The organism is Legionella fallonii LLAP-10, from assembly GCF_000953135.1.
Taxonomy (GTDB): domain Bacteria; phylum Pseudomonadota; class Gammaproteobacteria; order Legionellales; family Legionellaceae; genus Legionella; species Legionella fallonii.
Genome location: NZ_LN614827.1, coordinates 3458529 through 3516199, shown reverse-complemented (window position 1 = coordinate 3516199; position 57671 = coordinate 3458529). Strand labels below are relative to the sequence as shown.

Here is a 57671-nt window from a genome sequence, read left to right as displayed (position 1 = left end):
TACCCCTTTGGCGAGCATTAATAATTGTTCCAAAATCTTCCTCATGCTCTTTAAGGTGTTGCAATGCACTTATTTTAATTTTATTTTTTTTATTTTCAATCGCATTATTTCTTTGAGCTGGTGGTGCATAAGGGGAATCTTGGCATGTCACAGTATGTTGTTCAATATAGTCAGCTGTAGGTTTTGTATTGTACCGCAGATATTTTTTTTCTTTAGAAAGAGAAGCGAACATTGTTAATGATTGAATATTTTTAATTAAGGAGCCAAATTCTTTAGGCCAATTGCGAATAGGGATATATTGAATATGTTCCACAGCATTTAAAACTGCGGTTTTAGTTAGATTACCTAAAATATTGGTATCTCGATCAATTATTGTTTCAATAAAATGTTTATAACTGGTGAATTGACCAATAGCACCCATTTGAACACAATCAGGCAGTATGTCATGAAGATTAGAAATTTTTGCTAAATTAAAGGCATCATTTAAGGAAAAATAGGCACAACTATACTTATCCATTTGAGTGTTTGAGCCACTGTACTTTAGAGAAGCATTGGGACAATGTGTATAAATGCTGGTAACAGTATCAATGACGGCTGGCAAAGAGTTAGCTGCATCTAATAAGAAAAAACTCAATTGCCCATTTTTAATTTCTATGTCCATTGTGGACCAGTGCTTTTTACAGCGATAAACTACCTGAATGCGCTCATGAATGACTTTATCTTTATTTTTATTTAAAAGTAATAATAAATCAGTTAATTCATCATGCGCGGGATTCTCTCGATCAATTATCAAACAATTAAATGACCGTCCTTTTAATTGTGCTTGTTGTTTTAATTGATCAACAGCAATTGCCATTGCTTCTGGAGATAAATTTTGTTGATCTGGTGAAAATTCATTGTGTAATTCGCTGAAAGAATAGGGCATAAAATACTCATGAAGATTAAATTTTGGAATATATTACCAGAAGAAACTTAAGTAACTATTATGTGTTTTTAAGAATGATTAGCATAACCAGTCTGCCAACCAGACTATTTTTGAGCCGTCCTTTGGATTGGCTGACCAAGCTCGTCCCAAATAACTTCGTTTTTAGCCTAGGAAAATTTTTGCGGCAGAACCTGGCACTCTTATCCAACACTTCCGTTAGCTTAGAGAGTTGTAAACAGACCCTTGATAATTTATAAAAAGCATAAACTTAATAAATAGGCTAAATTAAAAGATAGAGAGGGATTTGGGATTGCTCCAATGGATATCAACGAAATAATAAAAATAATCGGTCTGATTATAGCGATATCTGTCATTATTTTTTTCTACGATCAGTTGCTTAAAAAATTTATCTCCAATATTGCGACGAAAAAATTGTGGTTCGCGAGCGGGGTTTTTGCCCTTTTTAGTTTAATACTGCTTTTTGCTCCTTTTACCTTTGTTGCTTCAGAAAGTGAATTAAATGTATCTACTGTAAAAATTATAGTGCAGTGTTTTTGGTGGCTGTCTCTTAATTTATTAACGAATCAATTGTTGGAGTATTTGTTATGGAATAAATTTTTCCTCAATAAAGGAATAGTTATTAGTAAAATTCTGAGGGATCTTGTTTCTGCTGCTTTGCTTATTGTTGTTGTTGCTGCAATTATGCATTTTGTATTTCTAAAATCTGTTTTTGGTATATTCACTGCTTCTGGGGTGATGGCCATCATTTTAGGATACTCTGCCCAAGCTACGCTGAGTGATATTTTTGCAGGTCTTGGTCTTAATACGTCAAAACAGTTTAACAAGGGCGATTGGATAAAATTCAATGATGGTAATTTACAACGTCCACCGGGCATGGTTGTGGATATTAATTGGCGCTTTGTTAATCTTTTTACTTTAGATAATAACCATCTCTCAATACCAAACTCAGTGATTTCAAAATTACAGATCACCAACCTGTCTCAGCCAGAGCCAATGCATGGGGTACTCCTTACTATTCCAGTTCAAGATCAAGTATCACCAGAGCTATTTAAAAAAATACTGCTTTCCGCCGCTTATCAATCGCCAAAGGTAGAGCGTATCCCTCCCCCTATTGCTACATTGTCAGAGGTGAGAAGTTCAGAATATATCTACCAATTAACTTATTTTACTAAACAAATGCATGAAGCCTTGGTTAATGATGAGATATTATCAATAGTTTGGTATCAATGCCGCCGAAAAGGAGTCAAAATTGTATCGGAAGAAGGGATACAATTACTTGAACCACCCTCACAAGAGTTACTGGAAGATTTTTTATTGCAAACAGATCTGTTTCATTCATTGGGTAAGGATGAGGCGGCATTATTGGCAGCAAATGCTCTAGTTCATTATTACGGTCCTCCTGAGATGATCCTGGAGTATGGACAGGAAAATTCCTCTTTATTTATTATTTATAGTGGCAAAATAGACGTTTATATTTCTAAAGACATACTAGAAGAACATTGGGTAGCCACTTTGGGGGCAGGGGATTATTTTGGAGAGATGTCATTACTAACAGGAGATAGATGCAGTGCTTCTATGACTGTTAGAACTGAAGCTACAATCATTGAAATAACTCATAATAATATGAAGCATTTATTTAAACAGAAGCCAGAACTAATGGAAAAAATGAGCGAAGTGGTCGTTATCAGAAAACATCTTAATGAAGATATTAGTGCTTCTAAAGCTCCAAAGAAACAAGTAGTACATCAGACTCTGATCGATCGCATGGTGGAGAAAGTACGTCATTTTTTTAAGCATAAATAATTAGATCTCTTTCGAAAACCTCAGGGTACCCTACGATGACTTGCTTCCCTATTGACAAGGATGGTTCCTATCCAGAATAATCGCTGCTTAAAATTATGAAAAATAGTACATTTAATTTAAATTTGGCTTGTGCGGTGGCTTTACGATTGAATTACAACAAGGAGTTCTTGCGTTGCAAAATAGTTGTATTAGGAATGGTGTTTGTTTGTTCCTGTTTTTTTCAATGACTCAATCAGCCATTGCCTCTAATTCTAAAGATGAATTATCTCAAGCCGAGCGAATCCGTAGGTTAGAGCAGCGTATTGCCGTATTAGAAAAGAAAGAGCAAAAAGCTGAAAAAAATAAACCTCAAGATCCTGTTTTAGCCCTTCCTCAGATTAATGCGCGCGATAAATATGATACCGCTCCTATATATAATCAGGATTTGGCGATGATGAAAATGCGTCAAAAATATGATAGTCAGTTGAGGCAAAAAGGGATTCAACCTTTACCCTACCCGCATATTGAATTAGGTGGTTCAATTATTGGTTTGGCAACCGTTAAGCAACCTCCTGATGTGCCACCTAGAGATGGTAGAACACAAAGTGATATTAATTTATCTGGCGCCAATTTAAATGTGACCTCAGAAATTATGCCGGTTTTATTAGGCGCAATGAGGATTAGTTATAATCCTAATAGTGCTGAGAAGTTTGATGAAACCACTATTACAACACGAGTAGCCAATTCCACGATCTTTTTGAATACGGCTTTTCTTACTTTGGGCGATTTAAATCGCTTTCCTTTATATCTTTCTGGCGGACAAATGTTTCTTCCTTTCGGTGAATACAATTCATCGCTGCTCTTTGCGCCGTTATCCGCACGATTAGGTCGGTTTAGACAACGTCCTATCCTTCTTGGTTTTCAACAACCAGGAACTCAAAATGGTTTTAATGCGTCTATTTTTGCTTTTGAGGGAGATGCATTTACTAATCAAAAGAATGGGGTGATCAATAATGGTGGTGCCAATATTGGATATGTGCTGGAAAATCCCCATTTTAAATTGAGCACCGGTGCGAGTTACATCTTCAACATTGCTGATTCTGGCGGGATGCAAAATACAGGGGCATCTACCATTGTTTCTGATGCGGGTGAGTACGTGGATAATGATTATCTGGATTTTGAAGGCGGACAAGATAGCGACATACCATTAATTGCGTTTCGTGGTTTTGGGGCTAGAGAGTTATTAGTTCATCGAGTTCCAGCTTATGACGCTCGGGCAAAAATCAGTCTGGATGATTTACACCTAACATTTTACGGGGAATTTGTACAAACAACTTGCCCGTTTGCTATAGAAAATCTATCGTTCAATGATGAGGGAGCCCAACCTTCTGCCTGGAATGCGGAAGGGAGTATCAATTTCATGATATTTGACAAAAAAAGCTCTATTACAGTAGGTTACGGGCAGTCTGAACAATCATTGGCTTTGAATCTTCCCCAATCAACGATAGGAGTATCGTTTAACATCAAACCACAAAAATTTGTTTCTCTAACGCTTGGCTATCAATATGATACCGCCTATCCTGTAGGAGATACTGCTACGGGACAATTATTACCGGTATCCTCGGCACGATTTCTAGGTACCACAACAAAAACGACAACGCTGCAAGTGAATGCTCGTTTTTGATCAGTAATTTATCGTATGTGTTCAAAGAGGACTGTTCGAATAAACATTAGTATGGGTATCTGGACTCTTAATAGCGTCAACTTAATGAATTAATTTTGTGTCGCATCATTGAGCCTGGTTGCTTGCAACCGGGGGAGTGATTCAATGTCTGCTCCCGATCGCAAGAAATTGAGCCACTGGTTCTTAAGTTGGAGCAAAATCTTAAAGCGAGGATTGTTTCTTCTATAAAATTTGTTGAGATTCATTTGACGATAAACATTATTTTAGTGACAATCGGAGATTAGCTATTAGAATGTTACCATAGTTAGGATCTATGAAAAATGAGATAGAGCTCTTTTCATAGATTCTGATAGTATTTCACGAAGGATTGTGGTTAATGCATGCCTTATTAAAAATAAATGCCGCGATTATTGTTGCTTGTAGCCTTTTTTTAAGCGCTTGCAAAGTAGGCCCCAATTTTCGTTCCCCTCCGCCTCCACCGGTTCAGGCTTATACAGAAACGCCTCTTCCTAAAAAGACGGCACGTAGTCAAAGTGCTGGCGGTAATGCGCAAACTTTTGTTGCTACTGAAGATATACCGATGCTGTGGTGGGAGCTTTTCCATTCTGAATCTATTAACCAGCTTGTCAGAGCAGGAATAGCCCATAATCCAAGCTTGGCATCAGCAATTGCTGCCATAAAACAAGCACAGGAAAATGTTAATGTCCAAATTGGTAACTCTCTCTTCCCTGCTATTAAAACAGTAGATGCCGCCGAACGATTAAGGTATTCGACCCTTGCAATTGGAGGGGTAAGTGGTGAAAGCGGGGCATTAACCTTTAATCTTTATAACCCAACATTTACGGTATCTTATACTTTAGATACCTTCGGTGGTGCTAGACGACAAATTGAAGCGTTAAAAGCCCAAGTAGATTATCAACAATTTCAATTACTTGCCGCTTATTTGACTTTGACTTCAAATATTGTCAATACAGCAGTCAGTATTGGCTCTTATCAAGAACAAATTACAGCAACCTTAGAGTTAATTAGAATAGAAGAAGGTGTGCTTAAGATTTTGAAAAAGCAATATAGGTTGGGGGGAATTTCTCAGGCCGATGTATTAACGCAACAAACTACTCTTGAGCAGACCAAAGCCACTTTACCACCGCTACAAAAAAACTTGTCTGTGGCCAAACATTCCATGACCGCACTGATAGGGACATTCCCCGATCGTCCTTTACCTACAATCAAACTCAATAGCTTAAGGTTACCTCCAGAGATACCCCTAAGCTTACCGTCCAATTTAGTGCGGCAACGACCTGATATTCGTGCCGCAGAAGCAACGCTTCATTATGCTTGTGCTGAGATCGGTGTTGCTACAGCGAACTTATTGCCGCAAATCGGTATGACGGGCAGTTATGGTTGGCTTAATATCGTACTAGCCAATTTGTTCACACCATCCAATGTGGTGTGGAATATCACAGGACAACTGACACAACCGATATTCCAGGGCGGAGCCTTATGGGCTGCTCGACGGGCACAAATCGCAGCCTATGAACAATCTTTAGCTCAATATAGACAAACAATATTACAAGCATTTCAAAATGTAGCAGATTCTTTACGTGCCATTGAAACAGATGCACGCACGTTACAAGCGGAAGTACTGGCCGAAAAAGCGGCACGTGACGCCCTTAAATTGACTTGGTCACAATACCGGCTAGGTGGAACTAATTATATTAACTTGTTAAACGCGCAACGCCAATTTCAACAAACCCGTATCAATCGTATTCAGGCACAGGCTGCACGGTATACTGATACAGTAGCTTTATTCCAGTCACTAGGTGGTGGATGGTGGCAAAAACCATGGTGTGGTAATGAATGTCCGAAATAATAGACCGCTTACATCATTGCAATAATCAGGAAAATGGTATTTATAGGTGGGGTCTAATAGAGGCGTTGTTTTTTTTGTTTCAGTGGAACATCAAAGCAATTCAGTGAAGATAGTAGAAATGTAATGATGTCCTAGGGTAACAGACAATTATTTTGTCATTGAATAGAGAGAATTTTTTTGAAAAAGCCGATGATAATCATGTTAGTTGGGGTAGGTATCCTATTCGGCCTGATTTTTGGTTGGAAGGGGATTAAAGCAATAATGATAAAAAGATATTTATCATCAATGCAGCGACCAGCCGTAACCGTATCGACTATGAAAGTGGAGTATTCATCGTGGCAGTCTAGATTAAAATCTGTAGCCAGTTTACGAGCACTTTTAGGCGTGAACGTGACTACAGAACTTGCTGGTATGGTAACAACCATTTATTACACCCCTGGACAAAAAGTAAATAAGGGCGATTTGCTCGTGCAATTAAACGCTGGGACAGAAATAGGACAATTGCGTTCTTTACAGGCTCAAGTTGAACTGGCAAAAATTACTTTCCGACGTGACCAGGCGCAATTTAATGTGCATGCAGTGAGTAAACAAACAGTGGATACTGATGAATGGAACCTTAAAAACTTACAAGCACAGGTAGCACAACAAGCGGCAACTGTTGATAAAAAAACCATACGAGCTCCTTTTTCTGGATATCTAGGAATCAATAATGCGAATCCTGGGCAATATCTCAACCCAGGGGATACTATTACTGTCTTGCAATCTTTGGATCCTATTTATGCTGATTTTTATCTACCCCAACAAGCTTTAGCTCAATTAAAACTTGGTCAGGTAGTCAATATAGAGACAGATACATTTCCTGGAAAGATTTTTAAAGGAAAGATTACAACCATTCAACCTATAGTGGATACAGCTACTCGTAACGTACAAGTAGAAGCTACCTTAGATAATCCCAAATTAAAATTGAAACCAGGCATGTTTGCCCAAGCTGAGGTGGATGTAGGGGATGCGAAAGAATATCTTACTGTTCCACAATCAGCGATTAGTTTTAATCCTTATGGCGATATCGTTTTTGTGGTTAAGGATAGTGGTACAAAGGATGCTAAAAAACAACCAGTGTTAGTAGTGAAAGAAGTTTTTGTCACTGTGGGTGATTCTCGTGGTGATCAAGTAGAGATTTTGAAAGGGTTGCAAGCAGGAGACATCATTGTTACCAGTGGCCAGCTTAAGCTCAAAAATGGCAGCTCTATTGTGATTAATAATACAATTCAGCCAAGTAATGATGCCGCGCCTAAAGTACAAGAAAAATAACTCACGTTAATAGGATTTGAACCATGGCGTTAACTGATATTTTTATCAAGCGACCAGTGCTGGCAACGGTAATCAGTCTGTTTTTACTAGCAATGGGCTTGCGTTCTATTGGTTCATTACCAGTGATGCAATATCCATTTACAGAAAATGCGATCGTAACGGTGACTACCACGTACACTGGAGCTGATCCTGACGTGGTTGCTGGTTTTATTACTACACCTATAGAAAACTCAATTGCCCAGGCGAATGGTATTGATTACATGACTTCCTCCAGCACGCAGGGTACCAGTACGATTACGGTTAATTTATTACTTAATTATGATCCGTTGAAAGCATTATCCGATATCACTACCAAAGTTAACGCTGTTCTTAACCAACTACCTAAAAACTCACAACAACCAGTAATTACCGTTTCAGTTGGGCAGACCATTGATTCAATGTACATCGGCTTTTATAGCGATGAGTTACCTATTAATAAAATTACAGATTATTTAATTCGGGTGGTGCAACCTAAACTGCAGGCGGTGAATGGGGTGCAAAACGCACAAATCTTAGGTAATCAAACCTTTGCTCTTCGTGCTTGGTTGGACCCTGTGAAATTAGCTGGCTATGGAGTTTCTCCTGCTGAGGTGGGACTAGCTCTAGCCAATAATGATTTTATTTCCGCAGTGGGGCGTACTGATGGGCAAATGTTTATCCAAAACTTTACTTCCAGTACTGATCTTAGAAATGTGGACGAGTTTAAACAAATGGTGCTCAAAGCACAAAATGGTGCCATTATCCGTTTGGGAGATGTCGCTAAAGTCGATTTGGGAGCGCAGAATTATAATTCTGCGGTAAGCTTTGATGGAAAAAAAGCAGTTTACATTGGGATAATAGTTGCTCCGTCAGCCAATCTATTAACGGTAATTAATGACATTAAAAAACTATTTCCTATCATTCAAGCCGAATTGCCTCAGGGGTTGAATGGTAAAATAGTTTATGATGCCAGTCTGTTTGTTAATTCATCCATTCATGAAGTAATCAATTCTTTAATGGAGGCTTTTTTAATTGTAACGGTAGTTATTTTTGTCTTTTTAGGTTCTATTCGCTCCGTGATTATCCCCTTGGTTGCTATCCCCTTATCTATTATTGGTACCTTCTGGGTGATGCTCATCTTAGGTTATTCCATTAACTTATTAACTTTATTAGCCTTGGTATTAGCTATTGGCTTGGTTGTTGATGATGCGATTATCGTTGTTGAAAACGTACAAAGGCATATTGAAGAAGGACAAACAAAATTCAGGGCCGCCTTAGAGGGAGCCAAAGAATTATCTGGACCAATTATCGCTATTACTGTCGTTCTAATTGCAGTTTATATTCCCATAGGTTTTATGGGCGGATTGACGGGAGCGTTATTTACTGAGTTTGCTTTTACTTTGGCAGGGGCTGTTACTGTGTCTGCAGTGATTGCATTAACCCTTTCGCCAATGATGTGTTCCAAGTTATTAAAAGACGGTATAGAAAGTAAGAAAAATAGTTTTATGGAGTATGTTGATGATAAATTTACAAAAGTGGAAGAATTCTATAAAAATACTCTGGCTAAAACCTTAGATTATTTGCCCGTCGTTGCAGTATTTGCAGCCATTATTTTGCTCAGTAATTATTTTTTATTTGTGACTTCAGACTCAGAACTTGCTCCCCAGGAAGATCAAGGGGTCGTTATTGCGCAAGTAACAGCGCCAGCAAACTCTTCGTTACAACAAACTCAATTGTATTCTGATCAAGTGCGAAAAATTTTCAGTAAATATCCCGAAACGGATCACATTTTCCAAGTAGACGGTAATCCTAGTCTTAATCAATCTATTGTCGGTATGGTACTTAAGCCATGGGAGGATCGAAAGAGAAACGCGGATGAGTTACAAGAGGTAGCACAAAAAGAATTGAATAAAATTGCTGGAGCGAAAATCGCTGCGTTTCAATTACCTTCTTTGCCAGGAGGTGGTAGTGGTCTTCCTATTCAATTTGTGATTACTACAACCGAAAGCTTCGAGAATTTGAATTCAGTATTACAAACGTTCTTAACTAAAGCCAGGCAGGCAGGTATTTATGCTTATATTGATCCGGATCTAAAGATAGATAAGCTGCAAACAAAGGTGATGTTAGATAGGAATAAAATTTCACAGTTTGGTTTAACCATGCAAGAGGTTGGTGATACTTTAGGTGCTGCCTTAAGTGAGGGCTATATTAATTACTTTAATTATGATGGGCGTTCATATCAGGTGATTCCTCAAGTGATGCGTGAGCATCGGCTCAATACCGATCAATTATTAGATTATTACATCAAGAATTCCTCGGGCAATGTTCTTCCTCTTTCTACGGTTGCTACATTGCAAAGACAAACTGTGCCAGAGTCGCTTAATCACTTTCAGCAGCTGAACTCAGCAACCGTTTCCGCTGTGGCTTTTCCTGGAGTCTCTACAGAACAAGCTTTGTCTACTTTTGCGAGTATTGCCAAGGAAGTATTACCTCAAGGATATTACATTGATTACGCGTCTCAATCACGCCAATTTATTCATGAAGGCTCCAATTTGATTATTACGTTTTTCTTTGCACTAATTATTATCTTTTTAGCCTTATCCGCTTTGTTTGAAAGTTTCCGCGATCCATTAATCGTGTTGATTAGTGTGCCTATGTCTATTTGTGGGGCTATGATCTTTGTGAGTCTTGGTATTGGGGACGCAACATTGAATATTTATAGTGAAGTAGGATTGGTTACTTTAATTGGCTTGATCAGTAAACACGGTATTTTGATTGTTCAATTTGCTAATGAATTACAGATTGATGGTAAAAAGAAATTAGAAGCCATTAAAATGGCTGCAAGCATTCGGTTCCGTCCTATTTTAATGACTACTTTTGCAATGGTTCTAGGGGTTGTGCCTTTAATTATTGCCACAGGAGCCGGGGCGCAAAGTCGCTTTAATATAGGTCTTGTTATCGCTTCAGGGATTTCAATAGGTACCTTATTTACCTTATTCGTTGTTCCGGCAATCTATATGCTTCTTGCTGCAGAACATAAAGGAACAGAGCATGAAGAAGCATAAATTTGAGACGAACTAAAATGGCTGTTGCTGATAAAGCTTATGCTTAAACATCGAAATTGAATTAATGAAATTCAATTTGGCTTTCATCCCTAAGTCATATGACTTCCCTCCCTAAGTCATGTGACTCTTATCTCTATTTCATATGACTTGTTTGCGGGATCCAGAAATCCAATAAAGGCTTTAGATTGTGCGAAAAAACATGTCATAATAGGTGAATTTTTTTTGACCTTGATATATTAAATTTTTATTAGGAAATGCAATGGATTTAAAATCTTTTGATTATGCACGTTATTTTCTCCATCCCGATAAAATGGTCAACACTATTTATGCCCTATGTCTTTTTACTTTAGGGTATTTCATTGCGAAACGATTGAGTTTATTTGCTGAACGAGCTACGTCTAAACGATTTTCACGGCATCAGACCATGCTAATTAGGCGCTCTGTATTTTATTCAATTTTTGTTATATTTGCCGTGACTAGCTTACAGCATGTAGGTTTCCAACTGAGTGTTTTATTAGGTGCTGCAGGGGTTTTTACTGTTGCTATTAGTTTTGCTTCGCAAACCGCTGCTTCCAATTTAATTAGTGGTATTTTTTTGTTGTTTGAACATCCTTTTAAAGTTGGAGATACGGTTGAAGTCAAGGGGATTAGCGGAGTTGTTGATTCTATAGACTTATTGTCCACCAAATTAAAAACTTCTGATAATAAATTGGTACGTATCCCTAATGAAGCAATGATTAAATCAGAAATTACCAATTTAAGTTATTTTTCAACCCGTCGTCTAGATATTATTGTTGCCGTGGCCTATGATTGTAATATTACTCAAGTCAAGACCATGTTGATGGATATTGCAGATCAATGTGAACACGTTTTAAAAGATCCTGCGCCCAATGTGACTATTAATAATTTTGCTAATTCTGCAGTAGAGCTTAAGTTTATGGTATGGGTTTATACTTCAGAGGTATCTGCAACTCGCAATGAATTACAAGAAACAATTAAACAGCAATTTGATAGCGCTGGTATTGAAACGCCTGTATCTCAATACATGGTACAAAGAGTCTAGATAATCATTATAAGGAAGTTCATTATGACACAGCCATTTGCGGGACAATTTTGTTGGAATGAGTTAGCTACTCCGAATATTCAAGAAGCTAAAGATTTTTATAGTAAAGTATTTGGGTGGCAGTTTACAGACATTAAGTCACCAGAAATGACTTATACCCTTATCAAGTTAAATGATAAGGATATAGGTGGTATTTGGCAAATACCTACAGAGCAACAAGCCCAGATACCTCCGCATTGGATGGCTTATATTCTTGTTGATGATGTTACAAAGTCTTTAGAAAAGGCAAAGCACAATGGAGCTAACGAGGTGAAAGGAGTAACCCCTGCTGGCGATATGGGGCTTTTTGCTATCATTACTGATCCTTCAGGTGCTCATGTTGCATTATGGCAGCCTTTAAATAAGTAATATTTTGTACCTGTAGGTTGGAGCATGGCTCAACCTACAATTATTCTTTAATCCTCTGCAATTAGGGTGATGTTGCCTTTTGCGTTGGCGTTACATCTTGTTCCTTGTTCTGTTCTATTGGGGTTCTTAATGGCTTTTTGAACACAGGATGTCCATAGTTAACAGCAGGGAGGGGGACATGCACTGTTTTGTCCTGCGTTGGTGATGTGGTCTGGGATGGTTCTTTGGTTATTAGCTCTTGCATGTGTTGAGAGTGGCTAGACGTTAGAGACGGCTTCATTTGGGATTGCAGTTGATATTCATATTCAAATAAAGCTTCTTCCAAAATAGTTTCTTTTTGCATCGTTTCTTTTTCTTCTTTTTCCTCTGCCTCTTGATGTTCAATAATTTTTTCAGTTATAAATTTTCCTAAACTTACAGCAGCTAGTCCTATACCTACACCAACTAGTGCTCCCAGAATAACTGGCGGCATGACTACAGAACTTACTGCTATTATTAGACCAATAACAGACAACAAAACCCCCGCTGTAGCCACCCCAAAATTACTTATAGATAATAATGATTTTTCTGTAGCTATCATGTTTTCGGCATTCAGTTGTTCTGCAGTAACGGTGATTTTGTTTATTTGCTCATCAGTTTGTAAAATTTCACTTTGTAATGTTTGAATATCATCGGATAAAGCGTTTATTGAGCTCGATGTTGATTTAAGTGCAGATATTTTGTTAATTAACTTTTCTAATTGTCTTTCACGCTCTCTATAGAGAGATTGCAGCTTAAATGCCGTATTTTTTTCATCCTGTCCTAGTGATATGTTTTTTTTCTGTAGTACCTCCTCAATAAAATGGAGTTCCTCATGTAGCCCCTCTTTTTCTTCTTTGCTTAAATGTTTTTTCTTGATTGCTTCTTTTAGTTCAACGGCTCTTGCTTCAAATAATTCATTGAATTGAGTATTCTCAGGGCTTTTTCTCAAGTCTATAAGATCATTAAAAGCAACTTTTTTCGTGTAGGCGGCTGAGGCTTGATATTTTTCAACTATTTTCCCGATAAGGCCAAGCCCTTCCATAAGCGCCACTACAGAGGCGAGTACTGTGCCTACTATTGCGGCAAATAAAGAACCCACAACAAAGGCAGCTACCGACAACGAAACTATAGTTACCAGAAATATTGTAGATAAAACTTTCTCAGCGATGGATTTCTTTGGATCCGTGATGATTTCTATGGATTTTGGGAGCATCGCGAACATTTGCACGAAAAAACTAATCACCGGAATGTCTTTACTTGCTGAGAATATATTAGCTAATAGGTGTACATAATTGGCAATACCTGAGGCTATAGAAGATAAGACCGCACTACCTTGGTGTATCTGTTTTATCACTGGGGTATCTTTTAAGATAACTGCATGGATCTCTTTTTTAATTTTAGTCATGTCCCTTGATAGTTTAGGGCGCTTTTTATGATTTAAAGGCATATTATTGTTCACTAATTCATCATATTTTTAATTTTAGTACAATATTGAGGGACATAGGGCAATATTGGCAATTTGTTGCCTGACCTATATTAGTTGCCATTAAATTAACGTCAGTTTCTGATAAGCGTTGTAGCCTGGGGAGCTGCGTCAGCGTAACCCAGGATCAGGATTGACTGTATTGTACCTTATTAAATATATAAAGAATTTCTAATGCTGCGTTGAGCCTGATTTTGGGTGCCACACATTTCCTAGGGTATCCAGACTACACTTACTCTCGGTTGAAAATTATCCACCCGGACCCTTGATTTTCAATGTAAAAAGACTATAACTTAATAAGTCATAATTATTAAGGATATTAAAATGGACTTAAGCAAAAGAATTGAACCAAATACTTGGGCTTTCTTAGAAAAAGTAAAAAAAGCCGGAGGGAAACCATTATACGATCTACCTGTTTCAGAAGGGCGATCAATTTTTAATAATTTACAGGCGTTATCTACTGAAAAACCAGATGTTGATGTAGAAGAACATCAACTGCCAGTTGGTCCTGCAGGACATGTTAATATCCGCATTGTTCGCCCAAAAGGTGCAAAAGAGAGCTTGCCGATAGTGATGTATTATCACGGGGCTGGTTGGGTCTTTGGTGGTATTGAGACTCATGGTCGTTTGATTAGGGAAATTGCCGTAGGCAGCCACGCTGCTCTCGTGTTTATTGATTATAGTTTAGCTCCAGAAGCTCAATATCCGACGCAAATAGAAGAGGCCTATGCTGCAACAAAATATATTGCAGAACATGGTAAAGAGTTTAACTTAGATACTACTCGCTTAGCGGTCGCTGGTGATAGCGTGGGTGGTAATATGACTATAGTTATGACTCTGCTTGCCAAAGAGCGCGGCGGTCCTAAAATTGATTATCAAGTACTTATTTATCCAGTAACTGACGACAATTTTGCTAATGGTTCTTATACTGAATTTGCAGAAGGTCCTTGGTTAACCAAGATAGCCATGGAATGGTTCTGGAATAACTATTTGCCTAATAAAGAAAAAAGAAAAGAAATCACAGCATGTCCATTAAAGGCAAGTATTGATCAATTAAAAGGTTTGCCTCCAGCATTGGTTATTAATGGCGAATGTGATGTGTTGCGCGATGAAGGTGAAGCTTATGCTCATAATCTGAATGCTGCTGGGGTACACGTCACCGCCGTTCGTTTTCATAGCACGATACATGATTTTCTAATGTTAAATGACATTGCTGAGACTCCCGCATGCCGTGGTGCAGTGGATATGGTCAATCAACATTTAAAAGCGGCGTTTGCTAAGAAAAAATAAACAACCAACAATAATAGGCCTCTTGCAAAATCTACCGATATACAAGAGGTCTAACCTATTTTTATTCCATTGCTTTTGACGTTATCGTTGTTTTATGTGGTGTTACACTATGGTTTTTATCCGCAGCAGATTCTGGTAACAGTAAGAAGATCACGGCTATTAAAACTAAAATCGCAATGATGATAATTAACTTTGGATTTGTGCTCATATCCTGTTCCTTGTCATTATCTAAAAATGATTACATATCTTCATAATAGAACAATTTTATAGAGAGATATTCTAATTGCTCACTTTATTGTTGTTTTTGATCATAGTACTCGCGTGCTTTTTTTATTGTTTCCCAGTTTAGTCGAATCCATTGCATCAGCTCTCCTATAGGACACATCAGATTTTTACCAAGAGGAGAGAGCTCATATTCAACTCGAGGTGGAATTTCAGGGAAATAGTGACGCACTACTAATCCATCACGTTCCAGGTTTCTTAGGGTTGTCGTAAGCATGCGTTGAGATATGCCCGGAACTGCATTTTTGAGGTTAGAAAATCGACTGCGTTGATTGGGAGTTCTTTCTAACGTTGCAATTAATAGCAGAGACCATTTATCTGCAACCCTATCGAGGAAACTGCGAAACTCACAATTACACTCCTCATGAGGAATGGCTACTTTTGTTTCTTTCATTAGTATTCTCCAGGTAACTAGGTGAGTTATATGTAATGTCTATTTTTTATATCTAATTACGTTATATACTTAAGTATACAAAAGTAACTATTATAATAGACCTCTTGCATAACTGCATCTTTTGCCCGATTGTTATGCAAGAGGTTTAATGAACACTAGTAGGAGTATTTTTTATGAGTAAAGTTTCTAACGATGTACTAAATAAACTTTTTTTTGAAGCAAGAACCGTTAATGATTGGCTTCCTAAGGAAGTGAGCGATCATGATTTAGAGGACATTTATAATTTAATGAAATGGGGACCTACGAGTGCTAACTTGAGTCCAGCAAGGATAGTTTTTGTGAAAAAAGGTTTGCATAGAGAAAAACTGATTGATTGTCTTTCACCAGGTAATATAGAAAAGGTTAAAGCAGCGCCTGTAACAGTGATTATTGCTCAGGACATGATGTTTTATGAAAAGATAGATAAGTTATTTCCGCATGCGCTTGGATTTAGAGATATGTTTGCATCAAACAAAGAGTTTGCGGATCTCACTGCATTAAGAAATAGTTCATTACAAGGTGCTTATTTTATTTTAGCAGCGCGTACTTTAGGATTTGATTGTGGTCCAATGTCTGGTTTTAATAATCAAAAATTAGATGAACAGTTTTTTTCTGGGACTACCTGGAAATCAAATTTTATTTGTAATCTAGGGTATGGAAACAAAGAAAATCTGCATCCGCGTTTACCTAGACTTAGCTTTGAGGAGGCTTGTAAGATTGTTTAAGCTTTATCTTATGACTCATCATTTAATGATAAGCCCGTCGTTCTAAGGATAAAAATGAAAAAAGCGAGATTCTTTTTAATAGTGGTCGGTCTTTTGACTTATACCTATTATAAAGTGAACCAAACCGTCCCAGCACATGAATGGTTGATGCTTCTGTGTACGGTTTTGTTGTTTCTGGTGATGGTAGGATGGGTATTTCTTTATCATTCTAATCCTAATTGGGTTGAACTTGCGTGGTTTCGGTCATTCGTTTGGTTAGGATCTTTTATCATGGGGCTTTGGACTACATTTATTTTATTATCCATTCCCGTGGATGTTGTTTTTCTTGTGGATTATATAGTGCAGATGATTTTCAAACTTTCTGCCTATCATGCTGAAACCTTTGGACTCATCCATCAGAAAATCAATTATTTTCTTTTGGCTTTATCTATTTGTTTGGTGGGGGCTGGTCTTGTAAGAGCACTTGGCAAGCCAGGTGTGAAAAAAATTGCTATTCCTTTAGATAATTTACCTCAAGGATTAAATGAGGTAAGCATTATTCAAATTAGTGATTTACATGTTGGCCCAACTATTCGACACTGCTATGTAGATCATGTAGTGCAGTTAGCTAATGCGGAAAATCCTGATTTTATTGTGGTTACTGGTGATCTTGCAGACGCGACTGCTGAGTCAATTGAGAAGCATCTAGAACCTTTGTCGCGACTTAAAGCACGCCATGGAGTGTATTATGTTACTGGAAATCACGAATATTATTGGGGTATAGAGGGATGGATAAAGAAAGTGAAGCAATTGGGGTTTCAGCCATTAATTAATGAGAATCAAGTAATTGCTGTAAATGGTGTTAACGTTCTAATTGCTGGTGTTACAGATCACATTGGGGGTCATTTTCATCCCAGCCATCAACCTGATCTAAAGAAAGCAATGCAGTCTGATGAAATAGCACAATTCAAAATATTACTTGCACATAGGCCTGATGTTTGTTTTGAGGCAGAACAGCTAGGAGTCAATCTTCAACTTTCTGGGCATACTCATGCAGGGCAGTTTTTCCCTTTTAATGTGTTGCTTCCTCTGGCCTATAAATATTATCGCCGATTCAATCAACATGGGAATTTGAGACTTTATGTCAATCCAGGAACAGGATATTGGGGACCAGCTAATCGGTTTGGAGTGCCAGCTGAGATTACCTTGTTGACTCTTAAAGGGGAATAAGGCCTATTTAAATTTCTACTATCTTGGTTAAACTGACTTAATTTGTTGCGCTTTCATCCTTGTATACTATCTGGCTGTGCAAGTCCCATATCGGGCAATTTGTCGCCCGACCTTGTATCTTAAAATCCTGATGGGTTGGATAAAAGAAACAATAGTACTCTCCCATTAATTCGGATAGGTCGGGCTCTTCGCCCAACAGATATCTCGACTTTATTGCCTAATAAGGCGAATATTTTTATCGCCAATAGAACAGGGCTCAGTGGAACGGAACGGATTAATATCCAGACCGCCGCGGCGAGTATAACGACCGTACACGGTGAGCGATTCAGGTTGGCATAGGGTCATAATATCGGTAAAAATACGTTCGATGCATTGTTCATGAAATTCATTATGATTGCGGAAGGATACAAGATATTTTAATAAACCTTCATGGTTGAGCTTTTTACCCTTATAAGCAATTTGCACAGAACCCCAATCAGGTTGATTGGTCACCAAGCAGTTCGATTTGAGCAAATCCGAATATAAAACTTCCTCTACCTGTTCATTGGACGTAGTGAGGAAACTGCTATCTACCATATAACTAGAGCATTCAATATCCAGCGTATCGAGACAGGTGCCAGAAAAAGAGGAATGTAGCGTTTGATTTTTTAGATCAGTTAATGGGGTAATGGACACAGTTGCTTCCGCATCTATGCAGCGACTTAAATCTTGTCTTACAGTCTGTTCAACAGCTTGCACATCGCTAAAGACATGGTTGTTAAAAGAGTTAAAATAAAGTTTTAACGATTTGGACTCAATAATGAAAGGAGAATGGCAATCATAGGAAATCACAGCAATAGCGACCATAGGCTTGCCTTTAGGGTTGAGCCACGATACTTCATAATGATTCCAGCAATCAAAACCATGGAATGATAAAGTTATTGGATCTAGATTAATTTCCTTTCGTTTGGGGGCTCTAGGTATGGCATAAAGTCGCTCAGGATTATAGGTTGCATCGTATTCAGATTTCTGTCCAAGCTCTGATTGATTTGCCATATTTTGATAATTGTTTTTTAATTCCTTACTCATGGTTGAAGACTCCAAAATATGAATGATTTGAGTAGTGCTATACCAATTTACAGGGTGTCCCGCATTAATTTGTGCCGCAATGTAATTTAACAAAGCCGAAGCTTCATTAATTTTTTGTGCTTGTTCAGCCAGTACAGTAGCTTGTAAGGCCAATGATTTTTTCAGATTAAAACCAGGGTGCTGAATAATATTTCGAATAGCAGCAAGAGAACAACCGAGATATTTTAAAGTGGTTATTTGTTGTAAACGTAATAAATCATCCTCTGAATACAGCCTATAATCTGCTTCACTGCGTCGTGATGGTTTCAGTAAGTCAATATCATCATAGTACTGTAAGGTACGAATACTCAGTGATGTCAGTTTACTGATTTCTTTAATCTTATATTCTTTCATTAGGCACCTTTGCTATGCAAGGTGAGTGTATTCTATCACGTAACGTGAGAGTCAAGAAAAAATTTACTGATTTAATTCAATTATCAGATTAATTTTATGTTTGATCCTAATGGATGGCGTGGAGCAATGAATACCTTGATTACGCTTGCTCTGCATCAAGGCCACGTTGGCATGTGATGAATAAGCTCTGATTAATCCTTCGTTAGCCTTAGGATGACGGCTTTATGATTCTATTTTTTTGAACACAACCGTATATTCTTTGTGCCAATGATGAGCATTACCTTCGGAGGTAATAGTAAACGATTTAACTTGCTTACTCGTTAAGAGATGCTGATTGCCGTAGAGCAATGCAAACTCCTGAGTGTTTTCTATGAGTGGTGAAATTAAAAACGCTGCTTTTGCTATGTTGGCAACCAGTCGGTATTGTTTTTTAGCGCCGCTTTTCAGTTCAACAGAGATAAGCAATAAATTAGGCTTAAAAAAAGTTAGGGCTAAAAGTCCATAGAGAGTGGGTTTGATATTGATTGCAAGCAGTAGTGGTTGATTTGTATCGGGTACCTTGAGTGTTTCCCCTAAAAAATGGCGCTCTTTGCTCACTAATGCTATAGCCGGTGAGTACGGTAAGGCATTGTTCTTAGTGAGGAATAAAAAATTATTTCTAAGTTCAGTAGGTTGATAGTTTGTTAACAATACGGGCCAACTCGTGCCATCCTCCAATGAGGGGAGTCTCCCATCTATAGCTTCTATAGCAAAAATTATATTGTCGGGTCTGTGTTCATCCAATAAATGCTCTTTATTTTTCTTAGCCAGCCATGGAGTAAAGACAGAGTAGCTTTGAAATACAGGACGAGGAGCCCAGGGAATTTCTGCGGCTATTAAATAGGCTTGATTGTAGGAGTAGATATCTGTTTTACCCTGCAATTGGGGAAACGCGATGCGTTCTTTCATGAAGTTCATACTCAGAGCAAAATTTTGACTGAGCCAGTCTTTATTAGTGATTCTATTTTGCAAACCATGCCATGCTGAGGAATAGGTAGATAGGATGTTTTTAGCTATTGATATTTGAGTATAGTGGGCTGTAATGTAGTTAGAGGTATAGAGGCAGAATAAAATAACAGGAATAATGATTTTGGAGGTAAAGAGATAAGGTAGCAGCAGGGCGGCAATCAAAACCGAGGTACTGGCAATAAATGCATGACCGTAATGGCGAGTGAACCCTGCTTTAAAAGAAAGAAATAGAAAAACAAAAAACAAACAGAATAAGAACACGCGGGAAATCGTGGGAAGCTGCTTTTGCCACACAATAGATAAAAGTATTAATAAGGAGGCGAATAAATAAATAATAACTTCATGACTGTTACCCGAAAAAGCCATTGCTTCGCTAAAGCTAGAGGCTAGATGAATACTGGTTATTAAATAAGAAGGTAAATAGATAATGGATTGCCCTGCACTAATCCAAAATAACATCATTGAAATTGTTGGGGATATGAAGCAAATAAATGCTAGAGTCATTTGTCTATGCCAGATAAAAAATAGAATGCAAAGCAAGACAATGGTAAGACAAATAATGAGTAAAGAGCCCTTGATGAGAGGCAATAGGCCAAAAGGAACCAACAGGAATGCTATGAACAGTTTAGAACGATGTCTAATAAATCTGAGATGCTGGGAATAGGGGATGGCCTCTTTATCGTTAATGCACTTATAACAAATTAAACCAGCCAATAAGGGATAGAGAAAAAATAAAGAGTCACGAGCATAAATCATGACCAACAGACTTACCCCTAGAAATACGGTCCAACGCCATTTTATACCGTGCATTAAAAAAATGAGACTCATCCAAAAAGCACAGGCTAAATAGAGACTACCTCCTATCATCATAGAGTCTGTTGCAGGATGATAGGCTTTGGTATAGAGGGACGAATAAGGTCCCAGGGTAAAAATGATCTCATTGCCAAAAGAAAGTTTCATGGCTACAGCTTGGTTCAGTGCAAGAGCCCAAGACGAATCAAGCCCGGCGGCTGGCATCTTGGGGGAGAATGGGACTAGGACGCTGATGAGAATGAGGAGTAACGCCATTTGTAAAAATAAGCTGATGCTTCGCTGTGCGGCGGGTAATTGACTTACAGTTTTTAATGAGGTTTCATGCATGAGTTGTAATTGGTTCAGAGGCTAGGGGTAATGTTGCAAAATTCTGAACTATTCATTTGTATTTGACAATAAAAAGTATTTTGACTAATCTTGAATTGTGCAATGCAGCATAAGGAGCTTGAAATGAATCAGCAATATTTTTCTCAGAAAATGTTCAATACGCTGGAAAAACCAATACAGGAATTAATGGAGTTGCATATGAAAACATTTCAAAATTTTTCATATATCACCCCAGTAGAATTATTTAATGTTCTAAAACCAGAAGAAATTTTGGAAAGAAATATAGAAATTATGGTTAAAAATGGACATAAAACTTTGGATTATATGCATAATTTATTTTCCTTTATGGAAAAAAATTGGCTTAATATGTCCGATAAAATGATGGCTAACGCGCAACAAGCGGTAAAAGAGACGTCATTAGTAACACAAAAAAATATGAAGAAGGCTACCAGCACAGCTCAGCGTACTGTTAAAAAAGTAACATCTGCTATGAAAGATGCTACGCAAAAAACTGCAAAAAAAACTGAAGCAGTTGCTCGCAAAAGCAAACAAGAAGCTACTAAAATAATGAAGCAAGCGACCAAAACAGCAGCTAAAGCGACCAAAACAGTTGCTAAAGCGACCAAAGCAGCTTCTTCTGTAGCTAAGAGTGTTGCAAAACCAAGTACTACCAAAAGTAAAGTAAGTGCCAGTAAAGTGGCTGCAAGTGGTAGTCCTACAAAACGTGATGTCAAAAATGCGCCTTCTTCCATGATGGAAAAACCAAACACTATGAATAAAGTAGAAGCCAAAATTCATGATACAAGACAAGTCAATCCTCTTTCAGTACCTACTGTAACGAAAGATTTGGATCCTAATAAAAAAGATAGGCCTTTAATGTAATCTGATTTTTATTAATGGCAACAGTCAACGTAAGTCGGGCTATTTATAGCCCGACAAAACCATTTCGCTAAAACTCCTATCTGAAAAATCATTAGTATGGATTTAATCATGACGTATTTTTCCTAAGAGTATTTCTCTATGGATGCTCTTTAATAGACCTCTTCACAAACTAGCTGAGGGGGACGAAACAATTTGCCTAATCAATAGGGCGACATGCCTACAGCGAGTTTGAAAACAAATCTATTGCGTTTTAAATGGTTTGCAGTAAAAGTCTTTTATTCAACTATACTTAATTTACATTAGCTCAAATGTGGTATTTTTAAATTCAAGAGGGATTAATGACGAATAAGAACACCACCCCAATAACCATCTCTAAAAATTTACTAAGGTTATTTGTCTTGGGTTATACTCCTATCGCCAAAAGAGCTATAGAAAATCTGAATACAGTTTGCAATAGGTCAGAAATTAGCGCCAATTATGCATTTGAGGTGATTAATTTATATGATTACCCTGAGTATGCAGAGCAAGAAAAAATTATAGCTACTCCTCTGCTGATTATTAAAAATAAACCCTCACCAATGCGTCTTATTGGCGATCTCTCGAATAAAGATAAGGTGCTTGAGGCTCTAATCATAGGGATGTTGAATTATGATTAGAGTTTGTCCAGAGGGAAATTGGCAACAGCTTGTGTCTGCTTTAGCTGATGGGGTAATTATTAGTCATCATGATGGCACTATTCTTTATGTCAATCAGCATGCAGCTGAACTATTTGGTCGAAGTGCATCCTCTTTTATTGGCGAAAATTTTTTATATCCTTTAGCGGCCAATGAAACACAAGAAATTGATATTATCAAACCTAATGGTCAAGTGTTGACAGCCGAGATGAACGTTAAATTAGGGGCGTGGCGAGAGCAACAAGCCTGGATTATTTCCTTACGCGATATTACTGATAAAAAACGTAAAATGGAGCAATTGGAAATTGGTTCAAAGGTTTTTAATCATGCCCATGACGGAATTATGGTGACCGATGCTCATTTTAATTTGGTTGATATGAATCAGGCTTTTATAGACATGACGGGGTACAGTAAAAAAGAGCTGCTAGGAAGAAACACCAAAATATTCAGGTCCGATTTATATGAAGTAGAATTTTATAAAACCATGCGCTCTGATGTTAAAAAAGAAGGATATTGGACAGGAGAAATATGGGGAAAACATAAAAATGGTTCGACCTTTCCTGTTTATTTAACGATGTCTGCAGTCAAGAATCGCGATAACGAAGTTATTAATTATATTGGCATCTGTCATGACTTGATCTTGTTGAAAAAACAACAGGCTATAATCACGCGCATGAAATACTATGATCCATTAACCGACATCCCGAACCAATATTTTTTATCAGAACATCTTGGTTCACTAATGAGTGAAAACAGCCCCCTCGGGGCAAGCTTAATCATTGTTTATCTTGCGTTAGATGGATTGAACTCAGAGAAAAATAACAAATTACTGGATGAACAAAAAAAAGACAATGTTGTCATTGGAATCGCTCACCGTCTTGCCTCTGTTTTGCCAAAAGATATTCTTTTAGCACGGGTTAGCTATAGTGATTTTATCGCGGTGTTCAAAAATGTAGTCAATGTAGAAGACATTACTCCTGCAATTCAATCCGTAATAGAAGAATGCGGCAAACCCTACGAAATATCAAAAAATAAAATCACTCTTAAGATTAATATAGGCCTTACCTCCTACCCTCAAGAGCATATTATTTATCCAGAAGAGTTGATTAGGCAATCGCATTTTGCCGCGTATGAAGCTAAGTTTTCGGGAGAGAATCAGTATAAATTCTATGATAAGTCCTTGGAACTGCAAAAGATCCAAAATAATCAACAAATACGTGATCTCCGCATCGCCATGACCCAACATCAGTTAGAGGTTTTTTATCAACCCAAAGTGGATATGCAAACAGGAAAAATCCTTGGGGCTGAAGCCCTGGTTCGTTTGAGGCATCCAGAAAAAGGGACTTTAGGTCCGGATAGTTTTCTACCAGAGGTCTTTAAGCATCCTATCTATGCTGAACTTGGAGAATGGGTAATACATCAAGTATTAGCCGACTTAGAAAAAAAACTTATAGCACAGGATATCTATCCTATTAGCATTAATATTTCTCCTTATCATCTAACCCAAGAGAGTTTTCTAAACGACTTGAAAGAGATATTGGCCGAGCATCCTAAGGTAAAAAGTGAGTTCATCGAATTGGAAATTTTAGAAACGGAAGTGTTATCTAATTTGTCACAAGTAAAAAAATTAATTAATGAATGTAAGAAAATTGGCGTTTTATTCGCTTTGGATGATTTTGGTACGGGCTATTCTTCTTTGACTTATCTTAGAGAGTTATCGGCGAACAAGGTAAAGTTAGATCAAAGCTTTGTGCGCGATATAATCAATAAATCGGAAAATATTGTCATTCTTAAAGCCTGTATTGATATGTGTAAGCTTTTGAAGCGTGAGGTTATTGCTGAAGGAGTAGAAACAATAGCAATAGGTAAATTGCTGCTTTATCTGGGATGTACGAATGCTCAAGGTTATGCGATAAGCGAAGCGATGCCTGTTGATGAGCTCTGTGAGTGGTCTAAAAATTGGCATTCTTTTCCTGAATGGAATATGGAGGTCGCGAGTAAAAAAGAAGGGGCTTTACTCCTTAATGCTATCATTGCGCACTGCGCGAGGATTGATGTGATAAAAAATTATTTAACTTTAAATCACAATGCCTCTGTAATGGATATATTAAAAGTTTGCCCCGTGGAATTATGGATTAACAGACAAAGACATCTAAAACCAGAGCAAGATGCAAAATTAAAGCGATTACAAGAATTGCATACAGAAATTTATGTTGAAACAGTCGATGTTTTCACTCTTCATGAGCAAGGAAAGAATAGTGAGGCGGTTAAGCGTCTAGAGCTATTAGAATCTCGGAACATTAGTTTATTAAATCAACTGCTTGCTCTAAATCTTTAAAATGTCTTTTTGCGGCGATAACCTCATTAGTTGTAATAGTTCACGACTCCCATGCTATTGTTTCTCTCGCTTCTCCAATTTACACTATGTTTTTTGTCACAGCTTACTTTAATGCACATTATGTCCCCCATTAGTTTGTTAAAAAAGTGGATAGAAGAGGAAAAAAAATTGGGTGTCCCTAATCCTCAGCAGGCCGTACTATCTACAGCAACACTGACGGCAGTTCCGCATAGCCGTATAGTTGCTATTCGTGAGATTAATGAAGACAGTCTTATTTTTTTTACTCAGAAAGGAACGCGCAAAGTACAGGAGCTTCTTAGTAATCCTGTGGCTTCTTTTACTTTCTGGTTTGAGATGTCATCACGAGAGATAATTTTTGAAGGTGTTGTTAACCCCCTATTTCCTGAGGAGAACAAAACATATTGGGACAGTTATCCTCGCGAAGCACAAATTCGCTTTTATAGTTATGCAGAAACTTCATCTAATCCTATTGCCAGTAAAGAGATTTTAGAACGTAAAAAATGCAGCGTTGAACTTGAATACCAAAACAGCCCATTGCCTGTGAGTGAGTTTTATTGTGGTTTTAGATTCAAACCTCATCGAATAGTATTCTACTCTTATCGTACTGATGAATTATCGGATGTCGTCGAGTATGTCCAGCAAGGACTGGGTTGGGGGAGTCAAATTTTATCACCATAAAGTAGATTTTATTAGAAGGGAAGCAAATGTCGATAGCCCCTCATGAGTTTTGAAAGAAGTCTAATGACTCCATAAGGGTGAAGAATGAATGTCTGTAGTATAATACGGAGAACGAAGTGATGAAAAAAAATTGGTTCATTGCACTAGGAATGGTGTTGGGAGCTTCTGCTGGGATTGTTCATGCAAAAAATGAAGCAACCCATCGAGAGGAACAATTTTCTAACAATAAGGTTAGTGTTTGGAAAACCATTATTTATCCTGCGTCTGGACAGGCACTAACAATGCATCGACATGAGCATGATAGGGTAGTTGTGGCACTGACTGACGGTTTATTAAAAATCACCAATGATAAAGGGAAAATACATTATTTGAAATTGGAAAAGGATAAAGCTTACTACCTTACTAAAGATGTTCCCGATGAATTACATAATGACGTCAATATGACTGATCATCAGGTTAAGGTGATGGTTATCGAGCTGAAATAGGGTTGGTCCAACCTTCTTTTTCCTACAGCGAGTTTCGAAGAAAGTCTAATTATATTGTGCTAATTTACTTTGTGCTATGCTTTATTAAACCGTTTTTATTAGGGTATTCATGATAATGCACACCCAACGAGGATTAGAAGTTAGCACTCGTTCTCCTGACGTTATTGATGATATTAATTCTTTTCATGGGCAAGTACTGGGGTCCGGAGTTAATGCTGGTGCTATTTTAGATGCGGCTCAACGAAATCCTGATAATGTGTTAATACAAATTTATGCCGCGGTTTATTATTTATACGCTCAAGAATATGAGATTGATAAACAGGCAAAAATTCACCTATTTTCTGCGGAAAAGCTTTTAGAAAAGGCTAATTTGCGAGAAAAAATTCTTTATGATGTTGTGCTGCATTGGTATCAACGGGACTACACACAAGCCATTAATTTGTTGGAACAGGTAATTGAGCTTTTTCCAAGAGATACTTTAGCACTTAAAATACTTGAATGGCTTTTTTACTGTACAGGACAAGCATTTCAGGCAGAGCGTTTTTTGCGCATTTGTAATCAATGTGCCTCGGTCAATCAAGATGAATCCCATTTTCTAGCGACTCATTCTTTTGCTTTAGAACTGTGTGGTTATTATTCTCAAGCTAGGGACATGGCCGAGAGAGCAATCGCAATGAATTTATTCACTCCCTGGGCTCATCATACGCTAGCTCATGTTGCCTTGTTAGATCGCGATATAAGTGGCGGGATTAAACGTTTACAAAGTCTACAAAGTAGTTGGGATGGCATTTTACCATTATTAAAAGGACATAATACTTGGCATCTGGCTTTATTTCATTTAGCCCAACGCAATGAGCAAGAGATTATAAAATTATATCCAAGTATTTTTGGTGCCTTGCCTAATACGGTATTGGAGCAACTGGATGCGATTTCATTATTATGGCGCATGGATATGGCGGGATTACCTCAGGATAAACTATTTCATTCCATAGCAACTCATTTAGGGAACCATCCTTTTGAATATTATATTGGTTTTAACAACGCTCATTTTATCTATGCGCTAGTACGTACTAACCAAAAAAAATTGGCCGATAATTCTTTAAAGCAAATGGAAAAAGCAGCTCAAGATCTTCCGACTCAATCCTTATGGGTTAAAACGGTCTTGCCTTTATGCCACGGTATTTATGCTTTTGCTGATGCTGATTATAAAACAGCGAGTGCCTTGATGGAGTCTATTATTGAGCAAAGTCCACGAGTAGGGGGAAGTGATGCTCAGGTTGAGTTATTTGCGCAAACTTATTTTCTTAGCTTGTTACATACCCAACAACGAGATAAAGCATGGCTATTCTTCTCTAATCATTTATCATACTATAAGGACACTGCCCTAGTTGAATGGTGGAACATGGCATAGATCAGCCAATAGGTTCTAATTTAATCCAGTTCATTAAACGTGGCCAATATATTATGATGGTTGACCTCTAATTTAGTTTTTAAATAATTGATATTGCCGTGATTAAAAATAAGGAATTTCAGTAAATAACGTGAGTTCGCTATAAAAAGAATAAGCATGCTTTTTATGGCGCTAAACGAAGGTTAAATAGACTAGGAGTAAATAATGGCTGAAGAAATAGTGTGTGTTGTTGAGCTGACTGCTAAACCTGGCATGATCGATCAACTGGTAAAAGAGGCAACTAAATTAGTTCCTCTAACCAAAAAAGAAGCGGGATGTCTTCGTTATGAACTTCACCGTAGTCTCACTCATCCTGAAATATTGTTTTTTATTGAACGTTTTCAAAGTAGGGAAGCTTTAGATTTGCATGCCAAAGCAACCTATGTAAGAAATTTTCTCGATAATCTAGTTCCTAAATTAGTGAGCAATACAAAAATATCCCTTTATCATGAAATTAATGGGTAATTTGCTCGTCTGAATTGAATTATCTCACTAGCATTTATGGTTCTAATCCATACCTAGGGTGTTTCTATGTTACCTGTAATTGAAACTGAGCGCCTAATATTACGTACTCCAACACTAGGCGATGAAAGACCGCTAAATCAAGCTATTAATGATTCTTTACCCGAGTTGCAACGATGGATGCCTTGGGCTTCAGAGCCTAGCCTGGAACCAACGATACAATTTGTGCGAGAGGGTATAGAAAGTTGGCGCAATGAACAGCAAAGAGATTTTCCTATGGTTGTGATTCATAAGGAATCTCAAGAGATCATTGGTGCTTCTGGTTATAATGATCGCAGCAATCCCAACGTTCCCTTCTTTGAAGTTGGTTATTGGTTAGCTACAAAATACACTGGACAAGGACTGGCTACAGAGATGGTGCGTGCCCTGACGCATTTTGCTTTTGAACACTTACAGGCAGTAAGAGTGCAGATTGTGACACAAGTTGAAAATACACGCAGCAGACGAGTCGCCGAGCGATGTGGTTTTAAGTTGGAAGCGATAATGCACAACTATTGTGTTGATTGCCTTACAGAAAGACCAGCAGATGATTTATTGTTTGTCTGTTTTGAGCCGAGCCACTTATATTGAGAGAGCGATTGGGTAAAAACTGCTAATTTTTGTTGACTAAGCCGATTAGTCGGATCGGGGCTTCTGTCATCCCTTGCAGACGTATTGGTAGAGCCAGAGTGAAACCACCTATTGGTGGCATGGCTTGGGCATTTGCTACATTTTCTATAAGATATTTACCAGAACCAAGGATGATTTGATGTACAGGATAATCACTTTCAGGAGTGTCTGGACTTAAGGTATCAATTCCTAAGCCTATTATACCGCGTTGCAGCAATAATTGAGCTGCTTTTTCAGATACGGATGGAAAACTCAGATTATTACGGTATTTATCAGGATTGAGCCAATATTTATCCCATCCGGTATAGATAATAACAAAAGAACCTTCTTTAATACGGCCGTAGTTATTTTCAAAATCGCTAATATCTTCAACTGTTAAACAATAGGTTTCATGAGCCATAGAAGACACGTCAATAACGACACAAGGTGCTAATAATTCTTCTAAGGGCAATTCATCAGTAGTTTTACCACCAGAGACGCAATGAGCTGGTGAGTCTATATGAGTGCCTATGCCCGCATCCATTTTAAGGGACTGGACTTTAAATTTTACTGCCGTGGTACAGTCAGAATAATTGAGCATGGTTTCAGTTGTAAAACCACAACCTGTTTCCCAGCAAGGACTGTCTTGGTTGATGCTATGGGTTAATTCTATGAACTTGAAAGGAAATTGCTTCATAACTGCAGTATTAGCTATTAAAAAAGGATAATTGAACTAGGGTACAGCACTCTAGTTATTTTGCAAAATTTAATATAAGTGAGTCACTCCTAATTCTATACTTCAGTAGCAAACCCGTTTATTGATTAAAACCGTGCAAGAACGTCAGTCCTCCTGTTCTCCTTATGGAGAAGATAAGTCGTATTAATTCTATGTTTGATACATAAGTATTTGTAGAATGATAACTTATTCGTTTATTTCTATTAAGTTATTGGACATTTTTCCCTGTATTTTATTCTTTTGAATTGATTGATTTGACAATGATATTTAGTCGAAACAATGATAAGATTTTGAAAAGCTCAGTGAACGAAATGGAGTTCATGTCATGAATCAGAGTCGAGTCATTCCGGGGCAGACGCGTCCACTACGTGTTGTTATAGCAGGTGGCTCATTAGGTGGTCTTTATGCTGGTCTTGCTCTTAGATGCATAGGCTGTCAAGTCGAGATCTTCGAACGTTCTGGCGATCATATGGTAGAGCGAGGCGCTGGTTTAGTATTCCATGAAGACATGCTTGCCTATCTTGCGGAACACGGGATCGCCCTAGCTAATGAAGTGAGTGTTCCCATTCGACAACGAAGATATCTTAATCGAGATGGAACAACTGCTGCTATTTCCTGGACTAAGCAAAATATGACATCATGGAATGTCTTATATAAGCAGCTTCGTAACGTATTTCCTGATGCTAATTATCACTTGAATGAAGAACTGGTATCGTTTGAACAAAGTGACAATGTAGTTCATGCAACGTTCAAATCCGGTAAAACTATCGAAGGGGATCTCCTAATTTGTGCTGATGGAACTCATTCGCTTTCTAGATCCATACTACTGCCACAGGTTAAACCAGAATATGCAGGATACGTGGCGTGGAGAGGTGTCTTGGCAGAGTGTGACCTGCTTCAAGAGATCGTTGATGAACTTAAAGACCGAATCACTTTCTATCAAATGCCACAAAGCCACATTCTTACTTATCTTATTCCTGGGGCAGATGGGAGCGTCAATCCAGGTGAAAGGAGGTTCAATTGGGTTTGGTACATTAATCGATCTATAGGGGAAGAGCTTGATGAGCTTCTTTTCGATAATCAAGGCAACCAGCGTGAATTTTCTATCCCACAGGGATTCTTAAGAGAGGTCTTTGTTCAATGGATTTATGAACGTGCCAAAGAAATGTTACCTACAGTTTTTCGTGAGGAAGTACTAGCCACTAAAGAACCTTTTATCCAGCCTATATTTGATGTATCGGTACCCCAAATGGTCTTTGGACGGATCTGTTTACTCGGCGATGCGGCGTTTGTTGTTCGGCCCCACACTGCTGCGGGCACCTATAAGGCCTCGATTGCTGCCATCGATTTAGCAGAAAGTCTCTATGAGCATAGGGGCGATGTGAAAGCTGCTTTAAGAGCCTGGGAGCCAAAGCAAATGCAATTTGGGTATGCCCTTGAGCGTCGTGGCAAATACCTTGGCGGGCATTCACAACTATAGCAGAGGATTGGCTATGAAAAAAATAAATTACTCTTAGGCTTACATTGTTTTATTTACTCCCTCTGCTCTCCGATGTTTGTACATGCGACTGCAAAACCTTTAACCATTTAAAAATGATAATAGAAATAGGGTACAACACTCTGCTTATTCTGAAAAATTTAATACAATTAGCAGCTTGGGGATCATGTTTTATAACATTTTTAAAGATGGGAAGGGAAGTTAATGTTGTTTTGCAATGACCTTGACTTCGTGAGGGGCTAACCAAAATATGGAGAGATGATTTTGAGCAAAAACGGCTGGATTAAACTGACTATTTGGATCGTTGCTTTTGAAGCAATCGGATTTTTTTTAGGGTTACTGACGCAAGCCAATATTCTCTCTTGGTATGATGGGCTAAATAAATCAATGCTGACTCCTCCCGGGTGGGTATTTTCAATTGTATGGTCAATTTTGTATGTGCTTCTTGCTGTTGTAGGATGGGCGCTTTGGCGGCAAAGGGAAAATATAGAGATACGTCCTGCCTTATACTTCTATACGAGCCAACTTTTGATGAATTGGGCATGGACGCCACTTTTTTTTCAATTACATTGGATTGGTTTTAGTTTGATCTGGATTTTGATACTGACCTCTTTAACCTTTCTTACTATTTATTCGATAAAAAATAAGAACAACGAGATAAGTTTGTTGCTTCTTCCATATTTTATTTGGTTGCTTTTTGCAACGTACTTGAATTATGCGATATGGTTACTCAATTAGAGGGGCTTCAATGAGCTGAACTACCTTATATTTTTATCTTAGGCCGAACCTGACTTACTTTTTTCATGTAGTTTCCCGCTGCATGTACTGTTGCGAATGATGTCGTCAAAGAGGCATCAATGACACTTTGGTATTGGTCTTTCTAATTTTTGTATTTACAATAAATTGGGATGTAATCAAATTCTTGTGCTGCACCGTTCGAACCACATTCATCATAAGTATTATCTGCACAAAGAAAAAACTCCTCCGCTCCATAATTTGCGGCATGAGATAGAGCCCTATCGACAGAGTGAAAATGAATGATTTCATTGCCTTTCTTAATAAATTTGTCAGAATCTTTTGATATTATTTCAACAATATACTCGTGTAATTCAATTGGTGAGTAAATTAAAGCAATGGTCTTTGATTTGTTGCGAACATCATTGACTAATTCCTGGCGCGTCTTGTTTGTCATAGTTATTATTCCATAAGCTTATATTTTATAATTATAGTCTTTTAGTTTAAAATATAGTTCATATATCGGCTTATATTTTTACATGTATTCAACAGCGAAAATGGGAACATGTGTGCTCATTTGGTACTATTGGTGTATTTGTCAATTGCTCATTTATTTTATTGATGCGCAGAGGCAAGCTTAATAAGAACTTTTACTGGAAAAGCAATAGCCATAGCCGATAGTAGGCCGACGCACCACAAAAAAATAAACCACAGCCACTGACGCGTTTTAGGATGAGTTTGTAAAAAGCGAGTGAGCTTCTTTTTAATACTCATGTTCATGGCTGGATTTACCTCGAAAAATATAATAGCAATAACCAGTATAACCAAGAATTAGTGGAAGCAGTGGTACTACACCCACCAACATTAATGATAATCCTGGGCCTGAAGCAGCCGCATCCCACAGTGCGAAGTGAAAAGGAACAATCCATGGATAAATACTGACGCCAAGTCCAATATAGGCTGTTAAGAAAATGCTGATACTGGTAAAAAATGGACGGTTTTCGTGTTTCTTCTGATGTAAATCACGCCATAATAATATAAATGCCCCAGCAGTTATAATCGGTAGCGGCAGAAGATAATAAAAAGCGGGCTTTGAGAACCAGAACGTTTGAATGTATTCATAGTGCAACGGCATGCCAATGCTTACTATCACCAAGAAAAAACCAACAAAGCCTAACACGTAGGAGGCTGTCTTTCTCGCCCATTCTTGAGTGATGTCTTCTGTCTTCATAACTAGCCAAGTGGCTCCAATTAGGGCATAGCCAGCAATTAGGGCTATGCCTATCATCACAGAATATCCTGAGACCCAATCAAACGGCCCACCAGTAAAATTACGCCCTTGCACTTTAACACCTTGAATAAAGGCGCCAAGAATAGTTCCTTGACAAAAAGTAGCGGTTAGAGAGCCAATATGGAACGCATAATCCCATAAATGTCGGGTATGCTCCTCAGATTTAAAGCGAAACTCAAAGGCCACTCCTCTCAAGATGAGGCCTAGTAACATGAGAATAATAGGCATATAAAATGCGGGTAAAAGAATCGCATAAGCGAGAGGAAATGCTGCAAATAAGCCACCACCACCGAGAACCAACCAAGTTTCATTACCATCCCAAAATGGCGCGATGGAGTTCATCATCCGATCTCGGCATTTATCAGATGGAGCAAAAGGAAATAAAATTCCTATACCAAGATCAAATCCATCGAGTAAAACATAAATAAAAATTGCCGTGGCAATGATGAAGCCCCAGATAAGCGGCAAATTTACTGATTGAGAAAAATCAAACATGCTCTTCTCCTTTGATAGCTGAGGCTTCCATTATTGCTGACTCAATGCCGTGTTTGTAATATTGCTCTTTTTCATCTTTAGCAGAAATGCCTTTGGCTATAAGCTTTAGAATATAGTAACTCCCTGCACCAAAGACCAAGCTGTAGATTACAACAAAAGCTAGAAGAGAAATGGCTACTTGTGGACCAATTATTGCCGGCGACACGGAGGTCGCTGTTCTTAGTATTCCATACGCTACCCAAGGCTGCCTGCCTGCTTCGGTGACAAACCAACCCGCGAGTAGTGCTATAAAACCCGAAGGCATCATTAACATCCAGGCAATTTGCAGCCATTTGGTGTCAAATAGCTTACCGCGTAGATATTGTAACGTGCTCGTTAGTCCAATGAATATCATCAACACACCAAGACCAACCATCACTCGAAAACTCCAAAATACGAATGGTACAAAAGGGCGATCTTCTTTTGGATAAGATTTTAGAGTTGGAACCTTTCCATTGGTTGTTCCTGTTAGTACCCAACTCGCACCACCCGGAATGGTAATCCCGTACTGTGTTTTTTCTTCATTTTGATTAGGCCAACCAAATAGATAAAGTGGTACAGAGTCTGTTTTGTCCCAATTTCCCTCCATAGCTGCTACTTTGACTGGTTGATATTCCATTGTATTTTTTCCGTGCTCGTGACCTATCATTAATTGAACCGGAGCAAAGATTGTAACGAGCATAACTGCCATGCCAAGCATAATTCGCCCATGAGGAATATAACGTTTATTCCAGAGATAAAATGCACCAACGCCACCAACGACAAAGGCAGTGGTTAAATAGGCCGCTGTTACCATATGAGCAAATCGATAAGGAAATGAAGGATTAAAAATAATGCTGAGCCAATTGGTTGGCATTAAACGACCATCACTAGCGATGCTAAAACCCTGAGGAGTTTGCATCCAGCTATTGGCTGATAAAATCCAAAAAGCAGAAATCAATGTTCCTATTGCGACAATACAGGTTGAAAAGAAATGCATTCGCTTACTGACACGTCCCCAGCCAAAAAGCATGATTCCTAAAAAGGAGGCTTCAAGGAAAAAAGCCGTTAAGACTTCAAAGCCAAGTAATGGCCCTAGAACATTGGCCACTTTATCAGAGAAGATAGACCAGTTAGTTCCAAACTGGTAGGACATCACGACACCAGAAACAACTCCCATACCGAAGGCAACTGCAAAAATTTTTATCCAAAACTTATAAAGATCTCTAAAATATTCATTGCCCGTTTTAAGCCAGCGCCATTCTAAGGTTGCTAGAAAACTAGCTAATCCTATAGTAAACGCAGGAAAAATAATATGAAAACTAACGGTAAATGCAAATTGAATTCGAGCAAGAACAATCGGATCAAAGTTAAACATGATTTCGACCACCAAAAGTAAATAAAAGCTAGATTGGGTATTGAGTAAATCCTTTAACGATATATAAAAATAGTAGCACTTGATTAACTATTAATCTATTTTATAGCGAGTTCATTTTTCTTGGACCGGATTTATTCGTTATGTACAACGGACCTATTCCTTAATCGAATTCATCGCATATGAATTATATTGATTTGGTAAAATAAATAGGTAGACAATAGGTGCAAATTAGTAGAAAGTTATTGAATTTTTGTTATACACCAATATCTTATAATTGCATTAAAAAATTGACCTGCAACTTAGTCAATCATTATTAACTTGCAACAAATACAGCATCGGATTTGCCATGAAAAAAAATAAATTGCCCTTAGGATTACTTTGTTTTATTTACTCCCTCTGCTCACCGATGTTTGTACATGCGACGGCAAAGCCTTTGTTTGCCATATCACCTCTTACGTTCACCACAATTCCGGTATCCAGTAATGGAACCGCTATAGTCCAATATACTGTTACCAATCAGTCTTCTAGAAGCCATACCTTGACAATGGTTTCTAATACAAGCGCTGTTACACAAATAACAAGTCCAGGAAATTGCCCAAAGATATTTACTTTGCCTGCTCAGCAAGCATGCACGCTGACCTTGCAAGTTAATGGTAACCAAATACATTCTCCAGTAAGCGGTGGACCTAAAATATGTCAGTTAGGTCCAGATGGCAAACCTAGTCCTCTTCTATGTTATCAACCTAGCGATAAAAATATTTTAAATATTACGGTGACCGCTCCGCCAGTACCTACTTTTTATGCCGGCACCCAGAATGGGAGGGTCTATTACTCAATAAATAATGGTGATACTTGGAGTGAGACAAACCCACCGGCTGGTGGAAGCGCGGTGAACGGTGTAACGGCCATTAATGGCATATTATATACAGGCAATGCTAATGGAAACGTTTACTACTCAATTAATAATGGTAACACTTGGTCGACAGTTGTAACTCCAGCCCCAGGTTTTGCGGTAAATGGCCTCTTCGTTTCAGCAAATTACGCGCTTTATATCTATAAGCTTTATATTGCCAGTGGCAATGGGAAGATCTTTATTTGCACACTTAACGGAACTAACTGTGCTCCGACAAATCCACCTGCTGCAGGCTTCGCGGTCAATGGTGTTTTTGTCGCTACTAACGGATTGTATGCCGCGAGCGCTAATGGGAGCGTTTATTATTCCAATAACAATGGGATTTCTTGGACGGCGATTAATGGTCAACCTGATGGCAGTGCAGTGAAAACGGTTTATGTTGCTGATAATATCTTATATATAGGTACTGCAAATGAATATGTATACACCAGTACCTCATTAACTGGAGGGGGCTCTTGGACGCCTTATGCCCAGTCCGTATATAGTTTGCTTGTCAATTCTGATGGTTCAATAGTGGATGCGGGTACCCAAGGAGGATATGTATTTTCATTACTCAGTGGCAATGAAGTCGGTTTTATTACTTATAGCCCAATTAATAGTTTATTTCTTTCAGCGTAATAAATCGCGAATCGAGATCAAATTTTTTTATCAGAGAGGTAGTTAATGTTTGCAATACGCTTAATGATTTCTGCTTGTTCACTATTGTTACCTCTATCCCCAGTTTGGGCGGGTGCTGAAATAAAATCAGTCAACTTTCACAATATTGAGCTTGATACATTACAGCAAGCTCAATTAGTTGAGCCAGTTAATCCTCAACAAGTTATTACATTCTCCGTTTGGCTTAAACTCAGAAATAAAGCGCAGTTCGATAACTTCACAAATGAATTATATGATCCACGAAGTGAGCATTATCAAAAATTTTTAACAAAAGAGGAGTATGAAGCTCGTTATGCTCCAAGTAAAAATGCGGTGCAAGAGGTAGAACATTATTTTCTGTCACAAGGAATGAAAACAAAAAGAGTTTACACTACCATTCAGGTTACTGCGGAAGCGAGTAAAATTGAGCAGGTATTACAGATAAAGCTAAATAATTATCGCTATAAAGATCAGCTTGTTTATGGAAATACTTCTGAACCTAAGGTAAATCCTAAGATTGCCCAATACATATCAGGTATTAGTGACCTTAGTAACATCCCATATGGACATCCTAAAATTCGCCATCGCCCAACAAGCAAGTCTCAAATGAATATGGAGTCACAAAGTAATAAACCTATTGAGCAACTTAACCTGGTTTGGGATTCATTTTTACCACAAGCAATACCTACTACTATCTCCTTGCAAGGTTTTTCCGGTCAGCAAATGCGAACCGCTTATAATCTTAGTGGCATTACTCCTATTAATGGCACAACTATTGATGGCACAGGACAAACTATTGTTATTATTGATGGTTGTGGTACAGGTACCCCAGAAGACATTATGAATGATGCCAATATTTATAATAGTGCTAGCGCTTTAACACCACTTAGCGCCAGTAATTTTGCTGTAGTCGATTATAATGGCCAGCCATATACTAGAGGATCTATAAGTTGTAGTGGGGCTTCTGATTGGGATGGGGAAATTGCGTTGGATGTAGAAGCATCTCATACCATGGCACCTGGGGCCAATATTGTTTTAGTCATGACCGATGGTGTTAATAATGCACAAGTAGCGACCGCTATTAATACCATTCTTAATAATCAGTTTTCTCTTGGTGGTTTTACCAATGCCTATGTGGTTTCTAACAGTTGGGATAATGATCATGATTCACAGAATGAATCATTAGACGATACATTGCAAACAGCCTCTGCAATGGGCTTAAGTATTAATTTTGCCGCGGGAGATTGTGGCGATCAAACCTATCATAGTTCTTGGCCTTGTAGCCGTTATGGTAGTGATCCTTCGATACAATATCCAGTGAGTTCCGCCTATGTTACAGCAGTATCCGGCACCAGCTTATTCGTTGATAATAATTATAATTATGCCTTTGAATCAGGGTGGGGTAATTATAAGAATGGTAGTCCATACTCAGGTAGTATGGGGGGAATCAGTCATTGGCGTGCTTTCCCGTCTTGGCAAGCACCTATCAGTAATCTTACCGCCGGTGGTTATGGTGTTGTCGGTAGCCATAACCGTGCGATCCCTGACATAGCTATGGTAGCAGACTATTATACCGGGCTGCTTATTTACCAAGGTGGTTCTTTTTATAAAACGGGCGGGGCAAGTCAATCCACCCCATTATTTTCTGGCGTACTCACTCTAGTTAATCAAGCGCGGGCACTGTTAAATGGTGGGGTACCAAAACCCATTGGCTTAGCTGCTCCCTATTTTTATACCTTTAATAGACAGTTAATTAATGGAAAGGCATTAAACCTCGTCACCCCTCCTCATCAAATAATCAGTGGTGCAACACCAGTGAATAACGCTCCAGCTGACTCTACCCCACCTGATTCTGCATTTAATATCGTCGTAGGGGGCGATGTTATTACCTTTAACTGGGATGGTGTACTAAGTATCATTGAGAGCCAATTTTGGAATGATGTTGTTGGCGTTGGCTCACCTAATGTGCCTAATTTTGTTAGCGTGATGGCAAGTTTGTAAAGAGGTTTATTTTCTAAAAAGTAATTGCTCACGAAATGGTGTCAACTTAAGGGATGTAGGATGTGGTCTGGGTAAAGGCGCAGACGTGACTCGGGATCGAAACCTGATTCGATCCTTGATCTCGGATTACGCGTTGCTTCATCACCCTAATATCCTCTTACCGTTGAACATAGAATATTGGTGTGCTAGCATAATCCAATTAACATAATAATTAATCACTATTTCACCATGTAAATATGATTGTAGGGGATCTATGACGGGCATTAAAGATATTAGTAGACAGTGTAACTTAATTCTAAAACTGCATTCTTTGAGAGGTAAAAGGGCAGGATTGCCCATTATCTTTAATGAAGAAAAAGTAAACTTATTTAATACAAAATATATAAACGATAGTGATTTTGTTAGTGATAAACAGATCCCAAACGGCCAACTATTAGGAAAGGGTGGTTCGAAGTACGTATATAATGTAAATGGAAAAGCAGTATTTTTAATAGCCAGTCGTGACATCAAACGCTTAGAGCAAATTATCAATGAAGAAGTCTCAATTTCACATCAAATGGCGTTGCTAGGTTTACAGACACAAGCATTAAGTAGAGGTTGTATTAGTATATATGATCCAGATGATGATAGTTATCATGATTACCCCTGTATGTTTGCTGATTCATTTTCAACATTAAGCCGTGAAAAAGGTATTGAAGTATTTGACGCAAAAAATGAATATAGATTTGGAAGAAAATATAGGCTTTATCCGTCAGATAATAGTTGCTTTGATAACTCTATTAATAGATTAATATTTCAAGATGTATTGAACGATCTTGCCTTGTTATTTTTTTTAGGGTTTGAATTTAATGAAGCAGACTCTTTAAACCTCGCATTTATGCCTTCTGAGGGGGATAATCGGGTATCATCTACTGTAAAATTATTTCTTTATGATTTCTCCTCAAAATACTATTCACCAAAACTTGAACCCACTCCCATAGATACTTTACCTGAAGACTCAAGAATTCAACGTATATTAAAACGCCTAGTAGGAGATATTTTAGCGGCGGAGCATATTGCAAGAGATGGCTACAGAAAATCAGAATATTCTCAAGATAATCGTGATTTTTTTGACAAAATTTATCCTGAATTAGAAAATGAGTTTATCGAGTGTATAAAAAACAAGATTATAGAGCATATGCGCACCAAGAAACAGCTTGAAGATCGAACGGTGCCGGCACTTTTGCATTCAGAACAACTTAAAGCGGCTTATGAGCGATTTAGTTTCTATAATTCATCGAAGGTAAGCCCTCATGATCACATGCTTGAGCGTTCGAAGAGTTGTATATTTTGATTCTGTATTGACTGAGAATTTAAAGCAAGTTGGGCTAGAGTTCCAGAACTTGCGCTGTGATGCAAAATGAAGACTTAAGTAAGATCATAAAGGAGCAATTTTTGACGTCACACCTGATTTATGGTGCTCCCATACTTCAACGGGTATGACGCAAAACAGGCAAGTTTCAGGGTAAGGCACTGATAAGTCGTATTATGAGGCAAGAAGGACTTAAACTAAAGGCAGCAAATCAGATTAATAAAGGAAATTTATGGTGTTTCTTTTTATGTGAAAAATTTTCGACGGAACCCTGCGTTCGGGATGACGTGGGACGTTACATCGAATAGAGTGGCATGGAATTTTTCCTATATGCTGGATACATTCGCCACAGGTTGTATTTTAAAGAAATTATAGCTAATAATTATATTATGAATACACTTAATCCAACGGTTATTTTCAATTCTCAAGCGGTGTTGGGAGAAAGTCCTTTATGGTCAGATCATGAAGGTATAATGTATTGGTTAGATTGTTTGCAACCCGCAATACATTGTTTTAATCCTCAAACCTGCAGTGATAAATTTATTATTTTAGATCAAATTGTCACAAGTATAGCGTTGTATGTCCCAAATATCTTACTGGTTACTGTGGAAGAAGGTTATGCTTTTGTGAATTTGAAAACAGGTATATTAGAACAAATTGCTAATCCCTATGCCAATCAATCAGTAATTTTTAATGACGGTAAATGTGATCGCCAAGGACGATTCTGGTCAGGCACTGCGGCAAAAGATTGGCAATCCCCAATTGGTATATTGTATCAACTATCTGCAGATCTAACATTTAAACCAATGGACAGAGGGTTTATCTTATCTAATGGCATAGGTTTTAGTCCTGATAATGAATATTTATATTTTTCTGATTCATTGGCTCACACCATATATCGCTATGATTTTGATTTAGCTGCCGGGACAATTACCAATAAACAATCTTTTATTAGCATTCCTGATTCTGAGGGTATACCTGATGGGATGACTGTTGATACTGAAGGTTTTTTATGGGTTGCTATGTGGGATGGATGGGCCGTCAATCGCTATGATACGCAAGGTAAGAAGGTGGACTCTGTAAAATTACCTGTTCCTAGGCCGACCAGTGTAGCTTTTGGCGATCGAGATCTTTCAACGCTCTATATTACTTCAGCACGAATGGGGCTTAGTGATGAACAGTTGCAATTAAGTCCTTTGTCTGGGAGTCTATTTGCTTTGAAAACTTTATTTCAGGGTTTACCTGAACCTCATTTCAAAGGTGATACAAAATAAGTGAATACGCTCTAAGGTGAGTAAATTAAAGTTGAGGGTGCCTGCTATCTTACCTTTTGAGAAAGCAGCTCTTTAATTTCCATACGTTTTATTTTTCCAAGAGAGTTGGTGGGTAAACTGGGAAATATGTTGACCTTAGTGATTTGTAAATAAGTAGGTAGTTCTGAGGCTTTTTGAAAAATCAGGGTTTCTAGATACTTTTTGATTTTTATAGGATTATGGTTACATTGTTGCAGTAGATGTTCATTTTGATTTTAAAAATTTTATGGATGTTCTTTTGAATATTCGTAATAATAATTTTTAAAAAGTACTTTGAAACCAATGCGTTCATAAGTAGTAAGTCCAGAAGAAGATGCTTCTAAAAAACAGGTTTCAATCTTGAGTTGCTGCAGGTATTGTAGCGCAGTATAAATAAGCTCTGTAGCATAACCCTTTTTTTGCTGGTCGGGCATGGTGGCTACGTCATCAATGCGTGCATTGTGTCCAGATAAAGAAAGTGATAGGGAGCTCACTACGGTCTCGTTAATAAATCCGGAAAAATGGTAGAGTTTATTATTTTTTAAAGCAGCTAATTGATGGCATTGGGTATAAACACCAGTGATTTCAGGAGTTGATTCAAATCCATAAATTAGAGGAATACTCCACGTTTGTAAGTCATCTTCCATAATCTTGATTTGTAATGAGTTCTTTGCTGAGGGAACGATAAAATCAGGTAGTGATAGGACCATAGCGACCCCAATATCAACTTGAAATAAGCGCTGTTTTTGTAATAAGCCATTTATATGTTCCCCATAAAAATACTCGGGGACTATGAATGCCCATGGAATTTTTTTTGCCATATAAAACGAACGACAGGAAGATATCTCGTTTACACAAGACTCATCTATTGGTTGGGTTAAAAATACAGGGTTTAAGCCCGAGGCTTGAACTTCACTGGCAAAAGCAATCATATGCTCGCATTCTAGACACGACCCACTGATTAGAGAAAAAAAATTGCTTTCAGCATGATGAAAGGCCTTAATTTGACTGGATCTAGGGTTTACTACGCTCATTGGTCGCTCCATAGCAAGAAATCCCATTATACATAGTACACAACCCCTATTAAACATGTTATATTGTGGTCGTTTAATTAACCAATAGACTTTGTCAAGATCAAAATGACCCCTTTATTTCCATTGGATGGTGAACCCCTTGTAATAATACAAGGCTCAGTAGCCGATTGTTATCTTTTAGCTTCCTTAGATTGTATTTTTAATGCCGGGCCTGAAGGTCTTAAGTTATTAAAGTCAAAGTTCATGCAAACTTCAGATCGAGTGATTGTCAAAATTGCTCATAATGATCAGAGTCATTATGTGATTCCTCAGAACATGGGGGAGCAATATACCTATGTTTATGACGAAGAAGCGGATGAAGATATCTTTATCTTCGATAATAAAGTACTGGAAAAAATGGACAAATCTGCAGACAGGGTTCGCACCAATTCTCTGGCTATCAAAATTCTAGAACATATCAGTTCTTTTTATTATCCACGAGACTGGAGGTATATTAATTCATCTTCAAGTCTACAGGCACATAGTTTAGGTAGACCACTTCTCCAATCGTCTACTCTGTTTGTTGGAAAATTATTAGGGATTCATGCTAGAGACTATGATGATCTTGATAAAATTATTCAGTTAAAGAAAAGAAACCCCGAAGAAGCTATTTATCTCAGTATGAACTATGGCATGCCCGATAGTCCGGAAGAAAGTCAACCGCGTCATGCGTTCAGGCTAGAGAACATAATTCCTAAGCTAGACGGTAACCACGAATTTATTCTAGTAAATCCTTGGGACACTACAAAGAGAGAAAAGCACTATTTAGGCGATCTTAGAAACAGTGAGTGTCGTTTTTGCACGTTTGATGCTAACCCAAAAAAGTTTGTTCTCGCTCCTATTCTGTTAGAAAAGCCGATAGATCAAGGACAATATATTTTTGCAAACCCTGATCTTTTTGACCTAATTTTGCGAATGCATGTAACTGGTGTTTTATTGGATCCCAATAGCATACCCTTTTGTATGCTATTGCACCAACAAATACCCTATCTCACTTCTCTTTATCGTTTATTAGGCGCAGAAGAACAGCTGAAACTGATTCGATGCATAATAGACGCGCGGGAAGATAAAGAACAATTCATCAAACGACTTATAACCAATGTTCCTCGTATGGATTTGCTTAGTTTGTTCCTGCATAAAGAAAAACTGCCTAGCACAATAGGACGGATTATGGTTGACCTGGCGGTTAAAGCAGAAAGCGATCCGCGTTCGCCAACCCGTGTACTATTTTATGACAGAGAGTTTTTTAAGACGGTAATTAGTGCAGCAGTCCGTCGTGTAGCTAAAGTACACAATTGTGGTGACAAGGACGCGCAGTTTCTCATTGAAGAGCAGTTGATAAACTATTATTTTGACATTCAAGATGTGCGATGTATTACTAAAAATGCGGGGTTTCAAGACTTATTCTCTGCATCTATTTTTACCAAGGCCTCTCTAGAGCAATGGTTTTCTCCTCGATTTCTTTTGGCGGTTGCTACTGCTAAATTTATTAATTCAGAAAGAATCCCTTTAAGGATGAGAGAATACCTTCGCGATGCTACGATTTCCCTAGTTAACGAAGCGTTTTTAAATACAGTACTTGCTCGTTGTCATAGTATACAGCCTCGTGAATTGTTCGTCTTACTATTTGAATTAAGTTCGGTTAATCCGTTATTAGTTAAAGCCATGGTCCCACTGATTGTCACGCAATTTAGTCGGCGTTTTGGGCACTCCATTGGACTGTTTGCTGAAGATATGGTGCTAGAGATACCAAGTACATTTAGGACTTGGTTTTTAACTACTCATAATCCAGAGCTTCTCAATATAAGTCCAGAGTTAATAGTACAGAAAAAGGCTGACAGGGTTATTCAAGCTTGTGTTGAACAGATAACTAATTTTCCTGTGGTAGTGGAATCTGTCGCAAATAGAGTGGTTCTTGCATCGGTCCATACGACTTTAAAAAAACAGTTGGAATGCATAGTAACGAAAAATACTGAATTACCTAATGCATTGATTAATCTAGGGTATTCTACACAACCACCAGCCATTGTTGAGGCATTGACTAATAAGAAAGCAGAGATACAACGAGCAATTGATAACGCCAGCAGTAAAATTATCTCAAAAGAAAACGCTACAACCTATCTGCGTCATATTAAATTTCAACTTCATGTAGATGTAATATATGGTATGGTTAAGCAGTTTGAGACGGAAGTAAAAAAGAAGCCCATGCAACATGGGCTAGCCCTCTTAAAGGGGTTGGTAGACGCCCAAAGAAACTTCTTAAATTCTGGATTATCTCATAAAGAAAATGTCGTCGAGTTTCAAAGAAATTGTCAGTTGGTAATTCAGAAAATACCAACATCATTATCGCGGCATCCTAAATGGGGGAAATGTATAAAAAGTATGTCGGATACTTTTGTTTCCAGCCATATGCATGCAACTGTTACTATGGGGGGCGAGCATCATGGCCTATTTGCTAAAAAAATTACTCTCCAAAAAATGGAGAGGAACCCCATACTTACTCCCTTAATACGTCCGTGTGTAACACCCGTTTAAGTTGGCGTATTAGTAAGTAGCATAGGAAATAACCATCGTTTCAGTGGGAATAGATGAGGTTATGCAAGAGGTCTAATACCTAAAGTAGTCCTTATTGCAGCATTTTTATACCACTATTCAGAGAAGATTGGATATTATTTGTTATTGATTCTATTATTTAATTAGGAATCATGGAGTTATTTGTTTCAGACAACTAAGGGAATAGGAACATGTACAAAAAAAACTCTTTACGTCTTCTGCCTTTAATTGCTCTTTTTATTTGTTCCTTTGTTTATGCAACTAAGGATAATTATGTTTCTGAGTGGGTACAAAATACTCTGCTGGAAACACTTTCAGTGAGTTATTCTGATACACCGAAAGATAATGAGCCAATTCAAAAAAAATACTCACAAGCTGCTTGGGAGCCCATGAGCAATTTTTTTGACGAGGAAATCAAGATAATCAAAGAGCAACAATTGGTTATTCATCCTAAGCCATTAACTGAACCAACAATAGAAAGGATACAGCATTGCATTAGCATTGATTGTTGGAAAGTGGATCAATCCTACAACATTCCTGAATTACATATGGATGTCGATTTTTCTGTACGGGTAATTAAAGCATCGCCGGCGACCAATTCTCCTTTCTTAATTCAGAGTCTTAACATGAAAGTGCATCGCTACTAGGAACTTATTAATTGGTTTCTGATGCGAAATTGACTATTCTTGGTTTCGACTCCCACGATACGTTTACAGAGGAAGTCAGTACTGCTTCAAGCAGCACTAACAAACACCTCAAAAACATGGAGTTCATTGGCCGGCGGCAGTTTCTATTCATAGTCCCATGCAAGATAATGGGAGCGTCATTTGCTCCATGAACCGCTCCTTTTGACTTAAGCGCTGATGCGGGGTAGGTTGGGCTGCACTTCATTTAGCTTAACGTTGTCATCTAGAGGTGCTTGCGACGAAGGTTCTCCTGAATGTGGCATAATACGTTTTGTAGGGATTCCTTTGCTGTGTTTTGGATGACAGTAAGAATGTTCGGCAAGAGCTCTATTATTTATGTCGCCTTTCATGTTCAAGAAGCCATTTTTTACGGGCAATACCGCCACCATAACCACCAAGCTTACCATTAAGATTAATAATTCTATGACAAGGAACAATAATGGCGAATTGATTGGCTCCATTGGCATTAGCAACCGCTCTAAAGGCTGTTGGTTTGCCTAAGGTTTCTGCTTGTTTAGAATAACTTCTGGTTTCACCATAAGGGATGCGCAACAATTGCTGCCATGCGCTTTTTTGGAAAGAGCTACCTATAAAATGTACGGGGGTTACAAACTCTTTTAAATGGCCAGCGAAATAATCATGGAGCTCTTTTTCAATGGAAACGATGGCCGGTGTGCTTCCAGGAATAATTGCTGATTTAGTTTTGCTCCTTAATCGCTCTACTTCGCGTTCCAAGCCTTTTCTGTCAACAAATTCTAAAAGGTATAGGGCTTTTTCATCCGCGATGGCGATCATGGGACCTAAAGGCGTGTCTATCCATGAGGCTTTAAGCACTTGCAGCTGTTGAGACAAATGCGAGGGAGGGGCTCCCATGATTTTGGTAAAAGCATCTCTAAACCCACTACTAGAGCCATAACCCGCATTAAGTTGTGCCCAAATTAATCCTTCACCGTCGCGTATTTGTTTCATGGCCATTCCTATTCTTCTTGCTCTAGCATATTCGATAAAAGTCATGCCAAAGCGTTTTTTAAATTGCCTACGTGCGGTGGATGCATCGACTGATAGGTTTTCAAAATCGCTATTTTTCCATCTTTTTTCAGGATTTACTTCAACCGCATCAACTAAAGTACGTACTAGCTCAGAAACGTAATTAGGATGAGATAAAGGACGACAACGTAAACAAGGTCTGAATGAGGCAAGAAGAGCTTCTTGTGCTGTTTGAAAAAATTCACAATTCTCAAATTTGGGTTTTTTAGCGGGGCAACTAGGGCGACAAAATATTCCTGTTGTTTTTACACCGACGTAAAATATACCTTCATACCTACTGTCTTTAGCCAGTAGGGCAGAGTAATACTCTTTTTTTTGTGCTGCGGTTAACATGGAGCATCTCTTAGAATAAGTTCATATAATGTACTATAGCGAAATTTAAAAAAAATGAGACCGAAATTCAGGCATGGAATTTTTTAGAGTGAGTGTCATTAAAAATTGAGTCCATTATAACACTTAGGTTTTTTTATTGTCCCTGTGGCAGGAAGAGTGATGTCTACCATGCCACATTCATCCGTTCGAATAAAAGGGATATTTAAGGAGTTCATACGGGTAAGAGTCTGGGCGTGGGGGAAGTGAAAACGATTATCAAAGCCCAACGAAGCAATGGCATAGCGAGGAGCTACCTCAAGCAAAAAGCGATAAGAAGAGGAGGTTTTGCTGCCATGGTGAGGAACGATCAATACTTGTGAATTTAATTGGTTTCCATAGGTTCTTACCAAATAATCTTCTCCCATTTGCTCTATATCTCCAGTGAATAAAATACCTCCTGCTGCATTGCTGATTTGTAAGATACAGGAATTATTATTTTTATCCCGAAAAGATTGGTGTATGGGAAAAAAATGAAAAGAAATTTCATCCCATTGCCATCCCGGGTAATCATGACAAGTCATGCCGTGATCGTAATAATGGGTATTATTCACTAATAACTCGTCCACAGAGATCCCTGTTTCAATTGATTTTAACCCTCCCCTATGATCTTTATCTGGATGACTAATCACAATTTTATCTATTTTTTTTACTCCTATCGCCTGATAAAAAGGTAAAATGACCATAGCTCCTAGATCACTTCCTTGAAAAAATTGATCGCCTGTATCGTAGAGTAGTGTGTGATTTTGTGTCTGAATAGCGACGGCCAAGCCTTGTCCAACATCTAGTATTTGTATTACTGCTTCTCCTTTCTGGATTACACGATGGGCTGGAAATAAAGGGATAATAAGCCAAAGTAGTGCTAGGTATTTGAACGGTCTTACTGGTAATAAAATCCATAAGAGCAAAGCTCCCATTAGCGAGAGTACAAAGGCAATCTGATGAATAGACCAGGTGATGTTAATAGCATCTAAATACTCAACCCAAGTTAATCCTTTGAATAATAAAGCAATTGACCAAGAAAGCGGTTTCATTAAGAACCAAGCCCAATCAAAAGAACTGACTAACATAGTGATTAATGATAGAGGCACTATCAATAAACCAACTAAAGGAATAGCGAATAAATTGGCAATAAATCCATTGATAGAGCCATAGGAGAACCAATACAGCGTTAAAGGCATTAAGCCTATTAGGCAGCTGAGTTGTAAGGCTAGTGTTCCTTTATAACCTTTGAGGCGCCAGCGTTGTTGCGTCAAGAATAAACAAGCTACAGCCAGAAAAGAAAAATAAAATCCTTGCATAAAAACAGCATGAGGTTCAAGGCACAAGACGCCGAAGAGGGCATAGCGCCAAATTTGCCAGGGCGTATAACGTTGTTTTCCTAAACAGTAAACGGTATAAAAAAAATTCCCGATTAATGCTCTTTGTACTGGTGGCTCAAAGCCAGCTAAAAAAGCATAACAAACAGCAACAATGAAACCACCAATGCTGGCTATAGTAATGGCCGGTATACATAAACAACAGCGAATGCTTCTTGTCCATAACCATCGGACAATCAGCATACAAAGTCCCGAAATTAGGGCTATATGTTCCCCTGAAATACCAAATAAGTGAGTTGTCCCTGTGCGTCTGAATAAGCTCCAATCTTCTTGGCTGATGTGTGTGGTGAGATTTAATGTGAGGGCTTCTACAACTCCTGCTGTCTGTTGATCTGGAGCTAGTTTTGTTAATGCCTGTCCTAAATGTTCACGCAGCGATAGCCAAGTCCATGAAGAATGAGGTTGAGGTATTAATTTGTTATTTTTAGATTTAATATAGCCGGTCCAATAAATGTGTCGTTTTTTCAGTGAGTTAACATAATCATAACTACCAGGGTTGAGAAAATTACGTGGCTTTTTTATCTTTGCAGTAAACTGCCAATGCTGTCTTGCATGTAATGATGGTGTTTTATTGTACCAATTTAATTGCACTAATCCTTGGGCGGGCGCGCCATTAACCTTGTCAATAGAGAATAAAAATTGAGTTTTATTGATGTTTTTTACCGGGATAGAAGCAATGGTTCCTTGTAAAAGAGCTTGAGAGATAACAGGAGCATCAGGCATACCTTTAGGTAACGTGAGCCACTGATGAAGCCAGGCGATCAGCAGTCCCATAATAAATAACAGGATGATTGGATATCGTGGGGTAATAAAGAACAGTGCGACAACCCCAAGGGGTAAAAAAAGATTAGAGGTATAGACATAGAGTATGCCAAGGAAAAAGCAAAAAATTTCCATTTTATTAAGTAGTTGGACTTTCCATTTACCGGGCAATGTAATGGAAATTTCCCTTTTAAGCAAGACGAACAAACAATTCAATCGTAGGTCAGGCAACCAATTGCTCGACTTGCCTTACAATCATCTTTTATGTCGGATTCCAGCAGATGGATTGTGATGTATTAGACGAGTTATTAGCCGTTCGAGCATTGGCTTGATTTACACTGATGTTGGCACATGTTGTATCTTGAGCTTGAGAACCAATAGGTGTTGCCGTTAAGGTATACGTTGATGTTCCTAAGTTTGAAATAGTAATGCTGTAAAATCCTTGTGTTGATGTTTGAGGAAAAGCAGGAAGCGCGCCGCATGCTGTACTATACGAAAAATTAGTTGAATAACAACGCTCTAGAATAAGTTGATCCTGCGTCAGCGTTTGTAATGCATCCGAACGGCGCGATTTCATCAGATAAGCCTTATAGGATGGGTACGCTATAGTTACGAGTATTCCCACTATTATCAGGGTGATGAGGAGTTCTACCAGGGTAAATCCTTGGATAGATCTCTTCGTAAACTCTACTGAGGGGGTGAATTGCTTCGCCGCTCCAGTGCTCGAATCCTCATGTACTTGCACGCATACTTCGGTTCCGCACGCCGTCTCTTCTCGCAATTCATCCCCTTTAGCGAGTATTCGAAGAAGTCTAATAGACTTCTGCTTGAGGCTATTAAATTTTTCTTTAATCATATCGTTTTTTCTAAATTTAGGGCATTCATTATTCATTTCATTTACCTTTATTGCAGTTGCCACCATCCTATTTTTCGTGGTGTATTGTTAGGATTAATGACGGACGATTGCGTTCCGTTGGACTGAGTAATTAGAATGACAGAATTACCATTTTTATTCGTTCCTATTAATGTTGGTGCGTTGGCATAACTGTTTGATAATCCTATTCCTACGGCATAACTACCATTAAATTTGGGTTGGTTATTTAAATTACCATTGCCGGCAACGTCCAATTGTGCGTTCGAAAACGCGCCACCAGTTTTGTAATTGAGTTCTAAGAGCATCGAACTAAATGCGCTGCCGCAGGCCGTTAAAGGAGGGGTATTCAGTGTTGCAATAAATGCTCCGTTAAGAAGTGCTGGATTGGTTATAGTTCTTTGCCCTGCGCTGGGTAGATCGACAAACCATCCGTCCTGACTTAGCCAATTAATCGTATTGCTCGTTACGGTCAATATGGTTTGTGAGAGGCCTGATTGCGCTGGGCTGACTTGGCTTAATGTTTGCTGTTGTAGGTTAGAGCGAGTAAAGGTTGTGTTGGCGGATGGTTTATCCCACACTCCATAAATGCTTTGAGTTTGAGTATTGAGCAGATCGGAGGCTGTAAGTAGTTGACCAGTACCAAACATGATGAATAGACCTTGGCGGCGGGGATAGTTAGGGTTTAAGGTTACCACAGGCGTTGTTGTGATTGGTTGGGCATTACCACCAGAGTCTTTTGCTTGAAATAGTAATCGAGTAGTCCAATTGGCTGGGCTTGGGTCAGTGACATCAATAGCCCATAAATTTCCCTGTAGATCTCCTGCATAGACCACAGTAATTGGCACTCCTTGTAGACCATTGCTGTTTGCTACAGTGACAGAGGAGAGTCCTTGAGGGGCATTAGCATTGCAGGCACTGGGCACCGCGGTGCATAGGTTAATTTTGGTCAAGAGCGCACCAGTCTGCGGATTGACCGCATACAACACGGCATTATTGTTCGGATTGTTGTAGCCATTACCAAAAAATACCGCAAAGGTTAACGGTGTAGAACTAGATGAACCAATTTCAGCAATTTGGGGCGGGCTGTATGTCAGGCCCAGATCGCTATCAGTAAATTCCCAAAGGACGGATTGAGCTAAAAGTGTCTCTGAGTTAATACTGATTGGGTTGGTTACATCCAACGCAAAGATACTATTGCCTCCAGCATTTTCACCACTGACGACAATAGTATGCCAGCTACTATCGGCAAATTGTACGTCTCCACTTTGCGGTGAGCCATCGACAAAAAATAGATGGCTTTGGTTATAAAGTGATGCCGTCAGATTATGGAGGTTAGAAAATACAGCATTAGGAATAAAGGCAAAGAGTTCTTTTCCTGTAGAGGCATTAAACGCATGCAGCATGCCATCATTAGCTCCAACATAGAGCATAGGTTGACGATTTTTTTGTGAACTAACAAAAGAAGTATAACTGGAGGCTTGAATCGCACCTTCGGGGGGGCCAACGTATACAACTTGACTGTCTATGATATCCCCCAAAATATGAGAACGATTGCGAAATGTTCCCCCATTTCGTATTTCTAATGCTGTATTACCTCGAAGGTACTGTAATCTGCTTTGTCCTAGTGTATCTGAAGGCTGCAATTGGCTTTGTTGGGCAGTAGATATATTGGCCCATTCAAAAGGAACTCCAGCACTAGTTGATGGATTCCATGTCGCTATCAATCGAGTAGCTGACCATCCCGTTCCAGCAACTAAAGTATCAAGTAGTCCTTGTGCTGCCCAAATTATAGTACCTGTGGGGAATCCTGTAGTGGAGTTTAGGGAGATCGCTTGTAAATTACCTGTCCAATCTTGGTAAGGAGTATCATTAGACACAAAGCTAGTAACATATTCCACTGCTCCATTACTTAGTTGAGTAGAGCTGACTGAGGCTGCAGAAGTAGTAAATGAACCATTTTGGATAGAAACCATAATATTATTGAGATCATTAACTAATGAAGTCGGATCAGTAGCGGGATAATAATTATTGGTACCACCTGCAACGGCCATAGCTGTTAGTGTTGCTGCTGCTTGAGGATTGATTGTTGGATTAACGCCGGCCCCCAGCCCGATAACATAGGTTAAAATGCCATTAGCATTTAAAGTTTTTATATTATTTATAGTATTCGTTAATGCCTGATCATTCGTCGATTTTAATGAGCCATCCGCGTTAAATGTTGCACTAACACCGTAACCAATAGCCGCTGCACTTCCCAATGGTGGCCATAAATTTCCACTAAGATCTTCGGTTGGCAAACCATCAGAAATCAAAATAACGTATTTTTTTTGTGGGCATCCGTTCCCGCTAGTGGTACCAAGAGCGGTAAGATAACTATTAGCTTTCGCTAATAATCCTGCAATAGGTGATTGTGTTGCTATATCTTTTATTTCAGTTGTGGTTGAGGAATTTGTTTCAGGCAACAGATAGGGCAAAAAAGCATTGATGGCATTGGTGACGCTAGTTGTGGTTGGATTAGTACCTGCAGTGGTCATAGGAACTAGAATAGTACCCGTATTGGCAGTTTGACTGCCATAATAACCAAAACCACGCTGTGCATAGATGACCTGAGGTGAATAAGGCACAAAACCTGCATTAGTAGGAGAGGTACCAAAGCTACCAATGTTGGGTGCTGATTTTTGGTAAGTTATTAATACGCTGCCATTATTGTAATTACTTAATGAGAAATTGGGTGGGTAGGGACTAGCCGGTGAGGGACCACTATAAGTCAAGAATATCCCAGGAAATCCACTACCGGCATAAAGTACGTCATTTATATTGGGGTCGTCACTGGACTCTCCAATTTGCATATACAAGCTCGAAGACACTAGTGTAGAACCAAAAAAGCTACCAATGGAGGAGCAATTACTGGAAATTGTCGAGGAATCAGAGCTGTAGTTATAGCAGGGATTCGCAATATATCTATTTCCCGTAACTTGAGTATTGGTGAAAACAAAATTACTGGTTTGAGGGGACATATAGTACACCCAGGTATTATAAGTTGAGGCACCACTGGTGCTGTAAGTAGCCAAAGAAAAATCAGTGGATTGCATATAAGCCTGAATAATCGCCTTAACCCCTGCTTTTGCCACATTGAGTCGGCTTGGGCCATTATCTACCAAATGGCCACTTTGTGTTACGGTATAGGGCGCTAGTCCACTACTGTTTGCTGCTTGAACAGGGGGAGTAAAACCCGCGGGCACTGTATAGTTAACTGGAGAGCTCGAATTATTTAAGGAGCTTAAGCTTGAAGCAAGAGAACCTGAGCCAGTCATTATCGCGCCACTTAATGTTCCATCCATCGATTGAGAGTTGCCAATTAAGATAAGTACTTGAGGATGAATGGGGCTGGACATGATCAACGATACTTGAGGAATAACCAGGGAGGGCACGGAGCCTGCGCTACTTACTTGCGATAGGAATATGGTTAAGAGGAGCTTGGGGACTCTTCTATTAGATTCCTTTCCATACTTCTTTGTTCTTAATGCGTCCATAATCTCATTGACCTATTGTTGAACTTGTAACGTCGTTTGTATTATTACTGCAGAACTCCCGCTTGCTCCTACAGCACGGGCGGTGATCCTATATAAATTATTAGTTTGCGTTCTACAGTTTTGTCCTGGTAGACAAACTGACGGTAATTTTTCAATAAAATAAGCTGCTTGTGATCCTGTGTTTCCCTGAAAACTATTAATGACTGCACTACTTGACCAATTAATAGTAGTCCATAAGGGAGGGGAGTTGGGATCAAATACATACAGACCATTACTGTTATTAAGAAAACTAGCTGCAGTATAGGTGCCATTATTTAAGTTATTAATTGCTTGATTCACTGCTCCTTCAGTTTTTTCAAAAGTAATTTCAGAATCCGTTGCATTAGATGCTACGCGTGTCTGGTTGGTATTGGAGGCGACCTGCGTTAAAGCAAGAACAGTGAGCATAATCATTAAAACAAGAGTGATCAATAATACATAGCCTTGTTGTTTGGTTGAGTTGGCCATGCTTTGACCGATATTTATTGAGGATGGTTGTTTCATGATAGGGCATTTCTCAAATTGATAGTAATTTCAAATACATGGCGAATTCGGTTGTCTGCTGGTACGGTTACTGTGGTATCTAATACCGTGAATTTTTGGGCACCAAGTGTTCCGGAACCTACTTGTCCCTCAATTAAAAAACCCATCCTTACTGCATAAACTTGCGCCCAGTCTGTAACTGAGCTTGCAGGGACATATTGAGTAATAATCCCATTGCTTCCTATGCCATATTCTACTTGCATGAACTCAACACCTGGCACTATAGGCTGGATATTCCAGGTATTACCAACTAAGATGGCGCGCATTAATGAGCTTTGCCCGCCTTGTCCTTGTCCTACAAAAAAAGCAGTTTGTTGTAATTGAATAAATTGTGAACCAGTAGAAAAATTTTCCGTTAAATCGCTACTGGCATTTGCTAAAATCCCTGTTCCAGAAGCATGAGAAATAGTGTTTCCTGACACACCAGTAATTTGAAAAATGACTGTCTTGCCACAGTCAGAAACGGCAGCAAATTGCCCACTGGTGATAGAAGTTCCAGCTGTCGTTTCTACTGTCAAAGAACTGCTGGTGGGATCTATGGTTGTGACCCCGGTAGGGTAGCTTCCCGGGGCTGAACCAAAAACAATAATAACGTCATTGCCCTTTTCTATGTTACCTACAAGCGTTGGTTCTAGAGAGGGGCTCCAATCACCGGCACTACTATCATTGGCTCGATTGTCCTGAGTTATTGTATATGATGTTCCTGAGCCGCTATACCCCATAAGCATTATGGGATTAGTGTTAATTGTTGCTATTGGGCTTGGTCCTCCTGCATTTAAATTAGAAATTGCTGAAATAACAGTACCACACCCCGTAAAACCAGTAGAGCGGATAACCGGAGTAACCAGGTTGACAATGGCATTTTCAGTACTTTGGATAACGTCTTGGGAGGTAGAGGTTTTATAGAGCTGGGATTGGACTAGATAAATTTTTAAAACCGCATAGGTGATAAGAAGGCTAATTAGGACAGCTACCATTAGTTCCACCATAGAAAAGCCTTGTTGTACTTTGAGCAATGCAGTTGAACCCCTTTTTATTAGGGTAACACGTGAATCATCAGATATTGTTTTTGGCCCTGTATCTTTTCGCATGGTTTTTGTTATAGTGACTGGTAAATAAGGTCTAATATTGTTCATAATTGGCTCTGAATACTGAGTTGAACAAAGTTGGCATTATTGCTTGAGACCGTACTACTTGCTCCCAAATTTGCTTGTGCCTGACTATCATCCCATTGGATGGTTACTGTGATTACTGTATTCCCTGTGGCGCCAGAAAGTGCTGAGGTAATAGAGCCACTGCCATTAGGTAGTTTAGCAACATCCTTAGTGAGCCAATACCAAGTATCATAAGTTGCCATTTGTGTTGGAGTACAAGCTGAAACATTGCATAAGGTCGATGGAGTAGACACTGTAGCGGGTAAACCATTACTCCCTATATTGCTGATGTTATAGCTACCATTAATGGCTGATTGATAATTAGCACGAATGCGGTCGAAAATATCATAGGCACACTGTACTGCCTGTTGTTTCGCATAACTGGAGTTATTGGCTTTATTGGAGTACATGAGCATACTTGCTAGACCAAGAAGCCCAATGGCCAATATGACCAAGGTAACTAATACCTCGAGTAAGGTCATTCCTTTTTGTCGTAAACTATTGGCTGTCATAGTTCATCTCCTAAGGACATGCTAGAGCACTATTATCCCAAACTGCTTGGCCGGGAGTGTTTCCCAATTGGACAAATCCTGTAGCTAACACTTCGACTGAAGTGGCAAAAGTTCCTCCTCGGTTGTCACATAGTTTAAAATTACTTTGAGTAGTGGCAATTCCATGTGCGTCGAAGGTTACACTGGTCACATTGCTGCTCAATGTTGGATCATTAGAAGAATATTGTTGGCTTTTGAGTAGTGTACTAGTTCCCGATGCAGGCTGTGTTATCACTATCCATCCGGAACTCCAGCTGCCGCCACAGCTAGTAGAGTTTAAGGAGCCTAGAGGACATACCACTACGCTTATTTCTTGATAAAGTGCTGTACTACGTGCATAGCTAAGTGCGTTGACTAATGAGTCAGTATTAGCGATCAATCTATTGTTTAGCATCATGCTTTTGAAAGAAGGGATGGCGAGTACTAAGAGCAAGCACAATACGCTTAAAGTAACCATCAGTTCAATAAGGGTAAATCCGGCGTTGACTTTGATTTTAAGTGGAGGTTGTTCTTTGTTGTTTGTAGGGAATGATAATAGGCGAATCACTATGCATTGAGACACAAGAGTATTGGTGTTTGTTACACCAATTTTCACTTTGTTTTTTAACATGATATTCAAAATAATATCCCTATAAAAGTTCCCTGAGTTTGAATAAAATCTCTTGATTTGTTAATTATAGAACAGTTTGTTCTTATTTTATTTGAAATAATCATAAACGAGGGGATTTCAATTGGCCTCCAGTTTTTCTTAACCATCATCGATTCTTGTCGGTCGGATAACCCAGACTGCCAGACGTTGTTGTATACAAAAAGAGCGTCATTTCAATTATTCATAGTGGTATTTTCCTGGGGAAAGTATCACTGGATTTGTCATATCTAGGTGATTTTTTAAATAAGAGTTTTGGCACGATGTTTTGTCGGACAATTTGTTGCCCGATGTTTCAAGATGATGCTCAAATTAGATTAAAATGCATTGGTGTTCTTTAGATTGTGAATGAAATTGAAAAGAGATGGTTGGCAAATTATTGGTTCGCTCAATCAGATCTGCAATACAAGGTTTTTGCGCTATTAGTTCCTCAATATTTTCTTTCATTGCTATCGCCACTTCTGGATCTTGAGAGTAGTGCTCTAAATTATCAGCCACTTCGTTTAATGTTATTTTCTTATCAAGAAGATGGTATGCAAGCCAGTTGACTTGTTTGAGATCTAATTGGGTATCACAAGCTATGAAGCAATATCCAGGATTTAGTTTCAGAATATAGAGGTAATGGTTATTTTTAGCATAAGTTCTGCAGATACCTATTTCAAGAGTACCACTTAGCTCAGAAATGTCCCTTTTCCATTGATTAGTATTGTTCTGAGCAAATAAACGACTGGGATTCATATTATGGGGGATATGCCAAGTGATTAACTCCCCATTAAAACAAGTAGCCAAAGCATGACAATACATTGGATCTCCTGAAAAATGATTCATCCTGAATATTTTTAATGTCAGTTCTAGATAAGCAAGTGCATCATTACTTCCTCAGCCTGAACGGTTCCAAAGTAGGTGATATTCTGATCTGAAACTGCCTTTAATTTAATCTGTTTTGTATTGAATTGCTACTAGGACTAACTAATCCCAATCGACAAAATTTTCAATGTTTGTATCCGTATTAGGCTTTTCTAAATTAGCGCTCTTTTTCTTAATCTCTTGTTTTGCTAATTGCAATGATGGGCACTGAGGACTCTTAAAGGTTTTTAACGCTTTTTCTAAAGTAACAAAGGTATATCCTTTTTCTTTATACAATTTAATGATGTCTGGCAAAACGTAAGCATTGAGTAAATTAGCATGAATCAATAAAATCTGTGCCTGATCAGTATTACGGTGCTCTTCGGCTTTTACAGTCTGTTGCCAGATAAAATCTAAATAAAATGGTTTTAACTC

General features: G+C 38.5%; 48 protein-coding genes and 1 pseudogene (2 of these 49 cut by a window edge). 26 read left to right on the top strand and 23 right to left on the bottom strand.

Translation table 11 applies throughout. The annotated features are described in order from the left end of the window. A protein-coding gene (locus LFA_RS14690; protein WP_045096842.1) for a hypothetical protein crosses the window boundary here: on the bottom strand, positions 1-925 show its 5' portion. The gene continues 671 nt to the left of window position 1, outside the view; 925 of the gene's 1596 nt are visible here — the first part of the coding sequence; its start codon is at positions 923-925; the stop codon falls past the left edge of the window. Positions 926-1243: 318 nt separating this feature from the next. On the opposite strand from LFA_RS14690, the gene LFA_RS14685 reads away from it, so the two are divergent. The 7 genes from LFA_RS14685 (at position 1244) to LFA_RS14655 (ending at position 12147) form a co-directional block, all read left to right on the top strand. Next, positions 1244-2749 carry a mechanosensitive ion channel family protein gene (locus tag LFA_RS14685; RefSeq protein WP_045096841.1) on the top strand — a complete coding sequence of 502 codons (1506 nt, stop codon included), beginning with the start codon at positions 1244-1246 and terminating at the stop codon, positions 2747-2749. 172 nt (positions 2750-2921) lie between these two features. Next, a complete protein-coding gene (locus LFA_RS14680; protein ID WP_157010383.1) occupies positions 2922-4412 on the top strand; it encodes an LbtU family siderophore porin in 1491 nt (496 codons plus the stop codon). 376 nt (positions 4413-4788) lie between these two features. Continuing rightward, a complete protein-coding gene (locus tag LFA_RS14675) occupies positions 4789-6282 on the top strand; it encodes an efflux transporter outer membrane subunit (protein ID WP_045096839.1) in 1494 nt (497 codons plus the stop codon). 261 nt (positions 6283-6543) lie between these two features. Next, positions 6544-7593 (top strand): efflux RND transporter periplasmic adaptor subunit, encoded by a 1050-nt coding sequence (locus LFA_RS14670; RefSeq protein ID WP_331709335.1) that lies wholly within the window; start codon positions 6544-6546, stop codon positions 7591-7593. Between the two features lie 23 nt (positions 7594-7616). Next, positions 7617-10676 (top strand): efflux RND transporter permease subunit, encoded by a 3060-nt coding sequence (locus LFA_RS14665; RefSeq protein WP_045096837.1) that lies wholly within the window; start codon positions 7617-7619, stop codon positions 10674-10676. Between the two features lie 259 nt (positions 10677-10935). Further along, a complete protein-coding gene (locus LFA_RS14660) occupies positions 10936-11739 on the top strand; it encodes a mechanosensitive ion channel family protein (protein ID WP_052673990.1) in 804 nt (267 codons plus the stop codon). Positions 11740-11763: 24 nt separating this feature from the next. Beyond that, the gene (locus LFA_RS14655) at positions 11764-12147 is read left to right on the top strand and encodes a VOC family protein (protein WP_045096836.1); all 384 of its coding nucleotides are present in this window, start codon (positions 11764-11766) and stop codon (positions 12145-12147) included. A 61-nt stretch (positions 12148-12208) separates the two neighbouring features. On the opposite strand, the gene LFA_RS14650 is transcribed toward LFA_RS14655, so the two are convergent. Further along, positions 12209-13573 (bottom strand): T4SS effector SidA family protein, encoded by a 1365-nt coding sequence (locus LFA_RS14650; protein ID WP_172653479.1) that lies wholly within the window; start codon positions 13571-13573, stop codon positions 12209-12211. A gap of 402 nt (positions 13574-13975) precedes the next feature. On the opposite strand from LFA_RS14650, the gene LFA_RS14645 reads away from it, so the two are divergent. Then, complete coding sequence (locus tag LFA_RS14645; RefSeq protein ID WP_045096834.1) at positions 13976-14941, top strand: alpha/beta hydrolase; 966 nt, start codon at positions 13976-13978, stop codon at positions 14939-14941. A gap of 61 nt (positions 14942-15002) precedes the next feature. Here the strand turns inward: LFA_RS14645 and LFA_RS19925 are convergent, their stop codons facing one another. Further along, a complete protein-coding gene (locus LFA_RS19925) occupies positions 15003-15149 on the bottom strand; it encodes a hypothetical protein (protein WP_157010382.1) in 147 nt (48 codons plus the stop codon). A gap of 84 nt (positions 15150-15233) precedes the next feature. After that, a complete protein-coding gene (locus tag LFA_RS14640) occupies positions 15234-15617 on the bottom strand; it encodes a winged helix-turn-helix transcriptional regulator (protein ID WP_045096833.1) in 384 nt (127 codons plus the stop codon). A 173-nt stretch (positions 15618-15790) separates the two neighbouring features. Between LFA_RS14640 and LFA_RS14635 the strand changes: the two genes are divergently transcribed. Then, entirely contained in the window at positions 15791-16381 is a 591-nt protein-coding gene (locus tag LFA_RS14635) for a malonic semialdehyde reductase (protein WP_045096832.1), read from the top strand. A gap of 54 nt (positions 16382-16435) precedes the next feature. Further along, the gene (locus LFA_RS14630; RefSeq protein WP_052673989.1) at positions 16436-17590 is read left to right on the top strand and encodes a metallophosphoesterase; all 1155 of its coding nucleotides are present in this window, start codon (positions 16436-16438) and stop codon (positions 17588-17590) included. 210 nt (positions 17591-17800) lie between these two features. Here LFA_RS14630 and queF read toward each other — a convergent pair whose 3' ends face one another. The 3 genes and pseudogenes from queF to LFA_RS14620 form a co-directional block, all read right to left on the bottom strand. Beyond that, positions 17801-18658 carry an NADPH-dependent 7-cyano-7-deazaguanine reductase QueF gene (gene queF / locus LFA_RS14625; protein ID WP_045097654.1) on the bottom strand — a complete coding sequence of 286 codons (858 nt, stop codon included), beginning with the start codon at positions 18656-18658 and terminating at the stop codon, positions 17801-17803. Between the two features lie 192 nt (positions 18659-18850). Continuing rightward, positions 18851-19051: pseudogene (locus LFA_RS20380) on the bottom strand (MerR family transcriptional regulator); the annotation flags it as partial. Between the two features lie 222 nt (positions 19052-19273). Further along, positions 19274-21199: a hypothetical protein gene (locus LFA_RS14620; protein ID WP_045096831.1), complete on the bottom strand. Its 1926-nt coding sequence runs from the start codon at positions 21197-21199 to the stop codon at positions 19274-19276. 123 nt (positions 21200-21322) lie between these two features. Here LFA_RS14620 and LFA_RS18990 point away from each other — a divergent pair, with 123 nt between their 5' ends. The 8 genes from LFA_RS18990 (at position 21323) to LFA_RS14580 (ending at position 28819) form a co-directional block, all read left to right on the top strand. After that, a complete protein-coding gene (locus LFA_RS18990) occupies positions 21323-22081 on the top strand; it encodes a hypothetical protein (protein ID WP_052673988.1) in 759 nt (252 codons plus the stop codon). A gap of 338 nt (positions 22082-22419) precedes the next feature. Next, complete coding sequence (locus LFA_RS14610) at positions 22420-22737, top strand: circadian clock KaiB family protein (RefSeq protein WP_045096830.1); 318 nt, start codon at positions 22420-22422, stop codon at positions 22735-22737. Next, on the top strand, positions 22730-25093 hold the full coding sequence (locus tag LFA_RS14605; protein WP_052673987.1) for a putative bifunctional diguanylate cyclase/phosphodiesterase: 2364 nt from the start codon (positions 22730-22732) through the stop codon (positions 25091-25093). The genes LFA_RS14610 and LFA_RS14605 overlap by 8 nt, the downstream gene beginning before the upstream one ends. A 111-nt stretch (positions 25094-25204) precedes the next feature. Beyond that, complete coding sequence (locus tag LFA_RS14600; RefSeq protein WP_045096829.1) at positions 25205-25792, top strand: pyridoxine/pyridoxamine 5'-phosphate oxidase; 588 nt, start codon at positions 25205-25207, stop codon at positions 25790-25792. A 149-nt stretch (positions 25793-25941) separates the two neighbouring features. Beyond that, positions 25942-26277 (top strand): cupin domain-containing protein, encoded by a 336-nt coding sequence (locus tag LFA_RS14595; RefSeq protein ID WP_407927640.1) that lies wholly within the window; start codon positions 25942-25944, stop codon positions 26275-26277. 109 nt (positions 26278-26386) lie between these two features. Further along, a complete protein-coding gene (locus LFA_RS14590; RefSeq protein WP_231865855.1) occupies positions 26387-27688 on the top strand; it encodes a tetratricopeptide repeat protein in 1302 nt (433 codons plus the stop codon). 204 nt (positions 27689-27892) lie between these two features. Then, positions 27893-28192 (top strand): putative quinol monooxygenase, encoded by a 300-nt coding sequence (locus tag LFA_RS14585; RefSeq protein ID WP_045096827.1) that lies wholly within the window; start codon positions 27893-27895, stop codon positions 28190-28192. A 66-nt stretch (positions 28193-28258) separates the two neighbouring features. Further along, a complete protein-coding gene (locus LFA_RS14580) occupies positions 28259-28819 on the top strand; it encodes a GNAT family N-acetyltransferase (protein ID WP_052673986.1) in 561 nt (186 codons plus the stop codon). Positions 28820-28841: 22 nt separating this feature from the next. Here LFA_RS14580 and LFA_RS14575 read toward each other — a convergent pair whose 3' ends face one another. Continuing rightward, positions 28842-29534: a cyclase family protein gene (locus LFA_RS14575; RefSeq protein ID WP_045096826.1), complete on the bottom strand. Its 693-nt coding sequence runs from the start codon at positions 29532-29534 to the stop codon at positions 28842-28844. 364 nt (positions 29535-29898) lie between these two features. Here LFA_RS14575 and LFA_RS14570 point away from each other — a divergent pair, with 364 nt between their 5' ends. Both LFA_RS14570 and LFA_RS14565 read left to right on the top strand, forming a co-directional pair. Next, the gene (locus LFA_RS14570; RefSeq protein WP_045096825.1) at positions 29899-31053 is read left to right on the top strand and encodes an FAD binding domain-containing protein; all 1155 of its coding nucleotides are present in this window, start codon (positions 29899-29901) and stop codon (positions 31051-31053) included. 276 nt (positions 31054-31329) lie between these two features. Continuing rightward, positions 31330-31809 carry a TspO/MBR family protein gene (locus LFA_RS14565; RefSeq protein WP_231865854.1) on the top strand — a complete coding sequence of 160 codons (480 nt, stop codon included), beginning with the start codon at positions 31330-31332 and terminating at the stop codon, positions 31807-31809. 142 nt (positions 31810-31951) lie between these two features. On the opposite strand, the gene LFA_RS14560 is transcribed toward LFA_RS14565, so the two are convergent. The 4 genes from LFA_RS14560 to LFA_RS14550 form a co-directional block, all read right to left on the bottom strand. Continuing rightward, positions 31952-32263, bottom strand: a complete 312-nt coding sequence (locus LFA_RS14560; RefSeq protein WP_045096824.1) for a DUF6482 family protein — start codon at positions 32261-32263, stop codon at positions 31952-31954. 158 nt (positions 32264-32421) lie between these two features. Then, entirely contained in the window at positions 32422-32586 is a 165-nt protein-coding gene (locus LFA_RS19920; RefSeq protein ID WP_157010381.1) for a hypothetical protein, read from the bottom strand. Further along, positions 32570-33592, bottom strand: a complete 1023-nt coding sequence (gene cydB / locus LFA_RS14555; RefSeq protein WP_045096823.1) for a cytochrome d ubiquinol oxidase subunit II — start codon at positions 33590-33592, stop codon at positions 32570-32572. Before cydB ends, LFA_RS19920 begins: the two co-directional genes overlap by 17 nt. Further along, positions 33585-34988 carry a cytochrome ubiquinol oxidase subunit I gene (locus tag LFA_RS14550; protein ID WP_045096822.1) on the bottom strand — a complete coding sequence of 468 codons (1404 nt, stop codon included), beginning with the start codon at positions 34986-34988 and terminating at the stop codon, positions 33585-33587. Before LFA_RS14550 ends, cydB begins: the two co-directional genes overlap by 8 nt. Before the next feature lie 346 nt (positions 34989-35334). On the opposite strand from LFA_RS14550, the gene LFA_RS14545 reads away from it, so the two are divergent. From LFA_RS14545 to LFA_RS14530, 4 genes are all read left to right on the top strand, one after another. Then, positions 35335-36519: a WD40/YVTN/BNR-like repeat-containing protein gene (locus LFA_RS14545; RefSeq protein WP_045096821.1), complete on the top strand. Its 1185-nt coding sequence runs from the start codon at positions 35335-35337 to the stop codon at positions 36517-36519. 45 nt (positions 36520-36564) lie between these two features. Beyond that, complete coding sequence (locus LFA_RS14540) at positions 36565-38538, top strand: S53 family peptidase (RefSeq protein WP_045096820.1); 1974 nt, start codon at positions 36565-36567, stop codon at positions 38536-38538. A gap of 253 nt (positions 38539-38791) precedes the next feature. Then, positions 38792-39871, top strand: a complete 1080-nt coding sequence (locus LFA_RS14535; protein WP_045096819.1) for a hypothetical protein — start codon at positions 38792-38794, stop codon at positions 39869-39871. Positions 39872-40203: 332 nt separating this feature from the next. After that, positions 40204-41163: an SMP-30/gluconolactonase/LRE family protein gene (locus tag LFA_RS14530; RefSeq protein WP_231865853.1), complete on the top strand. Its 960-nt coding sequence runs from the start codon at positions 40204-40206 to the stop codon at positions 41161-41163. A 263-nt stretch (positions 41164-41426) separates the two neighbouring features. Here LFA_RS14530 and LFA_RS14525 read toward each other — a convergent pair whose 3' ends face one another. Continuing rightward, entirely contained in the window at positions 41427-42215 is a 789-nt protein-coding gene (locus tag LFA_RS14525) for a GNAT family N-acetyltransferase (RefSeq protein ID WP_045096818.1), read from the bottom strand. A gap of 105 nt (positions 42216-42320) precedes the next feature. On the opposite strand from LFA_RS14525, the gene LFA_RS18985 reads away from it, so the two are divergent. Both LFA_RS18985 and LFA_RS14515 read left to right on the top strand, forming a co-directional pair. Then, positions 42321-44789: a hypothetical protein gene (locus LFA_RS18985; RefSeq protein WP_052673985.1), complete on the top strand. Its 2469-nt coding sequence runs from the start codon at positions 42321-42323 to the stop codon at positions 44787-44789. Between the two features lie 209 nt (positions 44790-44998). Further along, complete coding sequence (locus LFA_RS14515; protein WP_045096817.1) at positions 44999-45454, top strand: hypothetical protein; 456 nt, start codon at positions 44999-45001, stop codon at positions 45452-45454. Between the two features lie 369 nt (positions 45455-45823). Here LFA_RS14515 and LFA_RS14505 read toward each other — a convergent pair whose 3' ends face one another. The 10 genes from LFA_RS14505 to LFA_RS14460 all read right to left on the bottom strand — a co-directional run. After that, entirely contained in the window at positions 45824-46873 is a 1050-nt protein-coding gene (locus LFA_RS14505; protein ID WP_045096815.1) for a bifunctional transcriptional activator/DNA repair enzyme AdaA, read from the bottom strand. A gap of 98 nt (positions 46874-46971) precedes the next feature. Next, positions 46972-49185, bottom strand: coding sequence for a DNA internalization-related competence protein ComEC/Rec2 (locus tag LFA_RS14500; protein WP_045096814.1), 2214 nt, complete (start codon positions 49183-49185; stop codon positions 46972-46974). A 127-nt stretch (positions 49186-49312) separates the two neighbouring features. Beyond that, complete coding sequence (locus LFA_RS14495; protein ID WP_045097646.1) at positions 49313-49720, bottom strand: type IV pilin protein; 408 nt, start codon at positions 49718-49720, stop codon at positions 49313-49315. Between the two features lie 233 nt (positions 49721-49953). Next, a complete protein-coding gene (locus LFA_RS14490; protein ID WP_045096813.1) occupies positions 49954-53457 on the bottom strand; it encodes a pilus assembly protein in 3504 nt (1167 codons plus the stop codon). 12 nt (positions 53458-53469) lie between these two features. Then, entirely contained in the window at positions 53470-54000 is a 531-nt protein-coding gene (locus LFA_RS14485) for a pilus assembly PilX family protein (RefSeq protein WP_045096812.1), read from the bottom strand. Further along, positions 53997-55175 (bottom strand): PilW family protein, encoded by a 1179-nt coding sequence (locus tag LFA_RS14480; protein ID WP_269447718.1) that lies wholly within the window; start codon positions 55173-55175, stop codon positions 53997-53999. The genes LFA_RS14485 and LFA_RS14480 overlap by 4 nt, the downstream gene beginning before the upstream one ends. Continuing rightward, positions 55172-55705: a type IV pilus modification protein PilV gene (gene pilV / locus LFA_RS14475; protein WP_045096811.1), complete on the bottom strand. Its 534-nt coding sequence runs from the start codon at positions 55703-55705 to the stop codon at positions 55172-55174. Before pilV ends, LFA_RS14480 begins: the two co-directional genes overlap by 4 nt. A gap of 10 nt (positions 55706-55715) precedes the next feature. After that, positions 55716-56354, bottom strand: a complete 639-nt coding sequence (locus LFA_RS14470) for a GspH/FimT family pseudopilin (RefSeq protein ID WP_084602200.1) — start codon at positions 56352-56354, stop codon at positions 55716-55718. A gap of 348 nt (positions 56355-56702) precedes the next feature. After that, entirely contained in the window at positions 56703-57218 is a 516-nt protein-coding gene (locus tag LFA_RS14465; RefSeq protein WP_157010380.1) for an SNARE domain-containing protein, read from the bottom strand. A 141-nt stretch (positions 57219-57359) separates the two neighbouring features. Continuing rightward, positions 57360-57671, bottom strand: partial view of a polysaccharide deacetylase family protein gene (locus tag LFA_RS14460; RefSeq protein WP_045096809.1) — the end only. Its footprint extends 555 nt past the window's final position; the window shows 312 of its 867 coding nt (coding positions 556-867); the start codon falls outside the window, past its right edge — the gene reads right to left on this strand; its stop codon occupies positions 57360-57362.

Coding starts and splice junctions, on each gene's coding strand:
- LFA_RS14685 (WP_045096841.1), top strand. CDS start 1,244: ATGGATATCAACGAAATAATAAAAATAATCGGTCTGATTATAGCGATA.
- LFA_RS14675 (WP_045096839.1), top strand. CDS start 4,789: ATGCATGCCTTATTAAAAATAAATGCCGCGATTATTGTTGCTTGTAGC.
- LFA_RS14670 (WP_331709335.1), top strand. CDS start 6,544: ATGATAAAAAGATATTTATCATCAATGCAGCGACCAGCCGTAACCGTA.
- LFA_RS14665 (WP_045096837.1), top strand. CDS start 7,617: ATGGCGTTAACTGATATTTTTATCAAGCGACCAGTGCTGGCAACGGTA.
- LFA_RS14660 (WP_052673990.1), top strand. CDS start 10,936: ATGGATTTAAAATCTTTTGATTATGCACGTTATTTTCTCCATCCCGAT.
- LFA_RS14655 (WP_045096836.1), top strand. CDS start 11,764: ATGACACAGCCATTTGCGGGACAATTTTGTTGGAATGAGTTAGCTACT.
- LFA_RS14650 (WP_172653479.1), bottom strand. CDS start 13,573: ATGACTAAAATTAAAAAAGAGATCCATGCAGTTATCTTAAAAGATACC.
- LFA_RS14645 (WP_045096834.1), top strand. CDS start 13,976: ATGGACTTAAGCAAAAGAATTGAACCAAATACTTGGGCTTTCTTAGAA.
- LFA_RS19925 (WP_157010382.1), bottom strand. CDS start 15,149: ATGAGCACAAATCCAAAGTTAATTATCATCATTGCGATTTTAGTTTTA.
- LFA_RS14640 (WP_045096833.1), bottom strand. CDS start 15,617: ATGAAAGAAACAAAAGTAGCCATTCCTCATGAGGAGTGTAATTGTGAG.
- LFA_RS14635 (WP_045096832.1), top strand. CDS start 15,791: ATGAGTAAAGTTTCTAACGATGTACTAAATAAACTTTTTTTTGAAGCA.
- LFA_RS14630 (WP_052673989.1), top strand. CDS start 16,436: ATGAAAAAAGCGAGATTCTTTTTAATAGTGGTCGGTCTTTTGACTTAT.
- queF (WP_045097654.1), bottom strand. CDS start 18,658: ATGAGTAAGGAATTAAAAAACAATTATCAAAATATGGCAAATCAATCA.
- LFA_RS14620 (WP_045096831.1), bottom strand. CDS start 21,199: ATGCATGAAACCTCATTAAAAACTGTAAGTCAATTACCCGCCGCACAG.
- LFA_RS18990 (WP_052673988.1), top strand. CDS start 21,323: ATGAATCAGCAATATTTTTCTCAGAAAATGTTCAATACGCTGGAAAAA.
- LFA_RS14610 (WP_045096830.1), top strand. CDS start 22,420: ATGACGAATAAGAACACCACCCCAATAACCATCTCTAAAAATTTACTA.
- LFA_RS14605 (WP_052673987.1), top strand. CDS start 22,730: ATGATTAGAGTTTGTCCAGAGGGAAATTGGCAACAGCTTGTGTCTGCT.
- LFA_RS14600 (WP_045096829.1), top strand. CDS start 25,205: ATGCACATTATGTCCCCCATTAGTTTGTTAAAAAAGTGGATAGAAGAG.
- LFA_RS14595 (WP_407927640.1), top strand. CDS start 25,942: ATGGTGTTGGGAGCTTCTGCTGGGATTGTTCATGCAAAAAATGAAGCA.
- LFA_RS14590 (WP_231865855.1), top strand. CDS start 26,387: ATGATAATGCACACCCAACGAGGATTAGAAGTTAGCACTCGTTCTCCT.
- LFA_RS14585 (WP_045096827.1), top strand. CDS start 27,893: ATGGCTGAAGAAATAGTGTGTGTTGTTGAGCTGACTGCTAAACCTGGC.
- LFA_RS14580 (WP_052673986.1), top strand. CDS start 28,259: ATGTTACCTGTAATTGAAACTGAGCGCCTAATATTACGTACTCCAACA.
- LFA_RS14575 (WP_045096826.1), bottom strand. CDS start 29,534: ATGAAGCAATTTCCTTTCAAGTTCATAGAATTAACCCATAGCATCAAC.
- LFA_RS14570 (WP_045096825.1), top strand. CDS start 29,899: ATGAATCAGAGTCGAGTCATTCCGGGGCAGACGCGTCCACTACGTGTT.
- LFA_RS14565 (WP_231865854.1), top strand. CDS start 31,330: ATGATTTTGAGCAAAAACGGCTGGATTAAACTGACTATTTGGATCGTT.
- LFA_RS14560 (WP_045096824.1), bottom strand. CDS start 32,263: ATGACAAACAAGACGCGCCAGGAATTAGTCAATGATGTTCGCAACAAA.
- LFA_RS19920 (WP_157010381.1), bottom strand. CDS start 32,586: ATGAACATGAGTATTAAAAAGAAGCTCACTCGCTTTTTACAAACTCAT.
- cydB (WP_045096823.1), bottom strand. CDS start 33,592: ATGTTTGATTTTTCTCAATCAGTAAATTTGCCGCTTATCTGGGGCTTC.
- LFA_RS14550 (WP_045096822.1), bottom strand. CDS start 34,988: ATGTTTAACTTTGATCCGATTGTTCTTGCTCGAATTCAATTTGCATTT.
- LFA_RS14545 (WP_045096821.1), top strand. CDS start 35,335: ATGAAAAAAAATAAATTGCCCTTAGGATTACTTTGTTTTATTTACTCC.
- LFA_RS14540 (WP_045096820.1), top strand. CDS start 36,565: ATGTTTGCAATACGCTTAATGATTTCTGCTTGTTCACTATTGTTACCT.
- LFA_RS14535 (WP_045096819.1), top strand. CDS start 38,792: ATGACGGGCATTAAAGATATTAGTAGACAGTGTAACTTAATTCTAAAA.
- LFA_RS14530 (WP_231865853.1), top strand. CDS start 40,204: ATGGAATTTTTCCTATATGCTGGATACATTCGCCACAGGTTGTATTTT.
- LFA_RS14525 (WP_045096818.1), bottom strand. CDS start 42,215: ATGAGCGTAGTAAACCCTAGATCCAGTCAAATTAAGGCCTTTCATCAT.
- LFA_RS18985 (WP_052673985.1), top strand. CDS start 42,321: ATGACCCCTTTATTTCCATTGGATGGTGAACCCCTTGTAATAATACAA.
- LFA_RS14515 (WP_045096817.1), top strand. CDS start 44,999: ATGTACAAAAAAAACTCTTTACGTCTTCTGCCTTTAATTGCTCTTTTT.
- LFA_RS14505 (WP_045096815.1), bottom strand. CDS start 46,873: ATGTTAACCGCAGCACAAAAAAAAGAGTATTACTCTGCCCTACTGGCT.
- LFA_RS14500 (WP_045096814.1), bottom strand. CDS start 49,185: ATGGAAATTTTTTGCTTTTTCCTTGGCATACTCTATGTCTATACCTCT.
- LFA_RS14490 (WP_045096813.1), bottom strand. CDS start 53,457: ATGGACGCATTAAGAACAAAGAAGTATGGAAAGGAATCTAATAGAAGA.
- LFA_RS14485 (WP_045096812.1), bottom strand. CDS start 54,000: ATGAAACAACCATCCTCAATAAATATCGGTCAAAGCATGGCCAACTCA.
- LFA_RS14480 (WP_269447718.1), bottom strand. CDS start 55,175: ATGAACAATATTAGACCTTATTTACCAGTCACTATAACAAAAACCATG.
- pilV (WP_045096811.1), bottom strand. CDS start 55,705: ATGACAGCCAATAGTTTACGACAAAAAGGAATGACCTTACTCGAGGTA.
- LFA_RS14470 (WP_084602200.1), bottom strand. CDS start 56,354: ATGTTAAAAAACAAAGTGAAAATTGGTGTAACAAACACCAATACTCTT.
- LFA_RS14465 (WP_157010380.1), bottom strand. CDS start 57,218: ATGAATCATTTTTCAGGAGATCCAATGTATTGTCATGCTTTGGCTACT.